The following is a 55967-nucleotide window of genomic DNA, read 5'->3' on the forward strand; positions in this document are numbered from 1 at the left end:
TAAGTACATTTATAATCACATCCATCCTGCACTTTTAAAAAGGCCCTTGTTCTATCTCCAAATGAATATGCACTTTCGTAGAAATCGGCATCTGCTATTTCACAAGAATGAATTTCAGCAAATTCTTGTTTTGTTAGATCGTTAAGATAATCGGTAATTTTAAATTTTTCGGTCGCTCCAAGAACGAGATCTACTCCATTTACATCTGCTAATTCTTCAGGTTTTAATTGCGCATAACAACCAATTGCAATTACAAAAGCATCTTCATTTGCTTTTTGAGCTTGCTTCACTATAGATTTAAATCTTTTATCGGCATTTTCGGTAACAGAACAGGTATTAATCACATAAATATCAGCTTCTTCTGAAAATTCCACACGCTTGAAACCTTCATTTTTAAAGGAACGAGCGATCGTACTAGTTTCAGAAAAATTAAGCTTACAACCCAAGGTATAAAAAGCTACTTTTTGAAGATTAGCCATTGTTTTATTCTTTAAATTCTCCTACAAAAAAGGAATTGCAAATATACCAACTAAACTCGGGTTGATAAAATGTATAGGTAATGAGAATTAAACATTTAATCCCTTCTCCACTTTTTAGTTTCCTCAAATACGTGCTCTAGGATTTCCTTATCATCTTCAGAAAATTCAATTCCTCTACGTTGCATCACTATTTCTGCTACTTCAAAAGCTTTAGATGTTTTATAGGTTGTCATACCAGCGCTTCCACCCCAACTAAAACTCGGTATAAAATTACGTGGAAATCCGCTGCCAAAAATATTTGAACTCACTCCAACAACGGTACCTGTATTAAACATGGTATTGATTCCACATTTGCTATGATCTCCCATCATAAGTCCACAAAACTGCAATCCTGTTTTAGCAAATCCTTCAGTTTCATAATCCCAAAGTCGGACTTCAGCATAATTATTTTTAAGATTGGAGTTATTAGTGTCTGCACCAAGATTACACCACTCCCCCAATACAGAATTCCCTAAAAATCCGTCATGCCCTTTATTTGAATAACCAAATATCACCACATTATTTACTTCTCCACCAACTTTGGAGTGCGGACCAATAGTAGTTGGCCCATACACCTTAGCCCCTAATTTTAAAGTAGCGTGCTCACAAAGTGCAAATGGCCCTCGAACCAAACTCCCTTCCATTATTTCTGAATCTGCTCCTATATAAATAGGCCCAGCAGAAGCATTCAATGATGCAAATTCTACTGTTGCTCCTTCTTCTATGAAAATATTTTCTGGATGAATCACATTATTGGAAACTGGAATTGGTTGAGATTCTCGATCGCGGGTTAAAAGTTCGAAATCTGCAGCAATAGCTTCCGCATTTCTAGAGAAAATATCCCAAGTATGAGCAATCTGAAAAGGATCACCTTCTAATTCTAATGCCAAATAAGTTGAAAAATCTACTTCTTGATCCTCAAGAGCATAAAATGCTACTATATCTTCCTCAAAAAAGATTGCCTCATTTTCTCCTAAGTTTTCCACTTGAAACAATAGCTCTGGTGTGGGTAAAAAAGAAGCATTTATCATCACATTCTTTTCCAGTTCTACCATTGGCCATTTGTTAGCCAAATAATCCTCGGTTACTGTAGATGTGGTTGTTCCTAACAATTTCTCCCATTTTTCACGAATGCTTAGAATCCCAATTCTAATATCTGCGACCGGCCGTGTAAAGGTAAAAGGCAAAAGTTGGTTTCTAGAAGAACCATCAAAAAGTATATAATTCATATCCTATAATTTGAGCGCTAAAATACTAATGAAATTACATTATTAAAATTGCTTGATTAGGTATGTTTACTCTTAATATGTTTAAGAAATGACATTCCATAAAAAAAAGCCTTCATTTCTGAAGGCTTTAGAGCGTCACTAAACAAGAATTATTTCTTGAATTTAGCGTATTTGTTCTTGAATTTATCAATTCTACCTGCTGTATCCAATAATTTAGATTTACCAGTATAAAATGGGTGTGATGTTCTTGAGATTTCCAACTTGATCAATGGATACTCAGTTCCTTCAACTTCAATAGTTTCTTTAGTGTTCGCGGTAGATTTAGTAAGAAAGACTTCATCGTTAGACATGTCTTTAAATGCTACTAATCTATAATTTTCCGGATGGATTCCCTGCTTCATCTATATATTCTTTAAAATGGTGTTCGTTTTTCGAGTGGCAAATTTAATCATTTTTAATAAATATCAAACTATATCCACGTTATTTTTTCAAGGATGTTCACAAAACATAAAATATTAATGTTTGTAACGAATTAGTATATTTGTTAACTAACCACAAAACTAATCTTTCAATCTTAATTTTATGGAAAATCAACAAGCTACAGCTAAAAAATTTGTGCTTAACTACGGTCTATTATTAGGAATCGTATCAGTTATTTTTGGAGTAATAATGTATGTTACTAATGTATATTTAGACCCAAGTATTATATACACTGTTATTGGATTTTTAATTTTAATCGCCATTATAACAATGGCTATTAAAGCATTTAAAACTGAAAATGGCGGATTTTTGAGCTCGGAGAGGCTTTAAAGGTAGGAATAGGTGTAGCAGTTATTGGAGGAATTATCGCGGCTGTTTGGTCTTTTGTACTTATGAATTATATTGAACCAGATTACATGAGTCAGATGATGGAAGTTAATCGCGAAAAAATGATAGAGGCACAACCAGACATGACCGAATCTCAATTAAATGCGGCCGAAGAAATGACTGCCAAATTTAGCTCTCCATTAATTGTGGTAGCTTTTTCATTAATCGGAAACTTATTTTTCGGATTAATCATCTCTTTAATTGTAGGATTAATCATGAAGAATAAAAATCCTATGCAAGGATAGTCTAAACAAATTTGAATGCAACTATCTATAGTTATTCCTCTATTAAATGAGGAAGAATCTTTAAAAGAATTATATAATTGGATTGTATCGGTGATGCAATCCAATTCCTATTCTTATGAAATTATTTTTATAGACGACGGAAGCACCGATGCTTCCTGGAAAACTATTTCTCACCTATCGGTTCAGGACTCTAATGTAAAAGGAATCAAGTTCAACCGGAATTATGGAAAATCTCAAGCGCTACACGCCGGTTTTTTAGAAGCTCAAGGAGACGTAATTATTACTATGGATGCCGATCTTCAGGATAATCCAGAGGAAATTCCGGAACTTTATAACCTCATTCAAAAAGAACATTTCGATTTAGTTTCGGGTTGGAAAAAGAAACGATACGATTCTGTTCTCAGCAAAAATCTGCCTTCTAAACTCTTTAATGCTGCTGCTAGAAAAACATCAGGTGTTAAACTCCATGACTTTAACTGCGGATTAAAAGCTTACAAAAAAGAAGTTGTAAAGAACATAGATGTGTATGGAGAAATGCACAGATATATTCCTGTTTTAGCTAAAAATGCAGGATTTAGTAATATTACAGAAAAGGAAGTTCAACATCAGGCCAGAAAATACGGGAAGACAAAATTTGGGATGGATCGCTTTATTAACGGTTTTCTAGACCTTATAAGTATTTGGTTCTTATCTAAATTTGGAAAAAGACCCATGCATCTTTTTGGAGCGCTTGGAGTGCTGATGTTTTTCTTTGGGTTTTCGGCGGCTGCTGGATAGGGGTCTCGAAACTTTATAAATTATATCATGGGCTACCAAATATATTGGTAACTCAAAACCCCTGGTTTTACATCTCACTCATATTAATGGTAATAGGAACTCAGTTTTTCCTTGCAGGTTTTTTAGGAGAACTTATTTTAAGAAGCAGGCGCGATACGGAGAGGTATTTAATAAGCAAAACTACCGGAATCCAATAATCTCTTTCCGCATTAATCCTTATTTTTGTTCAAAATTTTTGATCACATGACTCAAATTAAATCCGATATACTCTCTAAAGCGAAACTTTGGCTTTCCGATACTTTTGATGCAGAGACTCACGCACAAGTAAATCACCTAATTAACAACGATCCTAAAGAACTAGAAGAGAGTTTTTATAAAAATGCTGCTTTTGGTACCGGAGGAATGCGGGGAGTAATGGGTGCTGGCCCAAATAGGATTAATAAATATACCTTAGGAAAAAACACACAAGGGCTTTCAAACTACCTTAAAAGAGAATTTAAAGGAGAAGAAATACGCACTGTTATTGCCTACGACTGTAGAAATAATAGTAAAGAATTTGCTCAAATAGTTGCAGATATATTTTCAGCAAACGGAATTAAAGTCTTTCTTTTTTCTGAATTAAGGCCAACTCCAGAATTATCTTTTGCGGTAAAACATTTAGATTGTCACTGCGGAATCGTGCTAACCGCGAGTCATAATCCTCCTGAATACAATGGCTATAAAGTTTATTGGCAAGACGGTGGGCAATTAGTTCCACCACAAGATGCTCATATTATTAAAGAAATAGATTCTCTGAATTATTCTGAAATCAATTTTAAATCGAATCCAGAATTAATTCAATTAATAGATAACGAAGTAGATGAAGCTTTTCAAACTGCTTCTGTAAAAAATGGAAGTTTTGGTACTTCTCCTTCAGCAAAAAACAATCTCAAAGTGGTTTTCACTTCTTTGCACGGAGCCTCTTCTACGGCTACACCTCAAGTTTTAAAGAAAGCTGGTTACAACAATGTTTTTTTAGTTGAAGAACAAGCAGCACCAAATGCTAACTTCCCAACAGTTAAATCTCCAAATCCAGAAGAACCGGAGGCCTTGAAGATGGCTATGGAGCTCGCTGAAAAAGAGAATGCAGATATTGTAATAGGTACAGATCCTGATGGAGATCGTTTAGGAATTGCGGTTCGTAATCTAAATGATGAATTATTACTACTTAATGGAAACCAGACCATGGTAGTAATGACGTGGTTCTTATTAGAGCAATGGAAAAAAAGGGGAGATTTAAACAAAGATTCTTTTGTTGCTTCTACGATAGTTTCTACCCCGATGCTTAGAGATGTCACACAGTCTTATGGCGCTCATTATTTTGAGGTACTAACCGGTTTTAAATGGATCGCTAAAATGATCAAAGATCATCCGGAAATGGATTTTGTAGGCGGTGGTGAAGAGAGTTTCGGATTTATGGTTGGCGAATTTGTGCGTGATAAAGACGCAACCACTGCTACCCTACTTGCATGTGAGATCGCTGCCCAGATGAAAGAAAATGGAAGTTCTTTTTACAAGCAGTTAATAGAACTTTACAAAGAATTTGGGTTTTATCAAGAAGAATTGATTTCTCTTGTAAAAAAAGGGATTGAAGGAGAATTACAGATAAAACAAATGATGGTAGCTCTTAGAGAGAATCCTCTAAAAGAGATCAATGGTGAAAAAGTGGTTTTAATAGAAGATTACCAAGCTTCGATTTCTAAAAACATGCAGGATCATTCGGAGACTGCGATAGACCTTCCAAAATCCAATGTTTTAATCTATTATACAGAAGAAGGATCAAAAATCGCTGCCAGACCAAGCGGTACGGAGCCTAAAATTAAATTTTACATCAGCGTTAATGAAGAATTGAAATCTTCTTCAGATTTTGACAGAGTACAACAATTATTACAACAAAAAATTACCGGAATTAGAGCAGCGCTTCAGGTAGACTAAAAATTAAGAATGACCTATTTTAGAAAGATCTTAGAATATGCGAGGCCCTATAAGCAGTTCGCGATTTTAAATATTGTTTGTAATATTTTCTATGCACTTTTCAGTACGCTTTCGTTTATCGCTCTTATTCCAGTTATTGATATTTTATTTGATAAAAGTAAAAGAGTTGCTGTAAAACCAAATTATGAAGGAATAGCTAGCGCTAAGGACTTTATAATAGACTATTTCAATTACCAGGTTACACAAAAAGTGATCGAAGATGAAGTTTCAGCTTTGATATTTATATGCGGAATTGTGGTTTTGCTATTTTTCTTAAAAAATCTCTTTGGATACTTAGCAGCATTTTTTATTACTTTTTTGAGAAATGGTGTGCTTCGAGATGTAAGAAACGCCGTTTATCATAAGATTCTTCATTTACCAATCTCTTACTTTTCTGAAAAGAAAAAAGGAGATATAATTTCCAGAATTACTGCCGATGTGAATGAAGTGCAAACTTCCTTTCTTTCCATCCTCGAACTTATAGTTAGAGAGCCACTTACAATTATCTTCACTATAATTGCTATGTTAATGATAAGTGCGAAACTTACCATTTTCGTATTTATTTTTCTTCCTATCTCCGGCTTCATTATTTCCTTAATCGGTAAAAGATTAAAAAGTCAGTCTTTAAGAGCGCAGGAAGAAAACGGAAATTTCTTGTCTATTGTAGAAGAAACCTTATCTAGTTTGAAAATTGTTAAAGGCTTTAATGCTGAAGATAAGTTCCAAGAAAAATTCGAAGGTTCTACCAATAGACTGAATAAAATCCTGAACAGTCTTATAAATCGACAAAACCTAGCTTCACCCACAAGTGAATTTCTTGGGATTTTTGTAATTGTAATTATTCTTTGGTTTGGAGGGAATATGGTTTTAATAGATGGCACTTTAGATGCAGCTGCTTTTATAGCTTTTTTAGGTTTAGCTTATAATATCTTAACTCCTGCAAAACAAATCTCTAAAGCGACCTATTCTGTTAAAAAAGGAAATGCAGCTGCGGAAAGGATTATTGATGTTTTAGAAACCCCTTCAACTATTGTAGACGCTAAAAATGCAATTATTGCAACCGATTTTAAATCTACTATTCAAATTGAAAATATAGATTTTAAATACGAAGATGAGTTGGTTTTGAAGAATTTCAGCTTGAATGTACCAAAAGGCAGCACCGTAGCTCTAGTTGGACAATCTGGGAGTGGAAAATCTACGATTGCAAATCTAGTTACCCGGTTTTATGATGTTAACTCGGGAACCATAAAAGTAGATGGAGTAGATATCCGCGAGATCACAAAAAGATCATTACGAGATCTCATGGGATTAGTAACCCAGGATTCTATTTTATTTAATGATTCCATAAGAGACAATATTGCGCTAGGTAAAACGAATGCAACAGAAGAAGAAATTATAGAGGCTTTAAAAATAGCTAATGCTTGGGAGTTTGTAAAAGACCTTCCAAAGGTGCTCGATACCAATATTGGGGATAGTGGGAACAAACTAAGTGGTGGGCAAAAACAACGTTTATCGATTGCCAGAGCCGTTCTAAAAAATCCTCCTATTATGATCTTGGATGAGGCAACATCGGCTTTAGATACAGAGAGTGAAAAACTGGTTCAGAAAGCATTGGAAAATATGATGCGCAATAGAACCTCTATTGTGATTGCCCATAGGCTTTCTACCATTCAAAATGCAGATCTTATTGTGGTGATGCAAAAAGGCGAGATCGTAGAACAAGGAAAGCATAATGAGTTACTGCTTAAAAACGGAGTATACAAGAAATTAGTAGAAATGCAATCTTTCGAATAATTTACGTTTAGCTTAAATACTGGAAGAGATTTATTATTTATTTTTAAAAAAACTTGACGTGTGAAAAATACGATTAGGAATAAAAAAAAAGGATGAAGTAGGTTCATCCTTTTTTTTTAAAATGTTTTCATCTTGGGGAAATGAAAACTTAGGTTTAATTCAATTTGTAATCTTTGGGGCAAAAAAAGATTAAATAATATTAACACTTCAAAGATATAAGAATAAATAGATTCTCCAAACAAAAAATGTATTTAAACCAAAAATAATGTATTTAATCGTTGATTTTAACACTTATTCTTACAAAATTCCTACAATTATGGAGTTTCTCAACGTTTTAAGCCATGCTTTTTTTGTATATATTCATGTTAGATAAAATAAATTCTTGAAATTAGAGGAAGATATATTACTAAAAAGGCTTCAAAACCCTAAAACGCTCAAAAATGCATTTGGGGAATTGGTAACGCTATACAAAGAGCGCTTGTATTGGCATATTAGGAACATGGTTAAAGATCATGAAGATTCAGATGATATCCTTCAGAATACATTTATTAAGATCTTTAAGAATATCCATAATTTTAAGGGGGAAAGTCAACTTTATTCTTGGATGTATCGCATTGCAACAAATGAATCGCTTACATTTCTTAATAATAAGGCGAAGCGAATTCAGTTAAGTTCAGAAGAGCTTCAGAATAATTTAATCGAAAAATTAGAAAGTGATGTTTATTTTGAAGGTGATGAAATTCAGCTTAAACTTCAAAAAGCTATTGCAACGCTGCCTGAAAAACAACAATTAGTGTTTAATATGAAATATTTTCAGGAACTAAAATACCGCGAGATCGCTGCTATTTTGGGCACAAGTGAAGGCGCACTTAAAGCATCCTACCATATTGCAGCAAAAAAAATTGAGGATTATTTAAAAATGGATTAAACCTTGCTATATAATAAGAGTCTAAGAATTAAATGAAAATGAATTTAGAGAAATATAAAAATGAGTCCGGTTTTAAAATCCCTGATAACTATATGGAGGATTTTGAAACTAATTTATTTGAAAAACTGGAAATATCTTCTTCCAAGGATAAGGAGAGTAAATCTGGATTTCAAGTACCTACAGGCTATTTTAATACTTTAGAGGACACTATTCAGGCTAAACTGGACGCAGAAAATAATCGTGGAAAAATAATTGGCTTGTTCTCTAAAAAACAGCTTTATTATGCTTCAGCAATTGCCGCTATCTTCTTAGTGGTATTTAGCACAGTCTTATTAGAAGCACCAGATAATTCTGAATTAAACAATTTGGATTACGCTGCGATAGAACAATATATTGATGAAGAGGATCTGGATTTGAATTATAGCGATATTTCGAATCTTATTTATGAAGAAGGAATTTTAATGGATGACCTTAATTCTTACAGTTTTAATGAACAAGCAGTTTTCGATTATTTAAGTGAAAATGTTGAAGACTCAGGGTTAATAATAGAATAAATTATGAAGAAAATCACACTACTTGTTATACTCTTTATTTCCTTTTACGGAATTCAAGCTCAGAACAGTAGAGATAAAGAAGAGCATAGAGAGCAAATAAAAGCTATGAAAGTGGCTTTTATAACTCAGGAAATGAATATGGATCCAGAATTGGCTCAAAAATTTTGGCCTATCTACAATAGATATGAGTGTCAAAAAATGGATCTACGCAGAAGAGAGCATGATGAAATTGAAAACATAGAATCACTTTCTGAGCAAGAAGCTGAAAAATTGATAAGGGAATATCAGAATATTGAAAACGAAGAATATCAGATTAAAAAAACGTTGTTTTCAGATCTTAAAAAAATAATTTCAGCGAAAGAAATAATTAGGCTTCAGAAGTTGGAATCAGATTTCAATAAAAAGCTTTGGAAAGAATATAGAGACCGCAAAGATGCGGAACGCAAGAAAAATTAAATACTATAAATAAGTTTTTGGTTGGTTAGTTAGAACTTCCGGATCTCGCGATCCGGATTTTCGCTTTTAGCTCTATTTCTTAAATTTCAATCTAGAAATCCTATTCTTTCCTGCAGCATAGGCGATAGAATCATTTAGAAAACGAATTGTATAAAATCCATCTTCAGACAACTTCTTCCAACTTTTCCCGGCATCATTAGAATAAGATAGACCTGTAAAACCTACCGCAACTAATTCCTCTCCATTTTTACCCGGTACATATCTCACGCTGCTTTTATATCCCGGCTCCTGCCCTGCTGCAACCAATTCCCAGGTTTTACCACCATCCTTAGTAACTGCTTTATTTGCTTGGTTTTCGTCCGGCTTTGTATAATCTCCTCCAATAATGAATCCATTGTTATCATCGAAAAAATCCAGACTATAACCTCCTTGCGTGGCAGTTCCTTGGATAATCGGAGTATCAAACACTTCCCAAGTTTTTCCTTTATCTGGGGAGAAAAATATACGTGATTTCTTTCCTCCAGATAAGATCCAGGTCTTATTGCCTTGAATAGCAATATTGGAGTTGCTGGCAGCAAAAGCGGCTTCACCTTCTGCAGCAGCTGGTAAATTCTCGCAGGAAATCTTATTCCAAGACTTCCCTCCATCTCTGGTTAAAATTATGGAAAGACAAGTATCTACTGGATCTCCCATAGCGATCCCTTCTTCATCGTTCCAAAATGATATTGCATCATAAAACACTTTTTCATTCTCTTCTTTGTATACCAATTCCATTTTACCGGAATCACCCGTCTTATACAATAAGGCAGGATTTCCAACACTTAACATGAAGAAATCTGAATTTGTACTAGCAATAGCACGAAACTCGGGAACAAGTGTATCATATTCCTGAATATTTGATTTCCATGATTTATTTTGTGAATTGTACATTCCATAAGTTCCATTATTTGCCGCAAATGCTAAATCCTCTCCCATTAATTCTATAGCCCGAATACTAAGAGAATCTTCGAGAATATTTTCCACTTCAACAGAAGTAAAATACGATGGTTCAATTTTATTTTCTTCAGAGTTACATCCAATAATCAATAGCAGGCTAAACAAGTAGTATAATTTCATCTATAAGAATTTGATTCAAATATAAAATAATCGGCGTCAAATTTGAGTACCTTTGCCACCTTAAAAATAAACTATGCGCTTACACCGAAATTTAGTATTTGCAACCATCGATGCATTATCAGATATCTTCAATGAAGGAAATTATGCCGACAAGGTTATTGAAAAAACATTAAAACGTGATAAGCGTTGGGGTTCCCGAGATCGAAGTTTTATTGCAGAAACTGTTTACGAAATTGTACGCTGGAAACGTCTATATACTGAAATTGCTGAAGTAAAAGCACCTTATTCCAGAGAAAACTTATTCAGAGTATTTGCTGTTTGGGCCACTTTACGTGGTGTAACATTACCAGACTGGAAACAAATTGAGCCAGTGCCAAGTAGAAAGATCAAAGGAAGGTTTGATGAGCTTAGTAAGATAAGAAAGTACAAAGAATCTATTCCAGATTGGATGGATGAATTAGGTGTAAAGGAATTAGGCGAAAAGGTTTGGGAAAAAGAGATCCACGCATTAAATGAACAAGCTCCTGTTGTCCTTAGAGTAAACACTTTAAATACTACTAGAGATAACTTAAGAAGTGTTTTAAATGATGAAGGGATTAAAGCAGAACCTGTAAAGGGGTATCCTTATGCACTACAACTGGAGGAACGTGCCAATGTTTTTAAAACTGAAGCATTTAAAAAGGGATTTTTTGAAGTACAGGATGCAAATTCTCAATTAGTAGCAGAATTTTTAGACGTTAAACCAGGGATGAGAGTGGTAGATACTTGTGCTGGTGCAGGTGGAAAAACCCTTCATATTGCAGCTTTAATGGAAAATAAAGGACAAATTATAGCAACTGATATTTATGAGAAAAAATTAAAGGAGCTAAAAAGGAGAGCAAAACGAGCTCATGCTCACAACATAGATCCTAGAGCAATAGAATCTACTAAGGTTATTAAAAAACTATATGGAACTGCAGATCGCGTTCTTATTGATGCGCCCTGTAGCGGATTAGGAGTTCTAAGCAGAAACCCGGATGCTAAATGGAAACTACAGCCGGAGTTTATTGAGAATATTAAACGAACGCAAGCTGAAATCTTAAGTACCTATTCTAGAATTATTAAGGATGGTGGGAAGTTGGTATATGCTACCTGCTCTATTTTACCTTCAGAAAATCAGGAACAAGTAGAAAAGTTTCTTGCCAGTGAACATGGAAAAGATTTCAAATTGGTAAAAGATAAAAAATTATTATCCTCAGAATCCGGATACGATGGATTCTATATGGCACTTCTTCAGAAAAACTAGGATGTTTATAGTGAGAATTAGGATTCTATATATTGTTTTATTCTTCCTAATACTTATTGGATGTAAATCTGAAAATAAAAACTCGGAAATTTTAGTTGAGAATATTGAAGAATTAAATATTCCGACTGAACTTACTTCCTATTATAAAGATGTGGATTTTAATCTTCAAGGAGAAGATCTAAAAGAAAGTTTGGCAATTACTACGATTGCCAAGCACTCTCGATTTTTGGAATATTACGAAAGGCATCGCTATTTGTATAAAGCAGATGAAGACCCCTCTAATTCTAAAAATGTTTTATTGATTTACTCAGGAGAAAGTCGCGATAAAAGTGAGTTTTATTCTTCCAGCAATAAACACCGGCCTCAAACCTTTAATACGGAACATGTGTATCCCCGTTCTTTTATTGAAAATACTGCTGAAGCAGATCTTCATCATTTGCGAACCGCAGCTATCAAAATTAATGAGCAACGAAAAAACTATCCCTTTACCGCCGGAAGTGGAAAACATAAATTGATCTCAAATAATTCTTGGTATCCCGGAGATGAGTGGGTTGGAGATATTTCCCGAATGATCTTTTATTTAAATTTAAGATATAACGAGGATTTTGAATCTGTAGGAAATCTAACGTTATTTCTAAAGTGGAATGCGCAGGATCCAGTTTCTGCAATTGAAATTCAGCGGAATGAGATTATTTTTAAAGCTCAGGGAAATCGAAATCCATTTATAGACAACCCGTATTTAGCTTCACTAATCTGGGGGAATCCCGCGGCTAAAAACAGGTGGTAAGTATTCATTAATTTCATTCCTTTCTACACAATTTAATCCCACAAAAGCCTGTCGATAATGTGTTCGTATTAAATTAAATTTAGGCTGAATATTCTGTCTAAAAAAGTTATTTTTGTGCTCACATCAACACACAAAAAAACTTAGAATGATCCTATTCTTCGGAACGCAAACCTCAAAGGTTTATGCTGTGCAAACGCACGCTGACCTATCTGCTCAAAACATTTCAAAATTAGACTGGCTTTTTGGCGACGCTCAACTACTTAACAAATCTGCACTGGCAGATTTTTTTGTTGGTCCCCGTGCCGCCATGGTTTCTCCATGGAGTACCAATGCCGTAGAAATTACCCAAACAATGGGGATTCCCGGAATAATTAGAATTGAAGAGTTTTTAAAAGTAGACTCTCATTTTCATGATTTCGACCCTATGCTTTCTCAGAAATTTGAAGGTTTAGATCAGGAGATTTTCACCGTCAATACCGAACCAAAACCGGTTTTAAACATCGATGACATCCAAGCTTTTAATAAGCAGGAAGGTTTAGCTTTGAATGATGAAGAAGTAAATTATTTACAGGAACTTTCAAAAAAGTTAGAAAGACCTTTAACAGATTCTGAAGTGTTTGGATTCTCTCAGGTAAATTCAGAGCACTGCCGTCATAAGATCTTCAATGGAACTTTTGTGATCGATGGAAAAGAAAAGCCATCTTCTCTTTTCAAAATGATTAGAAAGACATCAGAAGTGAATCCTAATGATATCGTTTCAGCATATAAAGATAATGTGGCCTTTGTAAAAGGGCCTCGAGTAGAGCAATTCGCACCTAAAACTCCGGATAAGCCAGATTTTTATCAGAATACAGATTTCAATTCTGTGATCTCTATAAAAGCTGAAACCCATAATTTCCCTACAACGGTAGAGCCTTTTAATGGTGCTGCTACAGGAAGTGGTGGAGAAATAAGAGACAGACTAGCCGGTGGAAAAGGATCACTTCCTTTGGCCGGAACTGCGGTTTATATGACTTCTTACTCTCGTTTAGCCGATACAAAAGAATGGGAAAAAGCAACTTCAGCACGTAAATGGTTGTATCAAAACCCGATGGATATTCTTATAAAAGCTTCTAATGGAGCTTCAGATTTTGGGAATAAGTTCGGACAACCCTTAATTACAGGATCTGTTTTAACTTTTGAACATTCCGAACACAATCGTTTTTTAGGATATGATAAAGTAATTATGCTTGCCGGTGGAATTGGATACGGAAAAGCAGATCAAGCCATAAAAGATGTGCCTAAGAAAGGTGATAAAATAGTTGTACTTGGTGGAGATAATTACCGAATTGGAATGGGTGGTGCCGCAGTTTCTTCAGCAGATACCGGAGAATTTAGCAGCGGAATAGAATTAAATGCAGTGCAACGTGCCAATCCAGAGATGCAAAAAAGAGCTGCAAATGCTGTGAGAGGAATGGTGGAAAGCGAAACCAACCCTATAGTTTCCATTCATGATCATGGTGCGGGTGGACATTTAAACTGTTTAAGTGAATTGGTTGAAGAAACCGGGGGAAATATCGATTTGGATAAACTTCCTGTTGGAGATCCAACACTTTCTGCTAAAGAAATTATAGGGAATGAATCTCAGGAACGAATGGGCTTGATTATTCCTGAAAAAGATTTGGGTATTCTTAACCGAATTTCTGAAAGGGAAAGAACACCTATGTACGATGTAGGAGAAGTTACCGAAGATCATAATTTCATTTTTAAAAGTAAGACCACGGGAGAAAAACCGATGGATCTAAAAATGGAAGATATGTTTGGAAGTTCTCCAAAAACGATCATGACCGATTCTACTGTGATAAGAAACTATGAAGATTTAAAATATTCTTCAGATAATATATATAATTATTTAGAGCAAGTGCTTCAGTTAGAAGCTGTAGCTTGTAAAGATTGGCTAACAAACAAAGTAGATAGATGTGTTACCGGTAGAGTTGCTAAACAGCAAACCGCCGGAGCATTGCAATTACCGCTTAATAATTGTGGGGTAATGGCATTGGATTATAAAGGAAAAGAAGGAGTTGCAACCTCGCTTGGGCACTCTCCTATTTCTGCCTTGGTAGATCCTGTAGCAGGTTCTAGAAATTCTATTGCAGAATCTCTAACTAATATAATATGGGCTCCGCTCGAGCAAGGTTTAAAATCTGTTTCTCTTTCTGCAAACTGGATGTGGCCTTGTAATAATGAAGGTGAAGATGCAAGATTGTACGAAGCAGTTCAAGGAGTATCAGATTTTGCTATAGAATTGGGTATTAATGTGCCTACAGGTAAGGATTCCTTATCTATGAAGCAAAAATATAATGGTGATGGGACTGAAGTGATTTCTCCGGGAACCGTTATTATTTCTGCAGCTGGACACTGTAAGGATATTACCAAAGTTGTAGAACCAGTTTTACAGCCGGAAGGAGCTATCTATTACATCAATTTATCACAAGATTCCTTTAAATTAGGAGGAAGTTCATTTGCACAAACTCATAATAAAATAGGAACGGAAGTTCCAACAATTTTAGACTCAGCAAACTTTGCTAAGACCTTCAATGTTATTCAAGATCTTATTTCTAAAGATCTTATTATAGCAGGACACGATGTGGCTTCAGGTGGTTTAATTACCACTTTATTGGAAATGTGTTTTGCTGAAGTTAATCAAGGTGCTAAACTGGATCTTTCAAGTCTTAATGAAAGTGATTCAGTAAAACTTTTATTTAATGAGAACTGCGGAATTGTTTTTCAAGCAAAGGATGCTTCAGTTGAAACAATTTTGAATGAAAATAAAATTGAATTCCATAAAATTGGAGCTCCTTCTGAAGGAAATGTAGTTTCAGTAATTAATGGTGACGATTCTTTTGATTTTGACATTCCTACCTATAGAGATGTTTGGTATTCCACTTCATTTATGCTAGACAAGAAGCAAAGCGGGATAGATCATGCAACGCGACGTTACAACAACTATAAAAATCAACCTTTAGAGTTTAGGTTTCCGGAGAATTTTACTGGAAAACTCCCTGTTCTTGCTGAAGGAAAACCAAGAATAAAAGCCGCGATCATCCGCGAAAAAGGTTCAAACAGTGAGCGAGAAATGGCTCGTGCCATGCATCTTGCAGGATTCGATGTTAAAGATGTACACATGACAGATCTTATTTCTGGAAGGGAAAATCTTGAAGAAATTCAATTTATCGCTGCTGTTGGAGGTTTTTCAAATTCAGATGTATTAGGAAGTGCTAAAGGTTGGGCCGGAGCATTTTTGTATAACGAAAAAGCAAAAGCTGCTTTAGATAATTTCTTCAAAAGAGAGGATACCCTTTCTTTAGGAGTATGTAATGGTTGTCAGTTGTTCATAGAATTAGGACTAATAAATCCAGATCATGATCAGAAACCAAAAATGCTTCATAATAGATCGCACAAATTCGAATGTAATTTTACTTCAGTAGAAATTCAAGAAAACAACTCTATAATGCTATCTAGCTTGGCAGGAAGTAAATTAGGAATCTGGAGTGCCCACGGGGAAGGTAAATTTAGTTTCCCATACGAGGAGAGTAAATATAACATTGTTGGAAAATATGGATATGAAGAATATCCTGCAAACCCGAATGGTTCACATTTTAATACAGCAATGCTAACCGATACTTCAGGAAGACATTTAGTGATGATGCCGCATTTAGAGCGTTCTACTTTTTCTTGGAATTGGGCATATTACCCCAAAGACAGAAAAGACGAGGTAACTCCTTGGTTAGAAGGATTTGTGAATGCACGTAAATGGTTAGAAAAGAAATAGAAATTATATTAATTATCAATATTTAAGAAGGGAACATAAAAATTCCCTTCTTTTTTTGTGGGATTCATTTGATATAGTAAGCAATTTTGCTATTTTGCAAGGAATATCTTATCCACTCACATGATCGAAATTAAACGCCTTTTTGATTTTCCCTACTTTCAATTAGAAAATCATCCTTTAGAAAAAGCCTTAGTAACCAAATTTAATGGTAAATGGGAACCTTTAAGCACTCAACAATATATAGATAAAGCAAATGCTGTAAGTAGAGGTTTACTGCACTTAGGAGTAAAACCTAACGATAAAATAGCGCTTATCTCCTCTAGCAATAGAACAGAGTGGAATGTTATGGATATTGGGATCTTACAATTGGGAGCCCAAAATGTACCAATTTATCCTACAATATCTCAGGAAGATTATGAGTATGTTTTAAATCACAGTGAAGCCACCTATTGTTTTGTTTCAGATAAAGAAGTGCTTGAGAAGGTTAATGCCATTAAGCATAATACCCAACTAAAAGAGGTTTATAGCTTCGATGACATTGAAGGTTGCAAAAATTGGACAGAAATTGTTGAACTAGGTAAAGATGAAAAAAGCCAGGATCAAGTAGAAGCACTTAAAGATGCTGTAAAAGAAGACGATCTTGCAACTTTAATTTATACTTCTGGTACTACAGGAAGACCTAAAGGAGTAATGCTATCTCATAGAAACATTGTGAGTGATGTATTAAATAGCGCAGAAAGAGTTCCTTTTGAAACCGGAAAATATGTGGCAGTAAGTTTTTTACCTATCTGTCATATTTTTGAGAGAATGATCTCTTATTTATACCAATATTATAGTGTTTCCATCTATTTTGCAGAATCCATAGAGAAAATAGGTGATAATTTAAAAGAAGTTCATCCACACGTAATCTCTGCTGTGCCACGAGTAATAGAGAAGGTGTACGACAAAATTATTGCTAAAGGGACCGCTTTAAGTGGGATCAAGCATAAATTATTTTATTGGGCGGTAGAATTAGGATTACAATACGAACCTTATGGCGCTAATGGATGGTGGTACGAAATGCAACTTAGCCTAGCTAGAAAACTCATCTTTTCTAAGTGGAAAGAAGGTTTAGGAGGAAATATAGAACTTATAGTTTCCGGTAGTGCAGCTTTACAGCCTAGATTAACTCGCGTTTTTGCAGCTGCAGAGATTCCAATTATGGAAGGTTATGGATTAACTGAAACATCACCGGTAATTTCAGTAAACGATGAACGTAACGGTGGATTTAAAGTTGGCACTGTTGGAAGGGTTATAAGCAATGTAGAGGTAAAGATTGCTGAAGATGGTGAAATCCTTACAAAGGGTCCTAACTTGATGATGGGTTACTATAAAGACAAAGAAAAAACAGATGAAGCAATAGATGCTGATGGCTGGTTCCATACCGGAGATATCGGGGAAATAGATGCTGATGGTTTCTTAAAAATCACCGATAGGAAAAAAGAAATGTTTAAAACCTCTGGTGGGAAATATGTAGCACCACAATTAATCGAAAATACTATGAAGCAATCTCGTTTTATCGAGCAGATCATGGTTATTGGAGAAGGAGAAAAAATGCCTGCCGCTTTTATTCAACCTAATTTTGAGTTTGTAGAAGATTGGGCAGCGCGAAAAAAATTGGATATTGGAAAAACCAACGAAGAGATCGTTAAAAATCCTGAAGTCATTAAACGAATTCAGGAAGAAGTAGATTTCTATAACGAAAAGTTCGGGGGTTGGGAAAAAATCAAGAAGTTCGAGCTTACACCGGAAGTTTGGAGTATTGAGAATGATCAGCTTACCCCTACTATGAAATTGAAAAGAAGAAATATTAAGGAAAGATATAAAGATCTTTACAATTCTATCTACGGAAGATAGAATTAGCACACATATCATTAAGTTATTGTTAAACTCTCCTCTTTTGGAGAGTTTTTTTATGTATATAGAGTAAATTTATATTGTTTATTAGATAATTGAAATATTTTCTCAATTTATTATGCGCGCATAATAAATTTTCATAACTTTGGATTTATTCTAAAAGCAACAATGAAGGAAAAAACTATCGATTATGTATTACGAGCAACCTGGATGGCTGTCTCAAAGATGTATAATGAAGAAGCAGGTAAAGCAGGAAGCACTATGGCTACAGGTTTTGCACTTCTAAGTATCGATCCCGAAAAAGGAACCCCTTCTACCTCGCTCGGCCCAAAAATGGGTATGGAAGCTACAAGCTTATCCCGCATATTAAAATCTATGGAAGAAAAAGGACTAATAATTCGTAAAAAAAATCCAGCGGATGGACGTAGCGTATTATTATACCTCACAGATTTTGGCAAAGAAATGAGAGATTTCTCCAAAGGAGTGGTTCTAAAGTTTGATGAAGCGGTTAAAGAAAACATAAGTGATGAAGATCTAAAGACTTTTATTAGAGTAGCAAATTCTATAACAGATTTAATTTCGAATAAGAAAATTTATAATCAGGAAATAAGGTTAAAATAAATATATCATAAGATTTTTTTTCAGGGATTGCCTGAATAATTTCTATTTAAAATTTACATATGAAAAGAAGAATAAATAAAGTTGCGATCGTCGGTTCCGGAATCATGGGAAGCGGAATTGCCTGTCATTTTGCAAATATTGGAGTTGAAGTACTATTATTAGACATAGTTCCTCGCGAACTTACAGATAAAGAAAAAAGTAAAGGTTTAACGCTTCAAGATAAAGTGGTTAGAAATAGGTTGGTAAACGATTCTTTACAAGCCTCCTTAAAATCTAAACCTTCACCTATATATAGCCAATCTTTCGCTAGTAGAATTAAAACCGGTAATCTGGAAGACGATATTGCTAAAGTTTCTGAAGTAGATTGGATTATCGAAGTTGTAGTAGAAAGACTGGACATTAAAAAGAAAGTCTTTGAACAATTGGACAATCATCGTAAAAAAGGAACTTTAATATCTTCTAATACCTCTGGAATTCCTATTAAATTAATGAGTGAAGGACGAAGTGAAGACTTCCAAAAACATTTCTGCGGAACTCATTTCTTTAATCCTGTACGTTACTTAAGATTATTCGAGATTATTCCTGGACCGGAAACTTCAGAAGAAGTGTTAGACTTTGTGAATGAATATGGAGAGAAATTCCTTGGAAAAAAATCTGTGGTAGCTAAAGACACTGCAGCATTTATAGGTAACCGAGTTGGGATCTTCAGCATTATGAGCCTTTTTCATATGGTAGATGAATTAGGAATGACCATTGAAGAAGTTGATAAATTAACAGGACCAGTTATAGGAAGGCCTAAATCTGCTACGTTTAGAACAGTAGATGTAGTTGGATTAGATACTTTAGTTCACGTTGCAAATGGACTACATCAAGGAGTTCCAAGTGACGAAAAACATGATCTTTTTGCATTACCAAACTTCATCGACTCTATGATGGAAAAGAAATGGTTAGGTAGTAAAAGCGGTCAAGGTTTTTATAAGAAAGTGAAAAATGAAGATGGAAGTAGTGAAATTCAGTCACTAGACCTCAAAACGCTGGAATATAGATCCTCCAAAAAGGCATCTTTTGCAACTTTAGAACTTACAAAATCTATAGAGAATGTTGAAGATAGATTTAAGGTATTAGTGGGTGGAAAAGATAAAGCAGGAGAATTTTATAGAAAGAATCTATCTGCGCTTTTTGCATATATCTCTAACAGAATTCCTGAAATTACCGATGAGCTTTACAAAATAGATGATGCCATGAAAGCCGGTTTCGGTTGGCAACATGGACCTTTCCAAATTTGGGATGCTGTAGGAGTGGAAAAAGGAATCGAGATGATGAAGGCTGAAGGTGAAGAACCTGCAGCCTGGGTAACAGAAATGTTAGCCTCCGGGAATAAGAGTTTTTACACTGTAAAAGAAGGAAACACTTTTTATTATAACATTCCTAAAAAGGAACAGGTAAAAGTTCTAGGACAAGATGCTTTTATTATTCTGGATAATATTAGAGAATCTAAAGAAGTATTTAAAAATACCGGAGTTGTAGTAGAAGATCTTGGCGATGGAATTCTAAATGTAGAATTTAGAAGTAAAATGAATTCTATAGGTGGTGATGTTTTGGACGGACTTAACAAAGCATTAGACATTGCTGAAAAAGAGTATCAAGGATTAGTAGTTGCAAATAACGGAGCAAATTTCTCTGTAGGTGCAAATATTGGAATGATCTTCATGATGGCTGTGGAACAGGAATATGACGAGCTTAATATGGCTATCAAATATTTCCAGGATACAATGATGAGAATGAGATATTCTTCAATTCCAACCGTAGCAGCTCCACATGCTATGACTTTGGGTGGAGGATGTGAACTTTCCCTTCATGCAGATAAAGTAGTTGCAGCTGCTGAAACTTATATTGGATTAGTAGAATTTGGTGTAGGTGTGATTCCAGGTGGTGGTGGCTCTAAGGAAATGACCTTAAGAGCTTCAGAAACCTACCACAAAGATGATGTAGAGTTAAACAGACTTAGAGAACACTTCTTAACAATTGCAATGGCGAAAGTATCTACTTCAGCATACGAAGCTTTCGATACGAATATCCTTCAGAAAGGTAAAGATACTGTTGTTGTAAATCCAGACAGACAGTTGGCTATTGCTAAGAAACATGCATTATTGATGGCTGAAACCGGATACACACAACCTATTCAGAGAACAGATATTAAAGTGCTTGGTAAACAAGCTTTAGGTACTTTTTATGTAGGTACAGATCAAATGTACGCAGGAAAATATATCAGCGAACACGACAAGAAGATAGCTAATAAGCTGGCCTATGTAATGGCTGGTGGAGATCTTTCTGCTGCTTCTTATGTAAGTGAACAATATTTATTGGATCTAGAACGTGAAGCTTTCCTTTCTCTTACAGGAGAGCGTAAGACTTTAGAGCGTTTAGAGCATATGATCAAAAAAGGGAAGCCACTTCGTAATTAGAAGTGAGTAATGAGATGTGAGATGTGAGATGTGAGAAATTTTAAAGCGAATGTATAAAATTGAAGATTTGAAAATTTGGAAGAAATCAATGGACTTGACTAAATCAGTGTATAAAATTTGTGGTGACTTACCTAGCGATGAAAGATTTGGACTTATTTCTCAGATAAAGAGATGTGCGGTTTCAATTCCTTCAAACATTGCTGAAGGTGCTGGAAGAAATTCTAATAAAGAATTCGCTCACTTTCTTTCTATTGCAAATGGTTCGTCTTATGAATTACAAACTCAACTGATGCTTTCTATGGAACTTCAATTAATTTCAGAAGAAAAAATAAAACCATTACTTGAAAATATTATTGAGATACAAAAAATGAATTACGGATTTCAAAAATCTTTATAAACTCTCAATACTAAGTACTAAAATCTAAAATCTATTTAAATGAAAACAGCATATATAGTAAAAGCATACAGAACAGCAGTAGGAAAAGCACCTCGTGGTTTATTCAGATTTAAAAGACCAGATGAATTGGCAGCGGAAACCATTCAATATATGATGGAGAAGCTTCCAACTTTTGATAAAGAAAGAATTGACGATGTTATTGTAGGAAATGCTATGCCTGAAGCAGAACAAGGATTAAATGTTGGTAGGTTGATCTCTTTAATGGGATTAGATACCGTAAAAGTTCCCGGAGTTACTGTAAATAGATATTGTGCTTCTGGAATAGAAACGATCGCAATGGCATCGGCCAAGATCCAAGCTGGAATGGCAGATTGTATTATTGCAGGTGGAGCAGAAAGCATGAGTTATATACCAATGGGTGGATACAAACCAGTTCCAGATTATAAATTAGCCGCAGCAGGTCATGAAGATTATTACTGGGGAATGGGACTTACTGCAGAGGCAGTCGCAAATGAATACAAAGTGAACAGAGAAGATCAAGATGAATTTGCCTTCAACTCACATCAAAAATCTTTAAAAGCTTTAGCTGAAGATAGATTTCAAGATCAAATTGTACCAATTACTGTAGATGAAACTTATGTTGATGAAAATGGTAAAAAACAAACTAGATCATACACTGTAAATAAAGATGAAGGACCTAGAGCAGATACCTCTAAAGAAGTATTAGCTAAGTTAAGACCTGTTTTTGCAGATGGCGGAAGCGTAACTGCAGGAAATTCTTCGCAGATGAGTGATGGTGCAGCATTTGCATTAATTATGAGTGAAGAGATGGTTAAAGAATTAAACTTAGAACCAATTGCACGCTTGGTAAGTTATACAGCAGTAGGACTTGAGCCAAGAATTATGGGAGTTGGTCCTATTACTGCAATTCCAAAAGCTTTAAAGCAAGCGGGACTTCAACAAAACGATTTGGAACTTATAGAGCTTAATGAAGCTTTTGCTTCTCAATCTTTGGCAGTTGTTAGAACCTTAGGATTAGATCCTGAAAGAGTAAATGTAAATGGTGGAGCAATTTCTATGGGACACCCGCTAGGTTGCACCGGTGCTAAATTATCTGTTCAATTATTTGATGAGATGCGTAAACGTGATCTTAAAAATAAGTACGGAATGGTAACTATGTGTGTAGGAACTGGACAAGGAGCCGCAGGAGTTTATGAATTCTTGAGTTAGAAATAAGTATTGAGATTTAAGAAATTAGATCTCAAACGAAACAACAAATAAAATAATCTATACTGTGAGATTCTCAATACTAACATCTCACTTCTTAATACTAAACAACAATGAGCACAGAAACAACAAATAAAGAATTACTTCGTGGAGGTCAATTTTTGGTAAAAGAAACATTAAGTGAAGATGTATTTACACCAGAAGACTTTTCCGAGGAGCAGAAAATGATGAAGGATTCGGTTAAAGAATTCGTAGATCGCGAGATCTGGCCGAAAAAGGAAGAATTCGAAAAAAAAGAATTATGCGCTTACAGAAGAGATTATGCGCAAAGCTGGAGAACTTGGCTTTCTAGGTATCTCCGTTCCAGAAGAGTATGATGGATTGGGAATGGGGTTTGTTTCTACCATGTTAGTATGTGATTATATTAGTGGAGCAACCGGATCTATTGCTACGGCCTTTGGTGCCCATACAGGAATTGGAACAATGCCAATTACCTTATATGGAACAGAAGAGCAAAAGAAAAAATATGTGCCTAAATTGGCTACAGGGGAATGGTTTGGAGCTTATTGCTTGACAGAACCTGGAGCTGGTAGTGATGCGAATTCCGGTAAAACAAAAGCTGTACTTTCTGATGATGGAAAAAGCTACAGCATTAGCGGACAAAAAATGTGGATTTCCAATGCGGGATTTGCAAAGGTTTTTATAGTTTTCGCTAGAATAGAAGACGATAAGAATATCACAGGTTTTATTGTTGAAAATGAGGAATCTAATGGAATCACTTTTGGAGAAGAAGAAAAGAAATTAGGAATTAACTCCTCCTCTACCCGTCAGGTTTTCTTTAACGAAACAAAAGTACCGGTAGAAAATATGCTTGCAGGACGTGGCGATGGATTTAAAATTGCCATGAATGCATTAAACGTTGGAAGAATTAAACTTGCTGCTGCCTGTTTGGATGCGCAAAGAAGAGTTACAGATCAAGCAGTGAAATATGCTAACGATAGAGTTCAATTTAATACTCCTATCGCTGAATTTGGAGCTATTAAATATAAATTGGCAGAAATGGCAACTTCAGCATACGTAGGAGAATCTGCTTCTTATCGCGCTGCTAAAAACATTGAAGATAGAATCAATAAAAGATTAGAAGAAGGAAATTCTCATGCAGAAGCAGAATTGAAAGGTGTGGAAGAATACGCTATAGAATGTTCTATTTTAAAAGTAGCTTGTTCAGAAGATATTCAGAATTGTAGTGATGAAGGAATCCAAGTATTTGGAGGAATGGGCTTCTCTGCAGATACCCCAATGGAGTCTGCTTGGAGAGATGCACGTATTTCCAGAATCTATGAAGGAACTAATGAGATAAACAGAATGTTAGCTGTTGGAATGCTTGTTAAGAAAGCAATGAAAGGCCATGTAGATCTACTAGGACCTGCAACCAAAGTGGGTGAAGAACTTACCGGAATTCCATCTTTCGATAAACCAGATTTTTCAGTTCTATTTGCTGAAGAAAAAGACCTTTTGAAAAGATTGAAGAAGGTGTTTTTAATGGTTGCCGGTAGTGCAGTTCAGAAATTTGGACCTAAATTAGAAGAACACCAGCAACTGCTTTTAGCTTCATCTGATATCCTAATTGAAATATACATGGCGGAATCTGCAATTTTACGTACAGAGAAAAATGTGAAGCGTTTTGGAGAAGAAACTCAGAAGGAACAAATTGCAATGTCTAAACTTTATTTATATCATGCAGTCGATATTATCAATCAAAAAGCTAAAGAAGGAATTGTATCTTTTGCTGAAGGCGATGAACAACGCATGATGTTAATGGGCCTCAAAAGGTTCACTAAATACGATAATCACCCAAATGTTGTTAAACTTAGAAACATTATCGCAGATAAATTAACTAAGGAAAACACATATTGTTATTAATTATACAATTTATTGAATTTTGTTTAAACCACCTTTTTTAAGGTGGTTTTTTAATTTTAACATTCTCCTAACATCCTATTATTATTGATATTTCAGCCCAAAACTTAATAAATGTGGAAAAGGTTAATAAAAATTTTGTCGTAAGATTAAGATTACATTAATAAAATTATATATTGTGCTTTTATAACCACTAAAACCTTTTAAATGAAAAAATTGATTATGGGAATGGCTGCAATAGCCCTACTATTCACTTCCTGTGAAAAAGACCAACCAGAAAACCAGAATGATCTTGCCCTACAAGAAGTAGATATGAGTGATTTCTATGTGCACACCGATTTTAATGACGAAGACGGAAAAGCTGCACAAAACGGGAAAAATTGTTATTCTATGAAAAACTTGAATCGTCTGTTAAAAGAAGATGACAAGCTTTATAGAAAAATGTATGATATTGAAAAGAACACAAGATCTATTCTCGCAAAACAAGCCAATACCGCTAAAGGTAAACCAGGATCTGGTGGTGGTGGAACTACTCCTCCTCCAACAGATAATTTAGGAATTATTACTATTCCTGTAGTTGTAACTGTTGTTTATAGTAATTCTCAAGAGAATATTTCTCAGGCACAAATCGACTCTCAAATGGCTGTTTTAAATGCAGATTTTAGAGCTCAAAACGCTGATGCTTCTAATACTCCTTCTGAGTTTGCAAGTTTAATAGCAGATTCTGAAGTTCAATTTACACTTGCAGGTGTACGTCGTTACAGCAATTCTACTTCTCAATGGGGAACAAATGATGCTGTAAAGTCACAGTATCCTCCTGTAACTCCAGAGACAACACTTAACATCTGGGTTTGTAATATAGGTGGTGGAATCTTAGGATACGCACAATTTCCAGGAGGTCCAGCTGCGACTGATGGGGTTGTTGTAGGACCTAACTACTTTGGTACAACAGGATATGTATCTGCTCCTTTCGATAAAGGTAGAACTATGACTCACGAAGTTGGACACTACTTAAACTTACGTCACATTTGGGGTGATGGAAGATGTAAGCAAGATGATTTCGTAGCTGATACTCCATCTTCTGATGGACCAAACTACGGTTGTCCTTCTTACCCAACTGTAAACTGTCGTTCTACAGATATGACAATGAACTACATGGATTATACAAATGATGCTTGTATGACTATGTTTTCTAATGGTCAGAAATCCCGTTTAAGAACTGTATTTGCTAGTGGTGGACCAAGAGCTGCGATGGCTCCGTAATTCTCACTTTATAATATTTAAAAGCCACCCAATTGGGTGGCTTTTTTTGTTAAAATCATTAGCAATTTCAATAAAACATTATATCAAACTTAACTAAAGAAAATCCTTTAAACTTCTAATTAGAAGTACTTTTACCATATCAAAATTTATAAAACCAATATTTAAAAAATCATAATTATGAAAGCAGGAAAGTTAATTACAGGATTAGTATCAGGAGCAGCCATTGGAGCAGCTATAGGTTTATTGTTTGCACCAAAAAAAGGAGCAGATACACGTAAATCGATTACTGACACTGGAGATAGCTATTTAAAAGGAGCTAAAGGAAAGATCTCTGATCTTTCGGACAGTTTAAACCAAAAAGTTGAAGCGATCAAAGAAAGATCTAAAGCTGCAACTAGTGGAAATAAAGTGGAAGAAAAATTTCATGATACTAAAGCAGATATTCATGATATGAGAGCTAGCTAGTCTAAACTCAAAATATTTTAAATTAACCCTCGGATTCTTTCCGAGGGTTTTTTATTTATTACAATTTTGGTTATCCTTTAAAATCATTCTAAAAAACATTTCTTACTTTAGAAAACTCTAATAAAAAATAAACAAATTAATGAAAGCTATTTTCTCCCCATTAAGCATATTTCTATGCGTTTTCACATTCCTTTCTTTCAATAAAACGAACGCTCAAGATACAGATGCTAAAATATACTCAATTATTGATTCGGTTTCTGCTGAAAGAATAGAAATGGATATTCGAAAATTGGCCGGTTTTGGAACTAGAAATACATTTAGCGATACCGTTTCTACAACTCGTGGAATTGGAGCTGCTAGACGCTGGATAAAATCTGAATTTAATAAAACCTCTCGAGGTTGTAATAATTGCTTAGATGTATTTTATCAAAAAGATTTGGTGACACCGGAAGACGGAAACCGCGTACCTAAAGAAGCATGGGTTGTTAATGTGGTGGCCATTCAAAAAGGAACAAGATATCCAAATAGATACATTGTCATGAGCGGAGATATAGATTCTCGTGCCAGCGACACTATGGATTTTGAAACCGATGCTCCAGGCGCTAACGATAATGCGAGTGGAATGGCCGGAACTATGGAAGCCGCCAGAGTACTATCTAAATATAAATTTGAAAACAGCATTATCTATGTTGGACTTTCTGGAGAAGAACAAGGCTTGTTTGGAGGAAAGGGATTAGTGCAATATGCAAAAAATAATAACTGGGAGATCATTGGAATTTTAAATAATGATATGATCGGGAATATTGAAGGAGTGGATGGAGTTATAGACAATAGAAGTTTTAGAATATTTTCTGAACCAGTGCCACCAACAGAAACAGAAAAAGAACGTAATGCAAGAAGATACTATGGCGGGGAAGTAGATGGGATTTCACGACAGCTTGCAAGATATATTCATGGTACCGTACAAACGTATATGCCGGAAATGAACCCAATGATGATCTATAGATTAGACAGATTTGGGCGTGGTGGCCACCACAGATCTTTTAATGACATGGGATACGCAGGAATTAGAATTATGGAAGCACATGAGAATTATAACAGGCAACATCAAGATATTAGAACCGAAAATGGCATTGAATATGGCGATGTAGTTGAAGGTGTGAACTTTAATTATGCCGCAAAGCTTACCGCTGTAAATGCCATCAATTTAGCAAGCTTAGCTTGGGCACCGCCAGCTCCAAGCAATGTGGCGATTGGAGGAATTGTTGAACCTTCCACAAAATTGCGTTGGGAACAAGTAGATGGGGATATCGCTGGATATAAAATCTACTGGAGAGATACCACTTCTCCCGTTTGGCAACACTCACGATTTGTTGGAAATGTGTCTGAATTTATGCTGGAGGGAATCGTGATAGATAATTACTTATTTGGAGTTGTTGCAGTTGGCAAAAATGGACACGAAAGTTTAGTTTCTTTTCCTTCTTCAACTTTTAGATAATTTATCTTTCAAATTGAATTCAGTTCAATAATATTTATATGAAAAAGCTACTATTTCTTTTCCTTTTAACCACTCAAGCACTACTAGCACAACAATCTGATAAATTGGAATTATTAGATATTTTCAACTTGGAGTATATTTCCGATCCACAAATATCTCCAGATGGAAAGCAAATAGTGTATGTTCGAAATTTTAAAGATGTTATGACCGATAAAAACCTATCCAATCTCTGGATAGTAAATTTTGATGGTACACAAAACAGACCTTTAACCACTGGAAATACTTCAGATAATTCTCCACAATGGTCTCCAGATGGTAAAAAATTGCTTTTCAAATCGAATATGGATGGCGAAATGCGATTATACTTAATGTGGTTAGATTCTAAACAATCTTTGGCTGTTTCTAATTCCAATGATCTACCGGGAGCTGTCTCCTGGTCACCGGACAGTAAGTTTATCGCCTTTTCAAAATTCGTGATTAAAGAGAATGCTTCACCACTAAAAATGCCTAAGAAACCGGAAGGCGCCAAATGGAATGAGGCTCCTAAGTATATTACAGATATGAATTACAGGGCAGATGGAGCCGGTTATTTAAAAAGTGGAAATACTCAATTATTTGTAGTTTCAATTGACGGGCATACTCCAAGACAACTTACGTTTACCGACTTTGATCATGGAGCACCAATCTGGGGTAAGGATGGAAAAAGTTTATTTTTTTCAGCGAATCTTGGAGAAGATCATGAATTAAATCCAATGAACTCCGAAATCCATAAGCTGAATATTGAGGATGGGACAATTACAACTTTAACGACTAGACAAGGGCCGGACAGCAATCCTAGCCTATCTGCAGATGGCAAGAAAATAGCATATTTAGGCTTCGATGATAGGTTACAGGGATATCAACTGAGCCAACTATATATCATGAATGCAGATGGTAGCGATAGTAGAAATATTTCAGAAAATTTTGACAGAGATATAAGCGATATTTCCTGGGATAAAAATGGTGATGGTCTTTATTTCCAATATAACGACAAAGGAAGTACAAAACTAGGGTATATTTCTACTGGTGGAAAAGTGAAAGAAGTAACCACTAATATGGGTGGACTTTCATTAGGAAGGCCTTACAACGCCGCCTCTTATAGTGTTGCCGAAAATGGAAATTACGCGTTTACCTCTGGGAAAAATGCTATGTTATCTGATCTTGGGGTTGGAAATAAAGGAAATGACAGAGTGCTTACAGATGTGAATAGCGATTTATTATCTTTTAAGAAGCTTGGGAAGGTAGAAGAAATTTGGTGGAAGTCTTCTGTAGATCAAAGAGATATTCAAGGCTGGATTGTAACTCCGCCAGATTTTAATCCGAATAAAAAATATCCATTAATTCTAGAGATCCACGGGGGTCCTTTTGCTAGTTATGGAAATGTTTTTTCAGCAGAAGTACAATTAATGGCTGCAGCAGGATATGTTGTTTTATACACTAATCCACGAGGAAGTACAGGCTATGGAGAAGAATTTGGAAATTTAATACATCATGATTATCCAAATAACGATTACCATGATTTGATGTCCGGAGTAGATGCTGTTCTCGAAAAAGGCTATGTAGATACTGATGATTTATTTGTTACCGGAGGTAGCGGAGGTGGTGTTCTAACAGCTTGGATAGTTGGGAAAACAGATAGATTTAAAGCTGCCGTAGTTGCTAAACCGGTTATAAACTGGACCAGTTTTGTATTATATGCAGATAATCCCGGATTCTTTGCTAAATATTGGTTTGGTAAAAAACCTTGGGAAGACCCAGAAAGTTATTTTAAAAGATCGCCTCTAAACTATGTGGCTAATATTACAACTCCAACGATGTTGCTTACCGGAGAGGAAGATTATAGAACTCCAATTGCAGAATCTGAGCAATTTTATTCTGCCTTAAAATTAGAAGGAGTAGAAACCGCAATGGTTAGAATTCCGGGATCGGGTCATGGAATAGCAAATAGACCTAGTAACCTAATTGCTAAAGTGGCAGCTATTTTATCTTGGTTTGAAAAGTATAAGGATAACTAAATTAAATAAACAATTAGAAAAGCTGCGAATAGGTATCCATTCTATTCGCAGCTTTATTTTTTAATCTATAAGCGAAAGCTGAATCCGTTTAAGGTCAAGATCTACTTCCAAAACAGTAACCATGAGATGCTGACCTAATTTCACAATAGAATTCACATCGCTTATATATTCGTTTGCCAATTTAGAAATATGGATAAGTCCACTTTCTTTAACTCCTATATCTACAAAACATCCAAAATTGGTGATGTTATTTACGATCCCGGGTAGTTTCATTCCTGTTCGTAGATCACTAATACTGCTTATATTTTCGTCGAATTGAAAAACCTTGATTTTACTTCGTGGATCTAAGCCCGGTTTTTCCAACTCCTTAATAATATCCTTTAATGTTGGAAGACCCAGATCTTCTTGAACATAATTCTCTAAAGGAACATTTTGAAGTACGGCCCTATTACCTATTATTTCGTTTATCGCCGTTCCCCTATCCTTTGCTATTTTATTGACCAACTCATAGCGTTCCGGGTGAACAGCAGAATCATCCAATGGATTTTTCGAATTTTTAATCCTCAAAAAACCGGCAGATTGCTCATAAGCCTTTGCTCCCAATCTTGGAACTTTTAGGAGTTCTTTTCTGCTTTTAATACTTCCATTTTCAGATCTATAGGAAATAATATTTTCGGCTAATACGGGTCCAATTCCGGAAACATAAGAAAGTAATTCTTTACTGGCAGAATTCACGTTGATTCCAATTCGGTTTACACAATTCATTACCACTAGATCCAACTTATTCTTTAACTTAGTTTGATCCACATCGTGTTGGTACTGCCCTACTCCAATAGATTTTGCATCAATTTTTACTAATTCTGCCAAAGGATCTATTAAGCGTCTTCCAATAGAAACTGCACCTCGTACGGTAATGTCATAATTAGGAAATTCATCTCTAGCGATTTTGGATGCCGAATAAATTGAAGCTCCGGCTTCATTCACCACATATACTTCCACCTCTTTATTAAATGGGACTTTCTTAATAAACTGCTCAGTTTCTCTGGATGCGGTTCCATTTCCTATAGAGATCGCTTCAATATTATAAGCATTCACCAGCGATCTTATCTTCTTTATGGCAAGGGTCATTTCTTTTTGAGGAGGATGCGGATAAATGGTTTCATTATGAAGCAACATGCCGTTTTCATCTAAACACACCAATTTACAACCAGATTTAAATCCGGGATCTAAGGCTAAGATCCTTTTATTTCCTAAAGGTGGAGCTAATAAAAGTTGCTCGAGATTTTCAGCAAAGACTTGAATAGCATCTTCATCTGCTTTATTTTTTGCTTCAGATAAAACTTCATTAGAGAAAGAAGGCTTTAAAAGTCGTTTATAAGAATCTTCTATAGCATCGATTATATACATGGATGCTGAAGTGTTTTTAACATGAAGCACATTATTTATCAATCTTAAAGCTTCCTTCATATCAATCTCCAATTTTACTTTTAATATCCCTTCACTTTCGGCTCTAAGAATGGCTAGCAATCTATGGGATGGAATTCTTTTTAATGGTTCGCTCCAGTCGAAATACTGCTTATATTTTTGGGCAGATGGAGCATCTTTTTCAGATTTAACTAATTTGGAAGCAATCTCTGCACTATTCTGAAATAATCTCCTAAGCTTTTGTCGTACAATTGTATTCTCACTAATCCACTCGGCAATTATATGTTGAGATCTTTCTAATGCATCAGCAGTAGCTTTTATCTCTTTTGATAAAAATCGTTTTGCTACTTGCTCTAAATTATCGCCATTCTGAGACATCATAATTTTAGCTAATGGCTCCAAACCGGCTTCCCTTGCTGCTTCCGCTTTTGTTCTTCGTTTCTTTTTATAGGGCAGATAAAGATCTTCCAACTCCACCATGGAATCTGATTTCTGAATCTTGGCCAATAAAGAATCGGTTAGTGCTTCCTGATCTTCAATAGACTTAATAATAGATTTTTTCCGCTTTTCTAAATCATCGTAAGATTTCAATAAATCTGAAATCTTTTCGATCTCCACTTCATCTAAATTTCCAGTAGCCTCTTTTCGATATCTGGCTATAAAAGGGATGGTAGCATCTTCTTTTAATAGAGAAAGTGTATTCAAAATTGATCTTTCAGGAACTGCTATTTTAGCCTTTATATATGGTAATAACTCCAAGTGTTGTATTTTAAGTGGTGAAAACAAAGATACCGGGATTCTATTTTCTTTCGTAGAATTGATTTGAAATATTTCCCGAGATTTAGATGATATTTATTTTTTTGGAATGCTCAATTGCTTTTTCACTATGTATGAAGTAGCAAGTACTTACTCCCATTTCTTTGATGTTAGCTAAAATCGTGGTAACAGTTTCCTCTTTTACCTTTTTCGTCTTTCTAATATAAACCGCCTTCACATTTAAAGGGAATATTTTACAAATGCGCTCGTAGATATATGGGTCTTTCTGGGAATCGTCCCCAATAAGTACATATTTTAAGTTTGGATAGAACGAGATGATATCTTTTATTTTTTCGAATTTATGATCGTGCCCGCCGCGACCTGTCATTAAGAAATCTGAAATCCCAGTTTTAATTTTCTTCAATTTTATAACCGCTTTCGGCAGCTCATGTTTTTTAGCAAATTCATTTATAAAATCGTATAAATTCCATTCGCTACTAGATACATAAAAGAAGGAATTAAAAGCAAGTTCATTTTCCTGTCCATAAGAACTTAGGGCTCTATAATGTGGGGCTACATCTTCAAAAATTTTCCTTTTATTTATATTTTTAAGCAACATCACATAAAGCTTCTTAAAAAAAACTACCGCTATAAGAAATAAGAAAGGTATCATCAATATCAGAAATGATTCCATATTTACTCTCAAAAGGCTTCAAAACCTCTCCTGTATCCACGATACCGAACTTATTAAATTGACAGGAAACCTGATATTCATGCCAACCACTTTTTAGTTCTTGATTAAAAGGAATATTGAATCTAAAATATCCATCTTCCAAGGTTTTAGTATGCACTTGCAAACCTTTAAATTCTAATGTCACCAGAATATTAGCAACAGGTTTTATGTTGAACATGTGCATGATAGACACCGCATGTTTAATTCCGCGCCTATCTATTCTGTATTTATCTGGAGCCCAGGATTTAAAAATGTGGCCAAAAACAACCAGTTCTTGATCGTTTAAATATCCACGATATAATTTTAGATCGATTTTTGTCAATTGAGATTTTATTAACGAGAGATTCCTTCCAAAATAGCTAATTTTAGCAACAATATACTGTACATGGAATCAAATAATCAAATTTTACTAGTTGTTAATCCAATATCTGAACTTTTGATAAAAGAAATCTTATCGAAACCGTTGAAACAGAACTAGCTAAAAAAAAATATAAAACTTCAGGTTTATGAAACTCAGGGAGAAAAAGATGAAAATACGATTCAAAATTTAATTAAAACACATCATCCAGAGCGTATCTTAGTAGCTGGCGGCGATGGCACGATCCAACTTGTCGCAAAAGTTCTTAAAGATTTCGATCTTACTCTTGGTATTTTACCAGCAGGTTCGGCCAATGGTTTTGCAATTAACCTTGATATTCCGGACAATCTTAAAGACCAAATTGAAGTTGCCACTGGGGCTACAACATTCGCCGTTGATACCTTAGAGTTAAATGGAGAAATGTGTTTACACATATCGGATCTTGGGATAAATGCAGAGCTTATAAGACACTACGAACATTCGAATTTTAGGGGGATGTTTGGGTATTTCCTGCAATCGTTTCCTACATTATTTAAATCTAATTATCCTTACAAATTTACAATTGAAGCCAAGGAACATAGATATGTAAAAAAAGGAGTGCTTTTGGCTATCGCAAATGCAAATAAATTCGGCACCGGTGCAAATGTAAATCCTGACGGAAAATTAAATGATGGAAAATTTGAAGTGCTTATCTTTAAAAGAATAAGTCTGTTTCATATTATAAAGACCTTATTTAAAAATGCTGAAATGGATTCCAATTTTGTAGAGGCCATTTCTATAGAGGAAGCTATAATTACTTGTGAAAAACCTATCGCTTTTCAGATTGATGGAGAGTTTATAGGAAAAAGAAAAAAGGTAGAGGTAAAAGTAGCCGATAAGAGACTGAGAATTGCAGTACCGAAGGATTTTGTTCCGGCTTATAACTAAGGAATACATTTATTTGCACATTTCGAGTTCTTTGGATTTAAGCGTTAGTAATAATTGAAGAAATAGACTTATTTTGAAAACACATTAAACTCAAAGAACACAATGAGCACATTAAAAATTACATTCAAGAATAAAGAGGGCTTCGATTTAAAAGGAAGTATAGAATTACCTGAGAATAGAACTCCGCATAACTTTGTATTGTTCGCTCATTGTTTTACATGCAATAAGAACTTTTTAGCGGTAAAAAATATAAGTAAAGCTTTAACAGCAAAGGGTTTCGGAGTTTTACGCTTCGATTTCACAGGTTTAGGTGAAAGTGAAGGAGAATTTGCAGATTCCAATTTTTCAGGAAATGTGGAAGATCTGATTTCCGCGGCTGCTTATTTAGAAGAAAATTACAAAGCGCCTTCCTTACTTGTAGGTCATTCCCTTGGTGGTGCCGCTGTATTATTTGCTTCAAAATTACTGCAATCGGTTACTGCGGTTGCAACCATCGGTGCTCCTTCTCATATAGGTCATGTAAAACACTTACTAAAAGACAATCTGGATGCAATTCAGGAAAAAGGCGCTTCTGCAGTGAATATAGGAGGACGAAATTTCAACATAAAAAAGCAGTTTTTGGAGGATTTAGAAAATAAAAATCTTCAAGAAATAATTCCAGAATTAAATAAATCTTTATTGATTTTGCATTCCCCACAAGATACTATTGTGGGTGTTAAAAATGCTGAAGAGATTTATGTAGCTGCAAAACATCCTAAAAGTTTCATTTCTTTAGACGGTGCAGATCATTTATTGTCTAACAAAAAGGATTCTAACTATGCCGGCGATATTATAGGGAGCTGGGCTTATAGATATCTTGATATTCCGGAGCAAAAGGAATTGAAAACAAATTTAGATGTCGTTGCACATTTAGGTCCGGAGGGTTTTACTACGCAGATAAAAGCAGGTAGGCACAATCTAATAGCCGATGAACCCGAGCATTTTGGAGGAAATGATTTTGGTCCTAATCCTTACGAATTTGTTTCGGCCGGCTTAGCCGCATGTACCTCTATGACTATCCAAATGTATGCAAAGCGTAAAGGTTGGGTTGTAGATTCTGTAGATACGCAAGTTAACTATGGAAAAGAATACTCTTTAGATTGTGAAAAGTGTGAAGAGGAGGGTACAAAAATCGACACATTTAATAGAGAGCTTATAATTAAAGGAGATTTAGATGAGAAGCAACGCAAAAGATTATTAGAGATTGCTAATAAATGTCCAGTTCATAAAACACTACATTCAGAAACCCAAATAATTACAAAATTAGTAGATGCTAAATAAGCAACGAAAGACCCTGCTTTACTAATTACATATCTTTGTTAAGCAATCCTTAAATCTTTGGAGGTTCCTTATTATACAAGTACTTTAGATGAGTTCAATGTAAAACCAATCTATATAAATTATGAAACGTATTAGTTTAACACTTTTATTCTGTGCATCCCTTTTGATTATTGGATGTAAAAATGACAAAAAAAGAAAAAGACGAAAATAAATCTTCTGACACTGAAATGACTCCGGAGAAAGAAGTTGAAGTTAAAAAAGTAAAGATTACTTTGGAACCAAAAAGTGATAGTAAACTATCCGGGAATGTTGTTTTCACTCAGGAAAATGGGGAAGTAACTATGACGGCCATTATAGATGGATTAGCTGAAGGAATGCATGCAATACATATCCACGAAAGTGCAGATTGTTCTGCAAAGGATGGGTCTTCTGCAGGAGGACACTGGAACCCAACTTTCGAACAACATGGAAAATGGGGTAATGCATCAGGATATCACAGAGGAGACATAGGAAATTTCAAAGTAGATGGCAACGGAAATGGTACTATTACAATGACTACAGATAAATGGTGTATTGACTGTGATGATGACACTAAGAATATTATCGGAAAAGCAGTTATAGTTCATGACGGCGTAGACGATTTCACCTCTCAACCATCTGGGGCTGCAGGAACTAGAGTTGGATGTGGTACTATTAAGATGTAATACTTTTTTGAGGATATTTTAATAAAAGCAACCTTAGGGTTGCTTTTTCTATTTTATAGAGAATTATTTTTATATTTTTAAGCATAATTTCAATCCTATGCAACAAGATAAGTTAATTGAAGAGCTTCAAGCTGGTAACCAAAAAGCTTTTGAGCGCATTTATGAACTTTATTCCCACAGTACTTACGGTATTATATATAGTATAATAAAAGACACCTCAATTTCAGAAGAAGTAATGCAGGATGTGTTTATTAAAATCTGGAATAATGCTTCGAGCTATAATTCCGATAAAGGCCGGTTTTTTACCTGGATTCTTAATATTGCAAGGAATGCTTCCATAGATAAAATTCGATCTAAAGATTTTAAAAACAAAAAGTTAAACCTTAAGAGCGATAATTTCGTAGATATATTGGAGTCTAAAACGAACTTCTTTGGAAAAATTGATGCTATTGGCTTACAAAAATACATCGATACTCTAGGGGCTACTTGTAAAGGCTTAATAGACTTGTTGTTTTTTAAAGGTTATACTCAAAAGGAAACCGCAGAAGAACTTCAAATGCCCCTGGGAACAGTAAAGACAAAGAACAGGGTTTGTATAGATAAATTACGATCTAAAGTATTACGATAATGGATATTAATAATTATGTATCATCTGGTATTCTTGAACTATATGTTTATGGTGCACTTTCAGAAACTGAAAGCAGAGAAGTTACCCGAATTTTAAAACAATACCCCGAAGTTGAATCTGAAGTAGATGAAATTGAAAATGTTCTTATTCAATTATCCGCTGCCGTCGCACCTGCAGATACCGAGAGGTTAATTAAGACTATTAAACAAAAACTTTCCCATAATCCAAAAGTGGTAACAATGGAAAGTCGCAAATCTAATATTCCAATGTATATTGGATGGGCTGCTAGTTTGGTTTTCCTTATCGGATTATTTTTAATGTTTAATAAAAATCAAGAGCTAAGACAAGATTTACAGGCACTGCAAGGAGAAAAAGCTCAAATGGAAACGCAGATTGCTGAAGCCAGAACAGATGCCGATAAATCTAAAGAGTTATTATCTATAATTAGAGATAAGGATATTATAAAAGTGCCTTTAGCGGGTCAAGCCGTTGCGCCAGACGCTTACGCAGCTGCATATTGGGATAAGAATACAAATACTACTTATATAGATGTAAAAGACCTACCGGAACCTCCAAGAGGCATGGTATATCAAGTATGGTCTCTACAACTGGAGCCATTAACGCCAACGAGTATCGGAATTTTAGATACATATGAAGAAGATGAAAACAAGATATTCGCTTTGGAGAACATCAATCCTTCTGAAGCCTTTGGTATTACATTAGAACCAGCTGGCGGTAGCGAAACACCAACAATGGAACAATTATATACTTTAGGAGTTGTTTCGTCTTAGAGATTAAGTTTTTAATACATAAAAAAAATCACCTTTAAAGTCACAGTGTATCGTGAATTTAAAGGTGATTTTCTTTTGAACAATTATTAAAAAACCTCATAAAATGCGAAGAGTCTGCTTCATTTAGAAACAAACTCTTCACTAACCAACCAAAAAAATCGTAGACAATTATTTTAAGAACAGAATTTAAAATGCAGTAGGCTTATCAAACTTCATTACTGGGGCAATAAAAGCTTTTTTTAGGGTAAAATTACATTCATTGCGCTGTTCTTAATAACTCTCTTCTACCATACTTACGAAAAGAAATATGTCACGGTTTTATTTTTTGAAATATTTAACACTGTCATGTAATCTCATTCTAGCCACTCCTTAAAGAGTTTTACTCGTTCTCTACTTACGATTAACTGTTGTTTATCAAAGCAATCCAACTTTACCTCTAAGCGCAAATTTGAATAACTCACGATATCTTTTATAGCATTAAGATTCACTATAAATTTTCTACTAATCTTAAAGAATTTTTCCGGATCTAGATCCTTCTCTAGTTTTTCTAAACTTAAATCTAGCAAATAGCTCCTGTTGCTATTGGTGTGGAGATACGTACCCTTATTTTCAGAATAAAAACAACAAACATCGTTTATTTCAAAAATCTTTAAATGCTGCCCTACCTGTATGGTAAATCGCTTTTTATAATCTTTTTGATACGTTTGCTGAAACATTTTCTGAATGTCTTCAGCCTTTATAAAACCAGATTTTTGCTTAAGCCTATTCGCTCTATATTTATCGACTGCCTCCTTCAACTCTTCATCATCTATCGGTTTCAATAAATAATCTACACTGTTCAATTTAAAGGCTTTTAGCGCATATTCATCATAAGCCGTAGTGAAAATAATAGCACTTTTAATTTCAAGATTTTCGAAAATCTCGAAAGACAACCCATCACTAAGCTGAATATCTAAAAAAATAAGCTCTGGATGCTCATTATTCTGAAACCAAACTACAGATTCAGCTACACTATGCAACATCGTTACCACTTCTAGTTCCAGGTGGCTCAACATTCGATGAAGTCTTCTGGCCGATGGTTTCTCGTCTTCTATAATTACTACTTGCATTTAATTAATTTAAGTGCTACTCCCATTTTTGTTTTTCCTCTTCTTCCATAAAAGATTTTATCTTACGCTCTTCCCAGTCCTTGTTGAACATTGGATTTATTTGGTACGCCTTTAATGCGTCAAAGATTAACCCAATTCCCCATCCGGCAGTTACCCATAAAAACCAAGGATATTCCCATTGATTCGAATAATAATTCACTGCTGCAAGAAAAATGTTCACTACGATATAGCTAAGAAGATGACTGTAGAATTTTTTTTAGTTCTTCTACTCGCTCTTTTGCTCTTTGATACCTGTTCTCTGAATTTTCCATTACTTTATTGATTACGTTTCATAAATTCTTTTATTTTTTTTCTCTTCCCAATTCTTCCCCAGCATCGGGTTATAACCAAAAACTTCCATCCCATGAAAAAGCAAACCTATACCCCAGCCTATTGCCGGAAAGATCACCCATGGGAAATCACTTTTTGTGAGCCAATTAAATACAGCCAAGGCGGGGATTACCACACAGTAAGAAGTCAAATTACCATAGAAACCTTTTAATTGTTTTACTTTCTCTTTAGCTCTCAAGTAACTATTCGTTTTATTCCATGTTACCTCTCTTTTCACAACCTCAATCTTCTTAGTTAATAATGGCAATCGTACCTCGAAATAATTTTCAGATTTATTTATTTGAACCTGTCTTTTAGTTAACAACCCATAACGTTGCTGAATATTGAACAAGCCAACCTTACTCCCTTTTCCTAAGATCTCTTTTTCCTGAAGATTATTTTTCACGACCAATTCATTCTTATCTTCAAAAATTTCGATATGCAAGGGTTGCTGTGGAGAAACCCGATTATGTTTTACTGCGTTTTCCAATAATAATTGAAGAGATAAAGGGACTATTTTAGCCTCAGCTAAATTCAGCTCCAGAGGAATGCTACATTTAATCCCTTCTTCAAACCTCATTTTAAGCAGATTTATATACGTTTTTGCAAATTTTATTTCTTCAGAAAGTTCCACCAGATCTTTATTTTTTTTGCTCCAGAACATATCTGTAAGTTTTAGACAAAGAAGTTGTGAATTTTTGAGCCGCGATTGGATTTTCTTCAATAAGAGATGTCAAAACATTCAAACTATTGAATAAAAAATGCGGATCTAATTGATTCTTTAACGCATCGAATTTTGCTGAAGCCGTTCCGGCAATAATTTTTTGTTCTGCAACCCTTCGCTCCTGCAAGGCTTTGTAAAAGTAAAATAGATGAAAACTAAGGGAAACAATAGCAGTAAAAAGTAGCGGAAAGAAATAATATCCTATGCGTTCATTTGCTAGAAATTCGGCGAAGTTGTATCTATTCTCAAAATAAACCAAGTGAATTGCTCTGCATATAAAAAATGCTGCCAAGGTTAGAACTATACTTCCAATAACCCCAATTACAACTCTTTGCACCCCTCTTCCATCCCAATTAATCTTGTTATTCATAACATAAAAGAAGAGTCCATTTACCATAGAAAGCATAAAACTGTAGAAAAAATAAATTCCCAAATTGGTAATGCTTAACAAATCATCTAAGGTAGTAGACGGACTGAATATTAGATCTAAGAATGCAATAACTATAGTAATTATAACACTTATCTTAATGAGCCTGTAAAGAAATTTATACATCGTTTCGTTCTTATTTCATTTTATAGTTCAAATATCTTTAAAACATCTCTCTGTTTAAAAACTTATAAACTGAACTGTAACTATTTTAGGTTGAACTGTGAAAATCTATTGAAACTATACTGCACGCCAGTATTAATTGGTCTTTTAAATAAATCTTAACACTATAATTAATATCTTCAAAATCTAAAACAATCTAACCTAAATTATGAATATTTTTGAAGCTTTAAGGCAAGAACATGAAATCCAAAGAGATCTTGTAAAAAAACTGGTGACTACACATGGGGACACTCAGGAAAGAAAGAAAATTTATGAGCAATTAAAACATGAACTTAAGATACATGCAGATGCTGAAGAAAGGCATTTTTATGTACCGCTTATACAAAAGGATCTTACTCAGGAAAAAGCAAGGCATAGTGTTGCAGAGCATCATGAAATAGATGAGTTAATAGAGCAACTTGACGATACAGAAATGAGTGCCTCTAACTGGTTGAAGATAGCAAAAGATCTAGAGCATAAAGTTACGCATCACTTAGATGAAGAAGAACATGAAGTTTTCCAGATGGCCGGAAAAGCACTTACAGAAAAGCAGAAGATTTCTTTAGCATCAGATTATAATAAGGAGATTACAAAGACTAGATAACTTACTAAGTTTTATTAAATAGAAAAACCGCTATAAAAATATTGTAGCGGATTTTTCATTTTTAGAATTTATTAGATCACAGCATATTATCTTTAGCATCATATTTTACCAGTTCTATCGCACTCGAATATGTTCTATCTAAAAAAGAGGTTTCGACTCCGCTCAACCTGACATCCCTAATACATATTATAATTTTGATAAAACATAATTACTGACATCTGTTTCAATATGAACTTCATAAGAATACAGATGCTCTTCAGAAATAACTTTTATAATGCTTTATCAGATTTTGATTGTTTCTGATTCTCTTTAAATGGTCTAATAATAAGTCTAGCTGCTTTATCGAAATTCACATAATTATAGACCCAATTAAAAAAGGTCACTAACCTATTTCTAAAGCCTATTAAAAACCATAAATGCACAAACATCCAAACAAACCATGCAAAGAAACCCCCAAAATTAAATTTCCCAAGATCCACTACAGCCCGATTTCGTCCCACCGTTGCCATAGTTCCTTTATCAAAATACTCAAAAGCTTCTAACTTTTTATTGTTCAATAAGTTTATAATATTTTTAGCTAAATGCTTTCCTTGCTGAATGGCCGGTTGTGCTACCATAGGATGTCCTTTAGGATATTCTTCACTTTCCATAACCGCAATATCCCCAATCGCAAATATATTATCATACCCATTTACCTGGCTGAAACGATTTACTTCATATCTATTCGCTTTTTCGATTAAAGCCGAAGCATTTAATCCCATAACCGGTGCACCTGTTACCCCAGCACTCCAAATAAAAGTATAGGTATTGAGCTTTAAGGAAGTGTTGGTTAATACTTCTCTCCCATCATAAGATTTCACTTGTGTATTTAAATGTAATTTAACTCCTAATTCTTCCAAAAATTTGGCTGCTTTTCTGGAAGACTTCTCGCTCATTGGTGGCAAAACCCTATCCATCCCTTCAATAAGATGAATTTCCATTTCTGAAGGATCTAAATCTGGATAATCTTTAGGAACGATATGATTTTTTAATTCTGAAATAGCTCCACTTAATTCCACTCCCGTTGGTCCGGCTCCTGCAATCACAAAATTCAAAAGTGCCTTTCGCTCTTTTGGATCATCGCTTATCACAGCTTGCTCTAGGTTTTCTAAAATAAGACTCCGAATATTTAATGCATGTGGTACAGATTTCATCCACATTCCATGCTCTTCGATACTATCATTCCCAAAAAAGTTGGTTTTGGACCCTGTAGCAATCACCAAATAATCATAGTGAAGTTCTCCGATATTCGAGTAGATCATCTGCTTTTCAGGATCTATACTAGAAACTTCGGCCATTCTAAAAAAGCCCCTAGTGCTTGACCTAATTATTTTTCTAAGCGGATACGCGATAGAATCCGGCTCTAATCCAGAAGTCGATACTTGATAAAGTAATGGTTGAAATGTGTGATAGTTGTGCTTATCTATTAATACCGTCTGAACTTTTTGTTTTAAAAGCTTTTTTACTAATGAGATTCCTCCAAATCCTCCTCCTATAATTACAACTCGGGGTAAATCAGTTTTAGGTATATTCATGTATCAATTTGGGATTTATTTAGAATTGTATAAGTCTGTATAGAATTCTTTAATAAGCTTAATAATTATTCGTCGAATTATATATCTTCGAAAATAAGAATAATTTGGCTTTAAAATAAATCCAAATAGGCAGTTTAGATTTTACCCCTACTAGATGTAACACTGTGCAACAATTAAAGACTAACAATCTGTAAACAGTATCTGTGGAGAAAGAATTAGAACATCAATTTGTAAGCAATCTTGAGAGAGATCAAAATATTGTACACAAAATATGTAGGATTTATACGAATGACCAAGCATCGCACAATGATTTATTCCAGGAGATAACTATACAGCTTTGGAAGGCATACCCTAAATTTAGAGGAGAAGCAAAATTTAGTACGTGGATGTATCGTGTGGCTTTAAATACTGCTATCACTTTATATCGTAAGAAAAAGCGAGGAATTCAGACTCAGGACTACGATTCGGTACATTTTCGAATAAAAGTAGATGAATATGATGATGAGACAGAACAACAATTGTCCTTGATGTACAATGCAGTAAAAGAATTAAACGATATAGACAAAGCTTTGGTGTTTCTATATCTGGAAGATAAAAATTACAAGGAAATATCTGAAACAATGGGTATTAGTGAAGTGAATGCGCGAGTTAAGATGAACAGAGTTAAAACTAAACTAAAAAAAAATATTAAATCCGTAAGCGTATGGATGAATTAGATTTATTAAAGAAAGATTGGAATAAGCAGCAAGGAAATTATCCGAAGCTCACTTTCGACCAGATCTACAAAATGATATGGAAACGTTCTCATTCTATAGTAAAATGGATTTTTTATATAAGCCTTATAGAATTATTGGCTGGTACTATTATAAATATTATTTTCTCTGGAGATGAATATTGGCAGGATATAGAAAAGAATGGTCTTTCTGAAATAATTACAGGTTTATACGTAGTAAGCTATGCCATCACTTTTTATTTTATCTATAGGTTCTATAGAAATTATAAAAGAATTTCTACTACAGATGATGCATCTACGCTAATGAAGAATATTTTAAAAACCAGAAGAACTGTAAAGTATTATATCGCCTATGTTTTAATTTCTACCGGAGTAGTTGTTGTTGGAGGTTTAACCTATATGATTTTGAACCATTCTCCTACAGATGTAGACGATGTTTCTAAATACACTTTTGAAACTTTGGATTGGTTGAAATTTATTGGAGTAACTGCATTTGTTTTAACTGTATTACTTGGCCTAATCTGGTTATTCTACCGTTTACTTTACGGAATATTACTTAGAAGATTGAAGAAAAATTATATAGAATTAAAGAAATTAGAAGTTTAAAAAGCTACAAAGTAATTAGCAACAATTTAAATTAATATTCCCACTGTCTGGTTTTATTAAGTTCTTCAATAGCTTCTAGTTCCTCTTGCGGAATTACTTTTAAAAATGAAGAATGTTGCTCGATCGCATATTCCAATTTCTCAACAATATCCTCTACAGTATCATTTTCATAATCAAATTCTAAAGCTGGTTTTATCTGAAAACTTTGAAGAATGCCTCTTTTCTTAAGTCGGATTCCTTTTTTATCGAAAGATCTTCTAAAACCATCTATTACTATAGGGATCACAATAGGTCTATTTTTCATGATAATATGGGCAGTTCCCTTTCTAATTGGTTTAAAAGGTTTGGTTGTTCCTTGTGGAAAAGTAATTACCCAACCATCTTTTAAGGCTGTTCCTATATTATCGGTGTCTTCCGTATTTACATCTCTTTTTATATCCTGGCCCTTAGAGCGCCAGGTTCTCTCTACTGTGATTGCTCCGGCATAGGCCATTATTCTTGTTAGAAGTCCAGCCTGCATCGTTTCTTTAGCAGCTACATAATAAAGATTGAGTTTAGGCTGCCACAAATAACCAACGTTTTTAATTGAATCTACTCTTCCACTCAAGCTCGCATTAAAAACATGAAACATCGCTGTAACGTCTGCAAAATATGTTTGATGATTAGAAACGAATAGTACATTGGTATCCGGAAGGTTTTTAATAATCTCGGAGCCTTCAATTTGAAGTTCATTAAAACCTCTATAACGCCTATGTGATAAAACGCCAAAAATACGAATTAGCCACTTTTTGATATATAGATAATGTCCAAATGGATTCCTAGACAATAATCCCATGTATTAATCTTAATTTGTTAATCTTATCTTAAAGAATTCAAAGATAGTAATAAACTTTAAAGGCTAAGCTTCAATAAATCCTTTAATTCACTTAACATCATTGCGGTTGCTCCCCAAACTACGTGGCCATTCAAGGAAAATGCGGGAACTTGGATATTTTTAGCATAAGAAGTGCTTAATTCTTGAGAGATCAAGTTTTTTTCATCCATAAAATGGTCCAAATTCACTTCTAAAATTTTTTCTACTTCAGATTCTTGAGGAATAAATTCAGGAGTTCTGTCTACAACTCCGACATATGGATGTACCCAAAAATTACTTGGTGGAATATATAACTTGGTTAATTTCTTTAATACACGAACTTCAGATTGTGGAATTCCAACCTCCTCCTCTGTTTCTCTTAATGCTGTATATTTTAAATTTTTATCGGAATTCTCTAAGCGACCACCAGGAAACCCAACCTGATTAGAATGTACTCCTTTATAGGTCTTTCTTAAAATTAAAACGAGATTGGTAATTTCATCTTTGTTCGGATAAAATAATGCCATTACCCCGGCCTTGCTTGGTTTTTTTGCAAGTATATCTGTATCGGCTAATTCCTTTATACGTAATAATGGAGCCAATTTATGCTGAGCCTCCACGCCTGGAAGTTCTAAATTCTTTAAATTTGATATTTTATATGTAAATTCAGTAAAATTCATGCCACGACAAATTTCTTTCCTTTTCGCTTTTCTAATCCTTTTTTTTTGCAAGTTGTGAAGATACACAAAAATCGAAGATCAAGAATGCAAAAACACCAGCATCCAACACTACTACAAAGGTAAAGGACTCTTCAGAAAATATAAATACTGCACCCAAGAAAAATAAGGATAAACTATTTCTACATGAGGAACCAATGCTTGTCCAGGAAGAGTTAATTCCGTTTTTAACTGAATACGGTAAAAAGCATCCAGAGAATAAAATTAGAATTAGTACCAGCTTTGGCGATATTGATATATTGCTTTATAACGACACACCTTTACACAGAGCCAATATGATTTTATTGATAAAGGAAGGCTATTTTAACGGTACCTTTTTTCATAGAGTCGCGAATGGATTTGTAATTCAAGGAGGAAATTCAGATAATAAGGAAACTAGTATTAAGAGGAATAATATGGGATCTTATTTAATCCCAAGTGAATTTAAGGCCGGGCATAGACATTCCCGAGGTGCATTTTCGGCGGCTAAATATGCAGAACAGAACGTTAGTAAAGCATCATCACCATTTGAATTCTTTATAGTGCAAAGCAATAGAGGCGCACATCATTTAGATAATGATCATACGGTGTATGGCAGAGTGATAAAAGGAATGGATGTAGTAGATAAAATTGCTGAACAACCTATTGGTGAGGGAGAATGGCCATTAATTAATATCCCGATGACCGTGGAGATTATAAAGTAAACTTAAGCTAAGATTTTTTAAAACGTTTTAGACTTAAGAATTTCCTTTAATCCGTTCTTAAAGATTTTTTTAAAGATAATTGCTGTCATTCCGAACGAAGAATGAGGAGGAATCTCATTTTATAGTGATTTCTCCTCGCTTTTTCGAAATGACAAATCATTAATCATTCAATTCATCTTTAAATACATACAATTCAGTAAATCAAATATTTATAATTTGAGAACTACGACTACATTTGATGCTATAACTTCTTAAAACTATAAATTATGAAAACTATTGCTGTATTAATCGCATTACTATTAAGTCAATTATTTTATGCTCAAACCGATGCATCCCCAGAGATTTCTGTTAAGGTAGAAAACATAAAAAGTGACGACGGATCCATCCTTATCGGAGTTTATTCTGAAAACACCTTTTTGAAAGCTAGGCCAGATTATTATGCTAAAAGTGAAATTATAGATGGAGTAGCAAGTGTAGTATTTAAAGATCTTCCCCCGGGAACTTACGCTATTTCTTGTTTTCATGATAAAAATGACAACGAACAAATGGACTTTGAACCAACCGGAATGCCTCTAGAGCCTTATGGAATTTCTAATAACAAGATCAATGACTACGGGCCACCACTTTGGACAGATGCTAAATTTGAGTTTGCAGATGAGTCCCTAAACATGACTTTAAAGTTGACAAACTAACAATAGATAAATGAAGCTGAATTATAATTTAGAATAGAATAAATCAATACCTTTGCGTTCGTATTAATTCTATTATATGACTATAACTCAGCTTCAATATGTTCTAGCCGTTGCAGAACACCAAAATTTTACAAAAGCCGCACTTAAAGTTTTTGTAACTCAACCTACCTTGAGTATGCAAATTCAAAAATTAGAAGACGAACTTGGCGTTAAGATTTTCGACCGTACTAAGAAACCCATTCAATTAACCGAAACCGGAAGAAAAATTGTTAATCAGGCGCGAAATATAGTTAATGAGAGCGATCGTATTCAGGACATCGTAGATCAAGAGAAGGGCTTTATTGGTGGTACATTTAGATTGGGAATTATTCCCACCATAATGCCAACCCTCTTGCCTATGTTTTTGAATAATTTTATAAAGAAATACCCAAAGGTTAAGCTTAAAATTGAAGAATTAAATACGGAAGCAATTATTGAACGCCTAAATGAAGGACACTTAGATGCTGCTATAGCGGCAACGCCTTTAGAATTAGACGGTATAAAAGAACAGGTGCTATATTATGAGCCTTTTGTAGGATATATTCCGGAAGGACATAGATTAGCAACAGATGCTAATTTAAATGTTGAAAATTTAGATATAGATGATATGTTGCTTTTAGAGGATGGACATTGTTTTAAAGATGGGATCATCAACTTATGTAAAGCCTCTAGGAATTATGATGGGGATCATTTTCAATTAGAAAGTGGAAGTTTTGAAACTCTTATAAAATTGGCAAATGAAGGTTTAGGAATGACTTTATTGCCTTATTTGCATACAATGGATCTTGGAGATAAAGAACGTAATAGACTAAAAATGTTTGAAGAACCTGTCCCTGCAAGAGAAGTGAGTTTAATTTACACTAAAAGTGAGTTGAAAATGCAGATTATAGAAGCCCTTCGCACCACCATAGCGGGCGTAATTAAAGGTGCAATCGCTTTCCAAAATGTAAAGATCATTAGTCCCTTAAATAAGAGAAAGAATGTTACAAACTAAAAGATCGGCCAATTGGCCGATCTTTTAGTTTAGATATATTAAACATTGATTAAGTTCTGGATTCTGCCGAGTTAAAGAAAGTATCCAAATTTTTAATTCCTCAATTTCATGAGGAAGCAATCTTTGAATCGCTTTTTTAACTTCTTTACAGAATAACACCGCATCAAAACTCACTTTATCAAGAATTGTTTTGGTGTATTCAAACATCGCTCTCGCCATATGTTGATACTGTTTTAAGTTGTTGATTTAATTTAAGTAAAAGTAGAATTGTACTATAGGCAGTTTTTATTAAATCCTATCCAATATAGTAAAAATTCGACAGCTTCGCAATGCTGATTGTGATTTAATAGATTTAGAATCTATTATCGCCGCTCAAAACGTCTCCAATACCCCCTAATAAACTGCCTTCTCCTTTATCTTTTCCGCCAGCTTGAGGAGCTGCTTGAAGCACTCTATTTGCTAATCTACTAAATGGTAACGATTGCACATAGACAACTCCAGGTCCCGTAAGTGTTGCAAAAAATAAACCCTCGCCACCAAAAATTGTATTTTTAATACCTCCAACAAACTCGATGTCATAATTCACATCTTGCGTAAAACCAATAATACAGCCCGTATCAACGCATATTTTCTCACCAACTTTTAATTCCTTACGAGCCATGGTTCCACCGGCATGAACAAATGCCATTCCGTCGCCTTCCACCTTTTGCATGATAAAACCTTCTCCCCCCAAGAAACCTCTTCCTAATTTTCTACTGAATTCGATTCCAATAGAGACACCTTTTGCAGCGCATAAGAAAGCATCTTTTTGGCAAATGAATTTCCCGCCATACTTAATAAGATCTAAAGGCAGTATTTTTCCTGGATAAGGAGATGCAAAACTCACTTTTTTCTTACCTGAAACTTCGTTGGAAAAAATAGTCATGAATAAGCTCTCACCGGTAAGTAATCTTTTCCCGGCGCCGAGAACTTTGCCAAGAAATCCTTCATTTTGCTTAGAGCCGTCTCCAAAAATAGTGTTCATTTTAATCCCGCTATCCATCATCATAAAGTTACCGGCTTCGGCAATTACTGCTTCGTTGGGATCTAACTCCAATTCTACATATTGCATTTCTTCTCCAAATATTTGATAATCTACTTCGTGTGAGTTCATAATTAATTATTTATATAAATAGGTAAGTAAAACCATGTAAACGTTACAAACAATAGGATAATTTTAAAAAATCCTTACTTATTACCTATATACTTTCTTACTAAATGATTTATATCTTCGGAAAAATTAAACCGAAGCGCTACCAATCCATAGATCGCGGTTGCCATAGTAGATTTCAAAAGAATATTTAAAATCGGATGAAATTGAAATTCCCAGAAATAAAAAATAGCAGTTAAGCCTCCTGTAAATAGTAAAATAATAAGGGTTTGAAGCGTAAACGGTTGCATTTTAAATTTATTAAGAACGATCAATAATTTTGAAACATTGTACACTGCAAAAGCCAAAAAACTGGCCATTGCAGCACCTAATATTCCGTAAACTGGAATTAAAAGCAAATTTAAAACGAAGGCTATAATGGAGAGTATAACGCCAAATATGAGTACTAATCTATAATAATCAGAATTAAAAAGGATGCTGTTATTATTACCCAACATATTGTCGAACAATTTCACTATTGCTAAAAGTAATATGATGACTGTGCTTATTTGATATTCCTGCGGAATCAATAAATAAAGTTGATTGATGTTTATAATAATCAGCACAAAAATTAGCGCACTCACTACTAGTAAGGTGAGTGAGCTTCGTTTGTATAAATTTTCCAACGACTTTTTATCGTTGCTATTTAGCAAACTTGCTGTGAGCGGATGGATAATTTGATGCATCGCCTTTTGAGGCACTGAAATTACAGTAGCGATATAAACCGCAATCCCGTAGATAGCTACATTTTCAATTGGCAGATAATGTTCTATCATCACCTTATCGAGATCTAATAAAATTGTAGCCACGGATCCTGCAATTAGTATTAGTGCTGAATATTTGAGAACAGTACTTAAGTTACTTGGTAATGAAAAATTAAATTTCGGCTTGTAAAGTGAGAATGCATATAGCTGCATGGCGATCGCCCTGAACACGAAAACCAAGACCATGGCATATATAAAATATTCCACAGAAATTATTGAAAAATAAACTAATAATAATAATATGGTGATACATATTCTATGAAACACTTCTTTCATAAAATTACCAAAGACACTCTGATAGTTGATTTTAGACCAAGCAAAGAAAACTTCGAAATAGGCCGTAGCAAAAGCTATTATAAAGATAAGCCAAATATAAGGCTGTACGAGCTGGTTACCGGCTTCAAAGTAAGCCAACAACCATTTATAACTAAAAACCCCTAAAAGACCCAACAAAATGGACACCCCAAGCGGAAGAAGCAGTATTAGGTTTAATAATTTATCTTTTTCTTCTTTTGTTTTATAAGAAGTGTAAAATTTTACAAGCGTATTATGAACCCCAAATGCCATAAATGGCCAAACGAGATTAGCAGCAGATAATAAAAAACTAACAAGTCCGTAATACTCTTTTTCCAGAAAATAAGTAAACAAAAAAAGTGTATTAATCGCCCCGATCCCAAACCCAAAGTAGGTCGTGATCATATTTTTAAAAGACTGCTTAATTATAACTCCCATTAGTTAAATCTACTCTTTTAAAAGTTTAGCCAATTCCCCGGTAAGATTCTTCCGACTATATTTTTCAGTATTTATAGAGCTTACCTTTAATTGCTGAGTTTTATATAATTTATACATACTCAAAATATGTGCTTTTAAACTCTCTTCATCCTTATAGCCAAAGTAAGTTCCGGCATTGGTTTCGCCTAATATATTCTCTACATCCCAATCCTTTGGGCCTAATGCTAGGATTGGTCGTCTTGCAGCCAAATATTCAAAAAGTTTTCCAGGAATAATTCCTTTGGTTTCAAGACTATCAATTTCTATTAATAGCAATACCTGCGAAGTTTGCTGAAAAAAATTTGCCTTTTGGTGCGAAACATAACCCGGTAATTCTAAATTAGGCTCTAATCCGTAACTTTTAATTGAACTCAAAACATCATCACTTACCTTCCCAACTAATTTTAAAACAAAGTCTTCTTTAAAATCATTGTTTTCTGAAGTCAATTCTTGCAAGACTTTCCAAAGGTTTTCAGGATTTCTAACAGAAAGTAAAGATCCAATATGTGCTAATGTAAATTTTTTATCAAGTTCCGTAGAATTCTCAGCACTAATATCATAACCATTTGTAATGACGCTTACCGGCTTATTGGTTTTCACATTGAATTCATCTTGGGTTGAAAAACTAGTAGTAATTATATGATCTGCAGTGGATAGCACCTCTGTTTCTAAAGCAACATGTTTAGCTTCGGCTGATACAGATAATTTTAACTTTTTATGATAGCCAATTTCGGTCCAAGGATCACGAAAATCTGCAAACCATTTTAGTTCTAACTTTTTCTTCAAACCAAGACCAATAAGATGTAAACTGTGCGGTGGGCCGGTGGTTATAATTGCATCTATTTTGTTTTCAGAAAGATAAGTAGAAAGAAATTTTACAGAAGGCTTGATCCAAAATTTCCGCGCATCCGGAATAAAGAAATTTCCACGGATATATAAAAATAGCTTTTGAAGAAAATTTTGAGTTTTCTCTTCTTTGATAATTCCGCTACTAATTGTGGAAGTTTCCTTTTTAGAAAACAGCTTAGCTAAAAAATAAGGCTCGAAAATCGGCTTTTTCAGGATGGTAACACCCTTCGGAATTTCTTTTAAAAGACTATTATCCACAATTGGATAATCAGGATTTTCTGGAACATACACAATAGGCTCTATATCAAAATCCCGTAAATATTTTACAAATTTCAACCAGCGTTGTACCCCTGGACCTCCAGCGGGTGGCCAATAATAAGTTATAATTAAAACTTTTTTCATAATGGCACTTTAGTTCCTGTAAATAAAAATCAGTTATTCTTTCTCCTTAAATAAAAAGAATATTCCGCCAAGAGTTAAAAGTCCAAGCAAAATTGAACTGGCAAGTGCAATACTACTTCCCGTTTTAATAACTTGTGGTTCAAATTTAAAAGTAATTATATGTTCACCTGCAGGAACTTGCATTCCTCTTAAAACATAATTTACATTGTAATGTGGCACTTCGTTATCACCTATATACGCTTTCCAACCATGTTCATAATACATTTCAGAAAATACAGCGAATTGATCTTTAGAAGAATTAGATTTAAAAACTATTTCATTCGGTTTTTGTGAAATCAGCTTTATACTGGCAGTAGAATCTTGTGCTTTACTCGCTGTCAACTCAGGAGTTTTAAATTCAGAGTTAATTATCGCAGTAGCTCTTAGATTGGTATCTGCCAAACTTAAAATTTCTTCATCTGGAGAATTTACCCATTTTATATTTTCAACAAACCAAACATTTCCAAAGGCATTAGGATTTTCTTGCGAGATAGGTCCTTCCTCTGTAGGCACAATAATATACTTTACATTAAGCATATTGAGCACCGGCAAATTATTTTTTGAAATATAAAAATCGAATAAATCTTGAATTCTTCCAGGTTTGGCAGCATGATAGCCACCAATAGAATTATGAAAATAGGAAGTTCTTCCTGTATTGAAAGGACTTTCAGCTAAATCGAAAACTCTAAAATGCCCTTTGTCTTCTAAGATTTGTGCATCTGCAGCGGTTTTCTGAAAAGGTTTATTCATAACTCTTGCAGCAACAAAATCATCGCTATTTACATATCTTCTATCTACTCCAACAAGATCGAATAAGATCAAAAAGATAAAACCAAGAAGTATCAAATTCTTATTCGCAAGCTTTTTTAAATAGGCATAAATAAACCCGGCAGCGATAAATACCAAAATAAGGGATCTTATAGCATCAGCAGTGAAAATAGACATTCTATCTTCTTTTAAAGCTCGCACGAACTCTATTCCCATTTGTTCAATATAAACCGAGTCACTTCCTCCACTAAAACTAAATAATGCCGATTTCAAAACAAGCAATACTAATGTAAAACCGGCAGTAATTATAGTTGCCCATTTTAAAGCGTGCATTTTTTCTTCCTCAGCTTCAAAACTATTGAAGAGTTTATGCAAGCCGAAAACTGCAAGAATAGGAATACATAATTCGGCAATAATCTGGATGGAGGATACTGCTCTAAACTTATTATAAAGCGGCACAAAATCTATAAAAAATTCAGTTACAAAACCAAAGTTCTTTCCCCAAGACAAGATGAGAGACAAGATGATTCCGCCTACGATCCACCATTTTAGTCTTCCTTTTATTAGAAATAAGGCAAAAACAAATAAAAATATAATACTAGCTCCAATATACGCCGGTGCTCCAACAAAAGGTTGTTTTCCCCAGTAGGTTGGTGCACTCTCCGCAAAATCTTTAGCCTGAGCAGGTGAAGCACCCATTCGCAATAATTGCTTGTACATTTCAGAATCCTCGTCAAGCTTCTCAGAACTGGAGCCACCCATAAATCTAGGAATAAAGAGATTCAGAGTTTCTACAATTCCATAGCTATATTCGGTGATATATTCATAATTCAACCCAGCGGTTTCCTTTTCTTTCCCTTCAGCAGTAATACTTAAGCCAGTATTGCCTCGAGTACTATACTGAGTATACTCTTGGGTTGCCATCAAATTTGTTGCATTAGTAGCAATTGCCAATAAGACAGCAAGTACCATCACTCCCAAAGCTTTGAAAAAATGTGGTAATTGTTTTTTTTCTGAAGGCATCTATTAAGTAGACCAATCCCAATACTAAAACGAGCATCAATAAATAATAGGTCATCTGAAAGTGATTTGCACCAATTTCCAATGCCATTGCAAAAGATAATAGCAGAAATCCACCGATATATTTATTTCGGAAACATAACAGAATTCCGGCAAGTACCATTGGCATGTAGGCGATTGCATGGGCTTTCGCATTATGCCCAACCCCAAGAATAATTATAAGATATGTTGAAAATCCGAAAGCTAATGCCCCCAGAAATGCCAGTTTGTAATCTAGTTTTAAGACTAACAATAGGATGTAAAACCCTATAAAATATAAAAACAAATAATCTGCCGGCCGCGGTAAAAACCGTAACGCAGCATCTAATTTTTTAATATAATTATGAGGATAATAAGCTCCTAATTGATAGGTTGGCATTCCTCCAAAAGCAGCATCTGTCCAATAAGGCTCTTCCCCGGTTTGGGCTCTAAAGTCATTTTGCTCCTTTGCCATTCCGGTATACTGAACAATATCGCTTTGGAAAATTTCTTTTCCTTGTAGAACTGGACTAAAATAAGCTAGAGAAATTATGATAAAACCAAAAACCACAAGAATATGTGGTAAAAAACCTTTTAAAGATCTAAACATAGATAGAATTTAATAGGAACGAAAATTAATCAATTTCTTCGAAATCGATGTACTCCCCTACTTTTTTATTGGATTTACTTGCTTTAGGAATATCTGAATCTATCTCAACTTTTCCTTTCTTTTTTGTTTTAGGAGCTGTTGGACCTGTAAATTGTTCTTGAAACTTTTGTCCGATACGTTTAAGAAACCACTTTAAGATGAGTGGCCCAAACCATTTTATAAAAATTTTAAAACCGAAATATATTAACAGAATTATTAATACGGTTTTCAAAATACTTTCAAATGATGCTTCGTGCATTTGTATATAGTTTCTGCAAAATTACTATTCTGATGAGAGAAATAGGGTATTTATATCGATAAAAAAATAATAAATTCTTCTATATTTGATTAGACTAACAACAACTTTATGAAATACTTTCCAATCAAAATAGTTACCATCTTTTTATTTTTAATATCTGGTTTAACAACCTTTGCCCAATATACCGAAACCATAAACTCAAATAGACCTGGAGCCTCTCAAGGCGCATTTTCTGTGGGTACGGGAGTTATTCAAATAGAAGCCGGGGGTTATTATGGAAATGATGACCACACCTTATTACGTACAAGTACAGATATTTTAGGCGCCGATTATTCTTTGCGTTATGGATTGTTTTTTGAAGCCTTGGAAATAAGTTTAATTGGTTCTTTTGAAGACAATGAGAAGTTTATAAGAATTGGTGCCAATGATGTAGAGTTTAAGACTCGAAATTTCAAGACAAATACTTTGGGTGCGAAATATTTAATATTCGACCCAAGTAGAACTATAAAGCCTGATAAACCGAATTTATATAGCTGGAAGGCGAATCAGCGATTTAAATGGAAAACTTTAATACCCGCAATATCCGTTTATGCAGGCGCCAATATTTCTCAATCAACAAATCCCTTTTTATATGAAGGAGAAAAGGCAATCACTCCTAAGGTTGCACTTATCACCCAACATAATTGGACGGGAAGTTGGGTTTTAGTAACAAACATTATTTTAGATAAGTTAACTGAAGACTTTCCCACCTATACCGGAATGGTTACTCTTACACATGCTTTCACTCCAAAATTTGCAGGTTTTTTAGAGTATCAAGGGATTATAAGTGATATTTATGCAGATGATATCGTTAGAACCGGAGTTGCGTATTTATTAACAGATGATCTTCAATTTGATGTTTCAGGATTGATCAACTTTAAGAATACACCGGACAGATGGCAAGTGGCTGCAGGAGTTTCTTATAGATTAGATTTACATAAGGAAGATGAATATCTAGATGATTCTTATGAAGGTGATAGAAGAAGAAAGCGAACAGAAAAAAGAGAAAATAAAAATAAAGAAGAGGAGATTCCTGAAGAGAATTAATCTGAACAATTATATAAAA

49 protein-coding genes and 5 pseudogenes are annotated in these 55967 nt (G+C 34.5%); 34 read left to right on the forward strand and 20 right to left on the reverse strand.

Annotated elements, in window-relative coordinates; genetic code table 11:
* The 3 genes and pseudogenes from ON07_RS02400 to ON07_RS02410 form a co-directional block, all read right to left on the reverse strand.
* Positions 1-479, reverse strand: a pseudogene (locus tag ON07_RS02400) (tRNA (N(6)-L-threonylcarbamoyladenosine(37)-C(2))-methylthiotransferase MtaB); the annotation flags it as partial.
* Positions 480-574: 95 nt separating this feature from the next.
* The gene (locus ON07_RS02405; RefSeq protein WP_010227899.1) at positions 575-1747 is read right to left on the reverse strand and encodes a GlmU family protein; all 1173 of its coding nucleotides are present in this window, start codon (positions 1745-1747) and stop codon (positions 575-577) included.
* A 149-nt stretch (positions 1748-1896) separates the two neighbouring features.
* Positions 1897-2148 carry a type B 50S ribosomal protein L31 gene (locus ON07_RS02410; RefSeq protein WP_010227900.1) on the reverse strand — a complete coding sequence of 84 codons (252 nt, stop codon included), beginning with the start codon at positions 2146-2148 and terminating at the stop codon, positions 1897-1899.
* A 181-nt stretch (positions 2149-2329) separates the two neighbouring features.
* On the opposite strand from ON07_RS02410, the gene ON07_RS15805 reads away from it, so the two are divergent.
* From ON07_RS15805 to ON07_RS02445, 8 genes and pseudogenes are all read left to right on the forward strand, one after another.
* Positions 2330-2557: a hypothetical protein gene (locus tag ON07_RS15805; protein ID WP_050915840.1), complete on the forward strand. Its 228-nt coding sequence runs from the start codon at positions 2330-2332 to the stop codon at positions 2555-2557.
* Between the two features lie 35 nt (positions 2558-2592).
* Positions 2593-2859 carry a DUF4199 domain-containing protein gene (locus ON07_RS15810; RefSeq protein WP_237708839.1) on the forward strand — a complete coding sequence of 89 codons (267 nt, stop codon included), beginning with the start codon at positions 2593-2595 and terminating at the stop codon, positions 2857-2859.
* Between the two features lie 15 nt (positions 2860-2874).
* Positions 2875-3833 (forward strand): annotated as a pseudogene (locus ON07_RS14260) (glycosyltransferase family 2 protein).
* Positions 3834-3879: 46 nt separating this feature from the next.
* Positions 3880-5610: a phospho-sugar mutase gene (locus ON07_RS02425; RefSeq protein ID WP_010227904.1), complete on the forward strand. Its 1731-nt coding sequence runs from the start codon at positions 3880-3882 to the stop codon at positions 5608-5610.
* 9 nt (positions 5611-5619) lie between these two features.
* Positions 5620-7443 carry an ABC transporter ATP-binding protein gene (locus ON07_RS02430; RefSeq protein WP_010227906.1) on the forward strand — a complete coding sequence of 608 codons (1824 nt, stop codon included), beginning with the start codon at positions 5620-5622 and terminating at the stop codon, positions 7441-7443.
* A 382-nt stretch (positions 7444-7825) separates the two neighbouring features.
* The gene (locus tag ON07_RS02435; protein WP_010227907.1) at positions 7826-8371 is read left to right on the forward strand and encodes an RNA polymerase sigma factor; all 546 of its coding nucleotides are present in this window, start codon (positions 7826-7828) and stop codon (positions 8369-8371) included.
* 38 nt (positions 8372-8409) lie between these two features.
* On the forward strand, positions 8410-8925 hold the full coding sequence (locus ON07_RS02440) for a hypothetical protein (RefSeq protein ID WP_010227909.1): 516 nt from the start codon (positions 8410-8412) through the stop codon (positions 8923-8925).
* 3 nt (positions 8926-8928) lie between these two features.
* The gene (locus tag ON07_RS02445) at positions 8929-9381 is read left to right on the forward strand and encodes a hypothetical protein (RefSeq protein ID WP_010227911.1); all 453 of its coding nucleotides are present in this window, start codon (positions 8929-8931) and stop codon (positions 9379-9381) included.
* A 72-nt stretch (positions 9382-9453) separates the two neighbouring features.
* Here the strand turns inward: ON07_RS02445 and ON07_RS02450 are convergent, their stop codons facing one another.
* Positions 9454-10497 carry a WD40/YVTN/BNR-like repeat-containing protein gene (locus ON07_RS02450; RefSeq protein ID WP_010227913.1) on the reverse strand — a complete coding sequence of 348 codons (1044 nt, stop codon included), beginning with the start codon at positions 10495-10497 and terminating at the stop codon, positions 9454-9456.
* A gap of 73 nt (positions 10498-10570) precedes the next feature.
* Between ON07_RS02450 and ON07_RS02455 the strand changes: the two genes are divergently transcribed.
* From ON07_RS02455 to ON07_RS02515, 13 genes and pseudogenes are all read left to right on the forward strand, one after another.
* Positions 10571-11782, forward strand: coding sequence for an RsmB/NOP family class I SAM-dependent RNA methyltransferase (locus tag ON07_RS02455; RefSeq protein WP_010227916.1), 1212 nt, complete (start codon positions 10571-10573; stop codon positions 11780-11782).
* Positions 11748-12569 (forward strand): endonuclease I family protein, encoded by an 822-nt coding sequence (locus ON07_RS02460; protein WP_155807116.1) that lies wholly within the window; start codon positions 11748-11750, stop codon positions 12567-12569. Before ON07_RS02455 ends, ON07_RS02460 begins: the two co-directional genes overlap by 35 nt.
* A 145-nt stretch (positions 12570-12714) precedes the next feature.
* Positions 12715-16380 carry a phosphoribosylformylglycinamidine synthase gene (purL, locus tag ON07_RS02465; RefSeq protein WP_010227920.1) on the forward strand — a complete coding sequence of 1222 codons (3666 nt, stop codon included), beginning with the start codon at positions 12715-12717 and terminating at the stop codon, positions 16378-16380.
* 120 nt (positions 16381-16500) lie between these two features.
* Positions 16501-18276 carry an AMP-dependent synthetase/ligase gene (locus tag ON07_RS02470; protein WP_010227922.1) on the forward strand — a complete coding sequence of 592 codons (1776 nt, stop codon included), beginning with the start codon at positions 16501-16503 and terminating at the stop codon, positions 18274-18276.
* A gap of 168 nt (positions 18277-18444) precedes the next feature.
* Positions 18445-18897 carry a MarR family winged helix-turn-helix transcriptional regulator gene (locus tag ON07_RS02475; protein ID WP_010227924.1) on the forward strand — a complete coding sequence of 151 codons (453 nt, stop codon included), beginning with the start codon at positions 18445-18447 and terminating at the stop codon, positions 18895-18897.
* Between the two features lie 59 nt (positions 18898-18956).
* On the forward strand, positions 18957-21362 hold the full coding sequence (locus ON07_RS02480; RefSeq protein ID WP_010227925.1) for a 3-hydroxyacyl-CoA dehydrogenase/enoyl-CoA hydratase family protein: 2406 nt from the start codon (positions 18957-18959) through the stop codon (positions 21360-21362).
* 49 nt (positions 21363-21411) lie between these two features.
* The gene (locus ON07_RS02485) at positions 21412-21759 is read left to right on the forward strand and encodes a four helix bundle protein (protein ID WP_010227927.1); all 348 of its coding nucleotides are present in this window, start codon (positions 21412-21414) and stop codon (positions 21757-21759) included.
* Positions 21760-21798: 39 nt separating this feature from the next.
* Positions 21799-22989 carry an acetyl-CoA C-acyltransferase gene (locus tag ON07_RS02490; protein ID WP_010227929.1) on the forward strand — a complete coding sequence of 397 codons (1191 nt, stop codon included), beginning with the start codon at positions 21799-21801 and terminating at the stop codon, positions 22987-22989.
* A gap of 110 nt (positions 22990-23099) precedes the next feature.
* Positions 23100-24909 (forward strand): annotated as a pseudogene (locus ON07_RS14265) (acyl-CoA dehydrogenase family protein).
* Positions 24910-25113: 204 nt separating this feature from the next.
* A complete protein-coding gene (locus ON07_RS02500) occupies positions 25114-26169 on the forward strand; it encodes a zinc metalloprotease (protein ID WP_010227931.1) in 1056 nt (351 codons plus the stop codon).
* A gap of 177 nt (positions 26170-26346) precedes the next feature.
* Positions 26347-26634: a YtxH domain-containing protein gene (locus ON07_RS02505; protein ID WP_010227933.1), complete on the forward strand. Its 288-nt coding sequence runs from the start codon at positions 26347-26349 to the stop codon at positions 26632-26634.
* A 139-nt stretch (positions 26635-26773) separates the two neighbouring features.
* Positions 26774-28132, forward strand: a complete 1359-nt coding sequence (locus ON07_RS02510) for a M28 family metallopeptidase (protein ID WP_010227936.1) — start codon at positions 26774-26776, stop codon at positions 28130-28132.
* A 38-nt stretch (positions 28133-28170) separates the two neighbouring features.
* The gene (locus ON07_RS02515) at positions 28171-30186 is read left to right on the forward strand and encodes a S9 family peptidase (RefSeq protein ID WP_010227937.1); all 2016 of its coding nucleotides are present in this window, start codon (positions 28171-28173) and stop codon (positions 30184-30186) included.
* A 60-nt stretch (positions 30187-30246) separates the two neighbouring features.
* On the opposite strand, the gene ON07_RS02520 is transcribed toward ON07_RS02515, so the two are convergent.
* The 3 genes from ON07_RS02520 to ON07_RS17615 form a co-directional block, all read right to left on the reverse strand.
* The gene (locus ON07_RS02520) at positions 30247-32370 is read right to left on the reverse strand and encodes a Tex family protein (RefSeq protein WP_010227939.1); all 2124 of its coding nucleotides are present in this window, start codon (positions 32368-32370) and stop codon (positions 30247-30249) included.
* An 82-nt stretch (positions 32371-32452) separates the two neighbouring features.
* Positions 32453-32986: an App1 family protein gene (locus ON07_RS17610; RefSeq protein WP_316928066.1), complete on the reverse strand. Its 534-nt coding sequence runs from the start codon at positions 32984-32986 to the stop codon at positions 32453-32455.
* A gap of 13 nt (positions 32987-32999) precedes the next feature.
* On the reverse strand, positions 33000-33422 hold the full coding sequence (locus ON07_RS17615) for a hypothetical protein (protein WP_316928067.1): 423 nt from the start codon (positions 33420-33422) through the stop codon (positions 33000-33002).
* Between the two features lie 168 nt (positions 33423-33590).
* Here ON07_RS17615 and ON07_RS17365 point away from each other — a divergent pair.
* From ON07_RS17365 to ON07_RS02550, 6 genes and pseudogenes are all read left to right on the forward strand, one after another.
* Positions 33591-33851, forward strand: a pseudogene (locus ON07_RS17365) (diacylglycerol/lipid kinase family protein); the annotation flags it as partial.
* A gap of 27 nt (positions 33852-33878) precedes the next feature.
* Positions 33879-34385 carry a diacylglycerol/lipid kinase family protein gene (locus ON07_RS16900; RefSeq protein WP_237708837.1) on the forward strand — a complete coding sequence of 169 codons (507 nt, stop codon included), beginning with the start codon at positions 33879-33881 and terminating at the stop codon, positions 34383-34385.
* A gap of 102 nt (positions 34386-34487) precedes the next feature.
* Complete coding sequence (locus ON07_RS02535; protein WP_010227941.1) at positions 34488-35705, forward strand: bifunctional alpha/beta hydrolase/OsmC family protein; 1218 nt, start codon at positions 34488-34490, stop codon at positions 35703-35705.
* 182 nt (positions 35706-35887) lie between these two features.
* Positions 35888-36409: a superoxide dismutase family protein gene (locus tag ON07_RS02540; protein WP_237708838.1), complete on the forward strand. Its 522-nt coding sequence runs from the start codon at positions 35888-35890 to the stop codon at positions 36407-36409.
* 97 nt (positions 36410-36506) lie between these two features.
* Positions 36507-37037, forward strand: a complete 531-nt coding sequence (locus ON07_RS02545; protein WP_010227943.1) for an RNA polymerase sigma factor — start codon at positions 36507-36509, stop codon at positions 37035-37037.
* A complete protein-coding gene (locus tag ON07_RS02550) occupies positions 37037-37828 on the forward strand; it encodes an anti-sigma factor (protein WP_010227944.1) in 792 nt (263 codons plus the stop codon). Before ON07_RS02545 ends, ON07_RS02550 begins: the two co-directional genes overlap by 1 nt.
* 353 nt (positions 37829-38181) lie before the next feature.
* Here ON07_RS02550 and ON07_RS02555 read toward each other — a convergent pair whose 3' ends face one another.
* From ON07_RS02555 to ON07_RS17625, 4 genes are all read right to left on the reverse strand, one after another.
* Positions 38182-38937, reverse strand: a complete 756-nt coding sequence (locus ON07_RS02555; protein ID WP_010227945.1) for a LytR/AlgR family response regulator transcription factor — start codon at positions 38935-38937, stop codon at positions 38182-38184.
* A gap of 16 nt (positions 38938-38953) precedes the next feature.
* Positions 38954-39157, reverse strand: a complete 204-nt coding sequence (locus ON07_RS14280; protein ID WP_010227947.1) for a 2TM domain-containing protein — start codon at positions 39155-39157, stop codon at positions 38954-38956.
* Positions 39158-39259: 102 nt separating this feature from the next.
* Positions 39260-39970, reverse strand: a complete 711-nt coding sequence (locus ON07_RS17620; protein WP_316928068.1) for a 2TM domain-containing protein — start codon at positions 39968-39970, stop codon at positions 39260-39262.
* Positions 39948-40583, reverse strand: coding sequence for a histidine kinase (locus tag ON07_RS17625; protein ID WP_316928069.1), 636 nt, complete (start codon positions 40581-40583; stop codon positions 39948-39950). The genes ON07_RS17620 and ON07_RS17625 overlap by 23 nt, the downstream gene beginning before the upstream one ends.
* Positions 40584-40788: 205 nt before the next feature.
* Between ON07_RS17625 and ON07_RS02570 the strand changes: the two genes are divergently transcribed.
* Positions 40789-41223, forward strand: a complete 435-nt coding sequence (locus tag ON07_RS02570) for a hemerythrin domain-containing protein (protein WP_010227949.1) — start codon at positions 40789-40791, stop codon at positions 41221-41223.
* 269 nt (positions 41224-41492) lie between these two features.
* Here the strand turns inward: ON07_RS02570 and ON07_RS02575 are convergent, their stop codons facing one another.
* Positions 41493-42797, reverse strand: coding sequence for an NAD(P)/FAD-dependent oxidoreductase (locus tag ON07_RS02575; protein WP_010227951.1), 1305 nt, complete (start codon positions 42795-42797; stop codon positions 41493-41495).
* Positions 42798-43000: 203 nt separating this feature from the next.
* On the opposite strand from ON07_RS02575, the gene ON07_RS02580 reads away from it, so the two are divergent.
* On the forward strand, positions 43001-43513 hold the full coding sequence (locus ON07_RS02580) for an RNA polymerase sigma factor (RefSeq protein ID WP_010227953.1): 513 nt from the start codon (positions 43001-43003) through the stop codon (positions 43511-43513).
* A complete protein-coding gene (locus ON07_RS02585; RefSeq protein WP_010227955.1) occupies positions 43501-44136 on the forward strand; it encodes a hypothetical protein in 636 nt (211 codons plus the stop codon). The genes ON07_RS02580 and ON07_RS02585 overlap by 13 nt, the downstream gene beginning before the upstream one ends.
* A 31-nt stretch (positions 44137-44167) precedes the next feature.
* Here ON07_RS02585 and ON07_RS02590 read toward each other — a convergent pair whose 3' ends face one another.
* Together ON07_RS02590 and ON07_RS02595 are read right to left on the reverse strand one after the other, a co-directional pair.
* Entirely contained in the window at positions 44168-44971 is an 804-nt protein-coding gene (locus tag ON07_RS02590) for a lysophospholipid acyltransferase family protein (protein WP_010227956.1), read from the reverse strand.
* Between the two features lie 56 nt (positions 44972-45027).
* The gene (locus tag ON07_RS02595) at positions 45028-45669 is read right to left on the reverse strand and encodes an NUDIX hydrolase (protein WP_010227957.1); all 642 of its coding nucleotides are present in this window, start codon (positions 45667-45669) and stop codon (positions 45028-45030) included.
* Between the two features lie 194 nt (positions 45670-45863).
* On the opposite strand from ON07_RS02595, the gene ON07_RS02600 reads away from it, so the two are divergent.
* The 3 genes from ON07_RS02600 to ON07_RS02610 all read left to right on the forward strand — a co-directional run bounded on the left by ON07_RS02600 (position 45864) and on the right by ON07_RS02610 (position 48134).
* Entirely contained in the window at positions 45864-46409 is a 546-nt protein-coding gene (locus ON07_RS02600) for a peptidylprolyl isomerase (protein WP_010227958.1), read from the forward strand.
* A gap of 266 nt (positions 46410-46675) precedes the next feature.
* Entirely contained in the window at positions 46676-47101 is a 426-nt protein-coding gene (locus tag ON07_RS02605; RefSeq protein WP_010227959.1) for a DUF2141 domain-containing protein, read from the forward strand.
* A 76-nt stretch (positions 47102-47177) separates the two neighbouring features.
* Positions 47178-48134: a hydrogen peroxide-inducible genes activator gene (locus tag ON07_RS02610; protein ID WP_010227960.1), complete on the forward strand. Its 957-nt coding sequence runs from the start codon at positions 47178-47180 to the stop codon at positions 48132-48134.
* A gap of 24 nt (positions 48135-48158) precedes the next feature.
* Here ON07_RS02610 and ON07_RS16905 read toward each other — a convergent pair whose 3' ends face one another.
* The 6 genes and pseudogenes from ON07_RS16905 to ON07_RS02640 form a co-directional block, all read right to left on the reverse strand.
* Positions 48159-48353: a hypothetical protein gene (locus ON07_RS16905; RefSeq protein ID WP_010227961.1), complete on the reverse strand. Its 195-nt coding sequence runs from the start codon at positions 48351-48353 to the stop codon at positions 48159-48161.
* Between the two features lie 133 nt (positions 48354-48486).
* Positions 48487-49287 carry a TIGR00266 family protein gene (locus ON07_RS02620; protein WP_010227962.1) on the reverse strand — a complete coding sequence of 267 codons (801 nt, stop codon included), beginning with the start codon at positions 49285-49287 and terminating at the stop codon, positions 48487-48489.
* A 74-nt stretch (positions 49288-49361) separates the two neighbouring features.
* On the reverse strand, positions 49362-50819 hold the full coding sequence (locus ON07_RS02625; RefSeq protein WP_010227963.1) for a lipopolysaccharide biosynthesis protein: 1458 nt from the start codon (positions 50817-50819) through the stop codon (positions 49362-49364).
* A 9-nt stretch (positions 50820-50828) separates the two neighbouring features.
* On the reverse strand, positions 50829-52109 hold the full coding sequence (locus tag ON07_RS02630) for a glycosyltransferase family 4 protein (RefSeq protein ID WP_010227965.1): 1281 nt from the start codon (positions 52107-52109) through the stop codon (positions 50829-50831).
* 33 nt (positions 52110-52142) lie between these two features.
* Positions 52143-54564, reverse strand: a pseudogene (locus ON07_RS14290) (YfhO family protein).
* A gap of 25 nt (positions 54565-54589) precedes the next feature.
* Positions 54590-54862 carry a hypothetical protein gene (locus ON07_RS02640; RefSeq protein WP_010227966.1) on the reverse strand — a complete coding sequence of 91 codons (273 nt, stop codon included), beginning with the start codon at positions 54860-54862 and terminating at the stop codon, positions 54590-54592.
* Between the two features lie 108 nt (positions 54863-54970).
* Here ON07_RS02640 and ON07_RS02645 point away from each other — a divergent pair, with 108 nt between their 5' ends.
* The gene (locus tag ON07_RS02645; protein WP_010227967.1) at positions 54971-55948 is read left to right on the forward strand and encodes a transporter; all 978 of its coding nucleotides are present in this window, start codon (positions 54971-54973) and stop codon (positions 55946-55948) included.
* The last annotated feature ends 19 nt before the right edge of the window (positions 55949-55967 follow it).

The sequence above is a fragment of the Gillisia marina genome (assembly GCF_000258765.1).
Lineage (GTDB): Bacteria > Bacteroidota > Bacteroidia > Flavobacteriales > Flavobacteriaceae > Gillisia > Gillisia marina.

Bases quoted from the DNA above. Each gene is read 5' to 3' on its own strand.
- ON07_RS02555 (WP_010227945.1), bottom strand. From the start codon at position 38,937: ATGCAAGTAGTAATTATAGAAGACGAGAAACCATCGGCCAGAAGACTT.
- ON07_RS02630 (WP_010227965.1), bottom strand. From the start codon at position 52,109: ATGAAAAAAGTTTTAATTATAACTTATTATTGGCCACCCGCTGGAGGT.
- ON07_RS02485 (WP_010227927.1), top strand. From the start codon at position 21,412: ATGTATAAAATTGAAGATTTGAAAATTTGGAAGAAATCAATGGACTTG.
- ON07_RS02595 (WP_010227957.1), bottom strand. From the start codon at position 45,669: ATGAATTTTACTGAATTTACATATAAAATATCAAATTTAAAGAATTTA.
- ON07_RS02510 (WP_010227936.1), top strand. From the start codon at position 26,774: ATGAAAGCTATTTTCTCCCCATTAAGCATATTTCTATGCGTTTTCACA.
- ON07_RS02535 (WP_010227941.1), top strand. From the start codon at position 34,488: ATGAGCACATTAAAAATTACATTCAAGAATAAAGAGGGCTTCGATTTA.
- ON07_RS02600 (WP_010227958.1), top strand. From the start codon at position 45,864: ATGCTTGTCCAGGAAGAGTTAATTCCGTTTTTAACTGAATACGGTAAA.
- ON07_RS02505 (WP_010227933.1), top strand. From the start codon at position 26,347: ATGAAAGCAGGAAAGTTAATTACAGGATTAGTATCAGGAGCAGCCATT.
- ON07_RS02545 (WP_010227943.1), top strand. From the start codon at position 36,507: ATGCAACAAGATAAGTTAATTGAAGAGCTTCAAGCTGGTAACCAAAAA.
- ON07_RS02470 (WP_010227922.1), top strand. From the start codon at position 16,501: ATGATCGAAATTAAACGCCTTTTTGATTTTCCCTACTTTCAATTAGAA.
- ON07_RS02425 (WP_010227904.1), top strand. From the start codon at position 3,880: ATGACTCAAATTAAATCCGATATACTCTCTAAAGCGAAACTTTGGCTT.
- ON07_RS02500 (WP_010227931.1), top strand. From the start codon at position 25,114: ATGAAAAAATTGATTATGGGAATGGCTGCAATAGCCCTACTATTCACT.
- ON07_RS02445 (WP_010227911.1), top strand. From the start codon at position 8,929: ATGAAGAAAATCACACTACTTGTTATACTCTTTATTTCCTTTTACGGA.
- ON07_RS02550 (WP_010227944.1), top strand. From the start codon at position 37,037: ATGGATATTAATAATTATGTATCATCTGGTATTCTTGAACTATATGTT.
- ON07_RS02430 (WP_010227906.1), top strand. From the start codon at position 5,620: ATGACCTATTTTAGAAAGATCTTAGAATATGCGAGGCCCTATAAGCAG.
- ON07_RS02645 (WP_010227967.1), top strand. From the start codon at position 54,971: ATGAAATACTTTCCAATCAAAATAGTTACCATCTTTTTATTTTTAATA.
- ON07_RS17610 (WP_316928066.1), bottom strand. From the start codon at position 32,986: ATGTTGCTTAAAAATATAAATAAAAGGAAAATTTTTGAAGATGTAGCC.
- ON07_RS02575 (WP_010227951.1), bottom strand. From the start codon at position 42,797: ATGAATATACCTAAAACTGATTTACCCCGAGTTGTAATTATAGGAGGA.
- ON07_RS02410 (WP_010227900.1), bottom strand. From the start codon at position 2,148: ATGAAGCAGGGAATCCATCCGGAAAATTATAGATTAGTAGCATTTAAA.
- ON07_RS16905 (WP_010227961.1), bottom strand. From the start codon at position 48,353: ATGGCGAGAGCGATGTTTGAATACACCAAAACAATTCTTGATAAAGTG.
- ON07_RS02610 (WP_010227960.1), top strand. From the start codon at position 47,178: ATGACTATAACTCAGCTTCAATATGTTCTAGCCGTTGCAGAACACCAA.
- ON07_RS02515 (WP_010227937.1), top strand. From the start codon at position 28,171: ATGAAAAAGCTACTATTTCTTTTCCTTTTAACCACTCAAGCACTACTA.
- ON07_RS17625 (WP_316928069.1), bottom strand. From the start codon at position 40,583: ATGTATAAATTTCTTTACAGGCTCATTAAGATAAGTGTTATAATTACT.
- purL (WP_010227920.1), top strand. From the start codon at position 12,715: ATGATCCTATTCTTCGGAACGCAAACCTCAAAGGTTTATGCTGTGCAA.
- ON07_RS02585 (WP_010227955.1), top strand. From the start codon at position 43,501: ATGGATGAATTAGATTTATTAAAGAAAGATTGGAATAAGCAGCAAGGA.
- ON07_RS02540 (WP_237708838.1), top strand. From the start codon at position 35,888: ATGACAAAAAAAGAAAAAGACGAAAATAAATCTTCTGACACTGAAATG.
- ON07_RS02460 (WP_155807116.1), top strand. From the start codon at position 11,748: ATGGATTCTATATGGCACTTCTTCAGAAAAACTAGGATGTTTATAGTG.
- ON07_RS02620 (WP_010227962.1), bottom strand. From the start codon at position 49,287: ATGAACTCACACGAAGTAGATTATCAAATATTTGGAGAAGAAATGCAA.
- ON07_RS17620 (WP_316928068.1), bottom strand. From the start codon at position 39,970: ATGTTCTGGAGCAAAAAAAATAAAGATCTGGTGGAACTTTCTGAAGAA.
- ON07_RS02455 (WP_010227916.1), top strand. From the start codon at position 10,571: ATGCGCTTACACCGAAATTTAGTATTTGCAACCATCGATGCATTATCA.
- ON07_RS02590 (WP_010227956.1), bottom strand. From the start codon at position 44,971: ATGGGATTATTGTCTAGGAATCCATTTGGACATTATCTATATATCAAA.
- ON07_RS15805 (WP_050915840.1), top strand. From the start codon at position 2,330: ATGGAAAATCAACAAGCTACAGCTAAAAAATTTGTGCTTAACTACGGT.
- ON07_RS02450 (WP_010227913.1), bottom strand. From the start codon at position 10,497: ATGAAATTATACTACTTGTTTAGCCTGCTATTGATTATTGGATGTAAC.
- ON07_RS02480 (WP_010227925.1), top strand. From the start codon at position 18,957: ATGAAAAGAAGAATAAATAAAGTTGCGATCGTCGGTTCCGGAATCATG.
- ON07_RS02640 (WP_010227966.1), bottom strand. From the start codon at position 54,862: ATGCACGAAGCATCATTTGAAAGTATTTTGAAAACCGTATTAATAATT.
- ON07_RS02440 (WP_010227909.1), top strand. From the start codon at position 8,410: ATGAATTTAGAGAAATATAAAAATGAGTCCGGTTTTAAAATCCCTGAT.
- ON07_RS02570 (WP_010227949.1), top strand. From the start codon at position 40,789: ATGAATATTTTTGAAGCTTTAAGGCAAGAACATGAAATCCAAAGAGAT.
- ON07_RS02625 (WP_010227963.1), bottom strand. From the start codon at position 50,819: ATGGGAGTTATAATTAAGCAGTCTTTTAAAAATATGATCACGACCTAC.
- ON07_RS02405 (WP_010227899.1), bottom strand. From the start codon at position 1,747: ATGAATTATATACTTTTTGATGGTTCTTCTAGAAACCAACTTTTGCCT.
- ON07_RS16900 (WP_237708837.1), top strand. From the start codon at position 33,879: ATGTGTTTACACATATCGGATCTTGGGATAAATGCAGAGCTTATAAGA.
- ON07_RS02605 (WP_010227959.1), top strand. From the start codon at position 46,676: ATGAAAACTATTGCTGTATTAATCGCATTACTATTAAGTCAATTATTT.
- ON07_RS02490 (WP_010227929.1), top strand. From the start codon at position 21,799: ATGAAAACAGCATATATAGTAAAAGCATACAGAACAGCAGTAGGAAAA.
- ON07_RS02475 (WP_010227924.1), top strand. From the start codon at position 18,445: ATGAAGGAAAAAACTATCGATTATGTATTACGAGCAACCTGGATGGCT.